Consider the following 57,671-nt stretch of genomic DNA (forward strand, 5'->3'; position numbering starts at 1 on the left):
AAATATTACGATTAACAACTGAATTTCAGATAGTTAAAAACCGAACTCAGGTTTTGAATAAAATACTTATAATCTGTGTTTATCATCAAGCAATTTTAAGAACCTATCAAAATCAGATTCGAATAATTTATCTTGCACTATTCTAAATTTCTCATATTCATTTTCAGCTTTTAGTTTTGCTTCTAACATCGATATCTTACCTGTATCTCTTAAGATTGGATAATCAGATAATTCAAGGAATTTCATCAAAAATAATTCCCAATCTTTCATATTCATCACTTGGCGATTTGTAGCTCTTGTTTCAGCTAAGTCAAGATAAGCACTGACGATACGTTCCAAAGATTTTATATGTTCCTTATTCAAATAGTTTTTGGCTATTGAAACATCATTTTTTAAAATTTTCCCTTCGGGGGCTTGTTTCCATGTTTTCAAACCCATGTGTATTTTCAGAGCGTCGGCTTGTGTGTAAATGATTTCAGCAGCGGTTTTTCCTGTTATGGCCCAATGCAATTTATTTTGAACCGACGCAAAAAAGTGTTTGGTAATTTCATCCTTAGAATCATAATCGGCAGATAGTGCAAATATGTCTGTTATTTTCTGGTATAAACGGCGTTCACTCAGTCGGATTTCACGAACACGTTCCAGCATTTCATCGAAATAGTCTTGACCAAAGTGTTTGATTTGCTTTAGGCGTTCATCATCCATTGCAAAGCCTTTGATGATATACTCATGCAAAATACCAGTTGCCCACTTTCGGAACTCAATAGCCCGATGTGAATTTACTCGATAACCTACTGAAACAATAGCTCTCAGATTATAATATTTTACTTCTTTTTTTTGTGTCTTACCTTCTATGGCACCATGTTGAGTGGTTAGTGCAAAATTTGCACATACCACTTTCTCATTCAATTCTCCAGATTCAAAAATATTTTTCAAATGCTTACTAACGACACTTCTGTCTTTTTCAAAAAGCACAGAAATTAGTTTTTGAGTAAGCCAGAGTGTTTCATCTTTAAAGTAAACATCAATGTTTACTTTCCCATCTGATGTCTGGAATATGACAAAATTAGGGAACTTTTGTAAATCATTAGTATGTTGTTTTCTATCATTCATTTTCTTTATTCCTAGTCCATTTGCCTATAAAACTTTTCTTCTATTTAAATGATACGAAGATAAGATTAAATATCTCTGTATTGAGGGGATTTTATGATGTAAATAATTTTTGAAATTATGAATTTAGATTTAATGTAATTCTTTAACTATATGAAAACAGACTCCATCTCCACTCATTTTACCATTCAACTCATCTAACAAAATTAAATTCCTTTTGTGAAGAACGAAACTATAAACCTAGACCAGATTTATAAGATGGCTTCCTCTAATTCTTATGCTATTGATTTGTCTAAGTAGTCTCTGCAAGAAAAATCCGATAACTGCCTTATGCTTTTACTGAAAATAGTTATTGACAAAAGTCAACTCCTATATTTTTACAAAATGCAAGCCCTGCCTAGCCATCAGGCAGGCTTGTTCTCGAAGCTTTCTTATGATTGACTCATGGATAATGTATAGTTTTCTTGCAAGCACTAAATAGAAGTACTGTATTAGGTCGGATTTTCAATCCGACACTGTGGGATTACAAATCCAAGCAAGGGGTTTTACTGTTTATTTAGATTTGAATTTTTTATAACAAGTTTTGTTCATGGAGAGATTCTTCAATATCCAGTTTAATTAGTTCCCAATATTTATTTTTTAAACAAATGGGATCTAGATCTATATCGACTTGGCTAAAATCTATAAGCTTTTTAATAATTTCCATTGGTGTATAACTATAGGGAGATCTTAATGTATAAAATCCAATCATGTCCTGCCAAGTAAAATGTTCCATCAATTCATGTAAATCCCAGAAATCTTTTTTACGACCACTATGACCAATAACCTCTAGCTTCATGGCGGCAACTTCTTGTAATTGAGCTATTCTAATCCTTTTAGATTTTAGCATAGGAAAAACAAAAGTATCAGTATGAAATAAGTCAATTTTAATAGTATTCTGTTCATTATCTCCTACGAAATAAGACTTTCCCATACTATTATTGACACCATATCCCATATCTACAAAGTTGAAATGATGGAGGAGGAGTTTGTCAGTGATTAGGGTCGACGACCCGTACTCCGTACCTCGAAAGAAAGCATATTTGGATTTCAATGGCTGTATAAATACAAATAATAATTGCTCATTTTTAGGAATTTGGTGCAGCGCATCAATCTATTTATAGAAAGTAATGACTGTGTTTTTTTAAGCTGCAGAGCAGCGTACTATAAATACAATTACGCATTGGATTCTAATTTTATTTGAATACTAAATCTGGTTATGCAGCTTTATCGGATTTAAGGTGCAAATTCGAGCTAGTGGGGTATTAAATTGTTTATTTAAAATTCTCAACAGAATCAAATGCGTGTTAGGGTGCTATATATCTTTTTTTATAGGCTTAATTCCATACTTATAAAGCTTTTCTCCATCATCAGTTAATTTAAAACCACTAAACCAATCTCCTGGTTCTGTTGCAAATCCTCCACTTATGATCAATGTTTCGTATTCAAAATTTCTTGGACCACAACTAGTATGATTATTAGAAGTAATTTCATGACCAAATCTTTCAAGATCTAAGAAACCTTCATAAGCCTTTGGGTTTAATCCATCTAATGTTGTTAGAATTTGGATAAACTGGCTGTAAGTTAGTTTCTCATTGACATAAGCTTTAAAAAGATTTGAAATTATAATTGTTTTCCCAATTTCAACATTTCTATCGATATATATCATCAGTTTCTCTGCAATTCTTTTTGTGAATTTTTCATCACTTTGTACTTTTGTTCTAAATCGTTCTAGTTTCTTCTGATTGATCGAACCATCGTTAAAGCTAGAAATAAATGTCAATAGCTTTTTTGCAAACCAAAACTGATTGATTGCTATCCCAGTTCTAACTATTCCAACAATTGATTTTATTATCGGAATTTCCTTTAAGGTTTCATTTTCTATTAAATCATCAATATAAATTTCAGAATAGTCTATTGACAAATCAAATGTTGGATTAAATAGTTCAGAAACTAATTCATTGCTAATTCCCTTTTGATCTATAGGTTTGATTTTTTCTTTTGGTGTAATTTCTTCCATTTTTACTAATGTTTTAAAAAAGGTAAAGATACAGCTATTCTACCTTAAAGGAATGTAAAACAGATATTATAAATTATCAAAATTTATTAAATATAGTATTAATGAGATTTTTATTTTTAGTACCAACCAAAAAAAAAGCCCACTCTTACGAGCAGGCTTTAATATCATAAAACAAAAATCAACTATTGTTCTTCGTCCAATAGGATTTTTAGCATTTGAATTCCACATTGTGAAATTACTGTTCCAGGGCCAAATACTGCGGCTGCACCTGCTTCGTAAAGGAAATCATAATCTTGGTGAGGGATTACTCCTCCAACAATTACCATAATGTCTTCAAGACCTAATGCTTATTCAGCATAAATACCAGTCGTGATCTGTGATCCTTTTTTGAATTCTAAGACTGGATGAGTAATGCTTTTAAAGATATAGTTATTACCATCTTTTATAAAAGCCTCAAAATATAAGGTCGTGGGATTTACAATATAATCATTCAGGTCAAATTTTGCAATTCCTTCGGAGTTACTAAGTACCTGCATTTCTATAGTTGGTAATACTTCATTTAGATCAACTTCTTCTGTAAACATCATGATAGTATAGCCCGATTTGAGATTACCTTCTAGGTCTTTTACTGTGAAAATTACTTGGGTATTGCTTATGGTTGTAGTCGTAGTTGTTGTAGCTGTATTGGAAGTTGAAGTAGAATCTTTGCTACAACTTGAAAGAAATGTTAACACTAAAAAGGTTAATAGGAGGAAGGATACGTTCTTTTTCATTTTTTTGATGATTTGAGATTAAAAATTAATAGTAATAGATTTGGTTTGTCCTTTCTCGATAGTAACTGCCGAACTGCCAAGAACAACGTCGTTAGTTCCGAATACACCAAAATAGAAGGTGGTTTGAGAATCGATAACATCTAAATCAAATGTATCTTCTAAATTGAATTTTGCTATGCCACTGGATTCTGTTATTACTTTTTTATCTGAAAAAAACGAGGTGAAAAATGTTGTACTAGGCCCTTTTTGGTCCGAAAACATACAAACTGTAACTCCAGCTTGAGGAATAGATGATTCTTTTACAGTTACATTGACAAAGGCATCAGCTTCATCCTTTTTACATCCGGTAAAGAAAAGAGATAATAATAGCGTTAAAAACAATAATTTTTTCATTTGATAGGTTATTTTATGTTTAATTTTAAATGATCTCAACTTTTATACGAACGCAAAAATAAGAAAAATGATTTAAATAGCTAAGTAAAACGTAATAATACTATTTGGTGTCAGAATCAGTTGGTTAAGCAAAAAAAAAGCCCACTCAAAATGAGCAGGCTTAAATATCATAAAAGAAAAATCAACTATTGTTCTTCGTCCAATAGGATTTTTAGCATCTGAATTCCACATTGTGAAATTACTGTTCCAGGGCCAAATACTGCGGCTGCACCTGCTTCGTAAAGGAAATCATAGTCTTGGTGAGGAATTACTCCACCCACAATAACCATAATGTCTTCGCGACCTAATGCTTTTAATTCTGCAATGACTTGTGGAACTAAAGTCTTATGTCCTGCTGCTAAACTTGATACACCTAATATATGTACATCGTTTTCAACGGCCTGACGAGCAGCTTCTGCTGGAGTTTGGAATAGTGGTCCAATGTCTACATCGAATCCGATATCGGCATATCCTGTAGCCACTACTTTGGCTCCTCTATCGTGTCCATCTTGTCCCATCTTCGCAATCATAATACGAGGACGACGACCTTCTTGCGTTGCAAATTTCTCTGCTAATCTTGTTGCTTCTTGGAACATCTTATCGTTTTTAGCTTCTGCTGAATAAACACCAGATATAGAACGAATAACGGCGCTATAACGGCCATATTTAGTTTCTAATGCATCAGAAATCTCACCTAAGCTGGCGCGTTTCTGAGCTGCATCTACTGCCAACTCTAATAGATTACCTTCACCAGTATTTGCTGATGTTACTAAGGCTTGAAGTGAAGCTTGGACTTCTTCTTCGTTTCTATTGTCTCTTAATTTCTTAAGACGAGCAATTTGAGCCTCTCTTACTGCAGAGTTGTCAATATCTAAGATATCTAATGGATCCTCTTTTTCTAAACGATATTTATTCACTCCAACAATAGTATCTTTATGTGAATCGATACGGGCTTGCTTACGTGCTGCAGCCTCCTCAATTCTCATTTTTGGTACACCAGTTTCAATAGCTTTAGCCATTCCGCCTAGCTCCTGAACTTCTTCGATTAAAGCCCAAGCTTTGTCGGCTATTTCCTTGGTCATCGATTCTACATAATAAGAACCAGCCCATGGGTCGAGAGAACGACAAATTTGAGTTTCTTCTTGCAAGTAAATCTGTGTATTACGAGCAATACGAGCAGAGAAGTCGGTAGGTAAAGCAATAGCTTCATCTAAAGCATTGGTATGTAGAGATTGAGTATGACCTAAAGCCGCACTTAAAGCCTCCACACAAGTTCTTCCCACGTTATTGAAAGGATCTTGTTCTGTTAAACTCCAACCAGAAGTTTGACTGTGAGTTCTTAAAGCCATTGACTTAGGATTCTTAGGATTGAATTGTTTTACAATCTTAGCCCAAAGCATTCTGGCTGCTCTCATCTTAGCAATTTCCATGAAGTGATTCATACCAACTGCCCAGAAGAAAGAAAGGCGAGGAGCGAAGGCATCAATATCCATACCTGCATTAATTCCTGCTTTCAAATATTCTAAACCATCGGCTAATGTATAAGCCAATTCGATATCTGCTGTGGCACCAGCTTCTTGCATGTGGTAACCAGAGATAGAGATAGAATTGAACTTAGGCATTTTCTTAGAAGTATATTCAAAGATATCTGCAATAATCTTCATTGAAGGTAGAGGAGGGTAGATATAAGTGTTTCTCACCATGAACTCCTTCAAAATGTCATTCTGAATAGTTCCACTGAGTTCTTCGAGTTTAACCCCTTGCTCCAATCCTGCAACTATATAAAAGGCCAATACTGGAAGTACCGCACCGTTCATAGTCATAGAAACAGACATTTTATCCAAAGGAATTTGGTCGAATAAAATCTCCATGTCTAAAATGCTATCTACAGCCACACCTGCTTTTCCCACATCACCAGTCACACGCTCGTGATCGGAGTCATAACCTCTGTGAGTAGCCAAGTCAAAGGCAATAGATAAACCTTTCTGACCAGCAGCTAAGTTTCTGCGGTAAAAAGCATTAGATTCTTCAGCAGTAGAGAATCCGGCATACTGACGAACAGTCCAAGGACGCATAGCATACATGCCTGAATAAGGACCTCTTAAAAACGGAGGAAGTCCGGCAGCATAATTTAAATGCTCCATGCCTTTTAAATCATCAGCAGAATAAACCGGTTTTACCGAAATTTTCTCTGGTGTATCCCAATAGTTTTCAATCTTATGCTGCTTTTCCCATTCCTCAGTAGTCTGAGTGGAAGCAGGATTTGATTTAATCTGTATATTCTTAAAATTTGGTTTCATCTTTCTTCTCCTTTGATTATTCAATAATTCCCAATTCTTTTTGATAAGCGGTAAGCTCCTCAAGAATATTGGATTTCACATGAATCAATTTGCTTAAACCATTAGCCTTAAATTCTTCGATTAGGTTTTTAGGATATCCAGCAATAACACCAATAGTTGTGTCTTTAGTTGCTTTGGCAAATTCCATACCTACTTCAGCATAATCGTCATCGGAGCTACAAAGAACCACGATTTCAGCATTGGCAGCTTTAGCCGCTTTTAATCCTTCTTCGATAGTAGCGAAACCATTATTGTCTTGAACCTCAAAACCAGCAACAGCAAAGAAATTACAAGCAAATTGTGCTCTGGCTTTTCTCATGTTTAGGTTTCCTGTAGTCAACATAAATGCCAAAGGACGCTTGTTTTCTTTTGAATACATATCAGTAGTGAAACGAAGCATTTCGAAGTCTTGAGTCACACGGAATTGTTTCAAAGTTTTAACAGTGGCATTTTTCGATGTTAAATCGAATGGCTTTAAGCTATCAGGATTTATCACATGGTCAAAATGCTCAGTGAAGTTAGGATACTGGTTGGTACCTAAATAAATCTCTTTACGCTTAGCAGCAAAGTCTTTTCTTTCTTCAGCAGATTTTTCAATGTCATCTTGAATAAAGCCTTGTTTGATGGCTTCAGTATATCCACCTAGTTCATCCACTTTAAGGAATAATTCCCAAGTTTTTTCTATCAATTCATTGGTTAATGACTCAATATAATAAGAACCGGCAGCTGGGTCAGCCACTTTGTCGATAAAGCTTTCTTCTTTCAATAATAATTGCTGATTACGAGCTATTCTTTCAGAGAATTCAGTTGGCCATTCGAAATTGGCATTATATGGAAGAACAGTGAAAGAATCAGTACCACCTAATAAAGCAGAAAAAGATTCTGTAGTTGTTCTTAGCATATTCACATGGGCATCATATACCGTTTTATTCAAACTGATATTAGAAGAGTGGATATGCATTTTAGTTTTCTCGGCATTCTCAGGACCATATGCATTCACAATATTAGCCCATAAAGCTCTTGCAGCTCTAAGTTTAGCTATTTCCATGAAATAATTAGAACCAACACCAAAATGGAATTTAATGCGAGGAGCAATATCATCAACAGATAGGCCTTCGTCAGTTAAGCGAGTGATGTATTCAGCGCCCATGCTTAAACTATAAGCTAATTCCTGAACCACATTAGCTCCAGCATTTCTCAAATTCAATCCATTTACACTTAGTGTTTTGAATTTAGGAAGGAATTCTGCTGCTTGAATGAGCTGAGCAGCATGTTTGAAAGCATATTCTTCTGATTGGCAGTAATGGCCTTTGAAAGTTAAGTTGAAGAAAGGATCGAAATCCACAGAACCTTCAATATCCTCAGGTGCTCTATTATATTTCTTCACTAACTCTTCGTAAACTGCAATTACTTTGTGAGCACCAGTTCCAATTTTGAAGTTAACTTCTACGCTATCGGCTTGGATGTTCTCCATTAGTTTCTCAATATCAGAAACCTTTGCAATATATTTGTCACTAAAGATAAAGCATAATGAATTAACTCCTTTCATTAAAATATCTAAAGCTTTTTTATTCGCTTTTTCAACGTCGTCAACAAAAATATCTTGTCTTACTAACCAATCGTTATTATGTTTTTTGGTTCCTCTAACATAAGGGAATTGGTCTGGCTTATTATCCAGATAAGTGATGTTTTCAAGATCTTCGCTGCGATAAAAAGGTTTAACCTGAATACCTTCGGGACTATTCCAAAATAATCTTCTAAGATAATCGGCACCTTTCAAATCTGTTTTGATTTTCTCTTCCCACTGTTCAGTCGAAACTGGGGCGAAATCCTCAAACAGGTTTTGATTTGTTTTATCCTGACTCATAATTTAATATTTAAAATTCAAATGGTATTTCTTGAATGTATTTTACTATATTTTTCAATATGCAAATTTAAAACTTTTATAGCGTCCAAATCAGGTTTTCGTTAAAAGGATAACAATATATAATGAGTCTAATTATTAGTTGGTTTTTAATAAATCCAATTTAATGTCTAAGTGGAGTGTAAAGCAATTCAAGTTTCATGTAATCAATGTATTTGAGGCTACACTCGAATTAGTATTTTTGTAAACTGAGCTTTTGATTTTTAGAAAATATTAGGCCTACATTCTAAATAAGGAAGGGGAGACTTTTGTTAATGGACTTATCCAAAAATTTTAGAAAGTTTTTTTGGCATAAAATTACTATTGTGTTTTTTGGGTAAGAATAGTATGTGCGGTATATATAATATGATGTTCGAATTATAGATTAATTATCAATAGCGTCCGAATAATTATTAAAGATTCCTCGCTACCCATCGTAATGAACGAGTGTTTAGGCAAAGAATAGGAAGAAGGGGTTTGCTTTTGGCATTGAAAAAAGCAAACCCTTTCTTCCTTCCTATCATATTCTAATACGCTGTCATTGGCAACGTAATGTGATGAAATGAAGAATCTTTTTCACTATAAAAACTTGTATTGGACAGTATTGATTATTTATTGTTTTTTTTTTGATATCATTTGTGAAATAACTCAATCCTTATGGAGTTCTTGTATTTCTATTCCTCCCAAAAATCAACTCTATATTATATTACATCAATCGCCATAAAATCCTATTTTTGCAGCATGAGTAAAAAGCAAGAGTTAAGCCCAGAGGAAATCGTAGAATTTGGATTACGTCATACCTATGGTAAATTGGTAAAAGAAGGTTTCGAAATATTATCTGTAATGCCTGAAGTCAATATGGATCCACAAATTCTAGCCATAAAAGAAGATCAACTTTATTTTATTGTCATTAGAACTGATGTGTACCCTAATGTAGGTGACCTGCCTTCCATTTCACGAATTTCTCAAGTTAACGAGCATGCCAAAAAACACAATGCTATCACTAAATTTGTGAGCTTAGGAATTCTTAATGCTAATGCAAAAACCGAAGAAGAAAAATCGAAGCTCTATAAAGGAGGAGAGTTTTATATTAACTATTCGGGTTTAAAAGAGTTGGTTCGGGTTGTTGGATAGTAGGCCCAAGTTGACAGAATCTGTTGAAAATTAAATTGGGCTATTCTAATTTCAATTATTGAGGTGTTTAGACAAGTACTTATCCAAAATTATAAAATAAATACCTAACATTATAATATTTAGTCTTTTTCATTTGCCAATTGCCGACGCTTCGGTTAATGACGATATTATCATTATCGCTACATTCATTATAGCTAACAGCATCGTCATATAATGGGAGCGAAAAAAGCATGCTCCAAAACAAATAGTTCTACAGTTTAGTAAATCACGCTTATAGCATGTTAAATTAGATAATGCTAAGCTAAGTAAGAAATTGAACACCTCAATTAAATTTTGTAAAATAAATAAGCTAATCTTGGGCTTTATTCAAAAGCATAGGTACAAAGCTAAATCTACCATGTTCACTTTTTTCAAACTCACTCTCTGAAACTCTTGTGATACTTGTCATTTCTTGAATACCCTCTTCAATATCTACAGGGATAACTAATTTACCACCAATTTTTAATTGTAATAAAAGGTCATTGGGAATAAAAGGGGCTCCCGCCGTTACAATCGCTTTATCAAAAGGGCCGAATGTGGGAAGTCCTTTATAACCATCCCCATAAAAAGTCTTAATATTTCTATACTTTAATAGAGCGAGGAATTTTTTTGTTTTCTCGTAAAGTTTTTTTTGGCGTTCTATGGTGAATACTTTAGCTCCCATTTCAGCCAAAACACAAGCTTGGTAGCCAGAGCCTGTTCCTACTTCTAGTACTTTGTCCCCTTTTTTAATCTCTAATAATTGTGATTGAAAAGCTACAGTATAGGGCTGAGATATAGTTTGCCCACTTCCAATAGGAAAGGCTTGATCCTGATATGCAAAATTTAAAAAGCTAGAATCCAAGAATTGATGGCGTGGAATATTATTGATGGCTTCTAATACTTCCTCATCATGAATTCCTTTATTTCGTACAATTCCGACTAGTTTTTTGCGTAATCCTTTATGTCTGTAGTTGTCCTCTAACATTTATTAAATTTTTTTGCGAAAATAAGGAATTACTAGTCCATAAAAAAAATTACTTTTGCAAAAAACAATAAACATGTCAAAACTAAATATTGGCCTTCTTGGAGCAGGGCATCTTGGTAAAATTCATTTGAAATGTATACGTCAAGTTGAGGATTTCAATCTCATTGGTTTTTTTGATCCAAATGAAGAGAATGGTAAGAAAGTGGAAGCAGAGCTGGAAGTGAAACGATTCTCAAGTATCAAAGAATTGATCAATGCTTCAGATGCTATTGATATCGTTACTCCGACTATGAATCATTTTGAATGTGCTGAAATGGCTTTGAAAGCTGGAAAACATGTGTTTATTGAAAAGCCAGTGGCCAGTTCTCCAGAGGAAGCAGAGAGATTATTGGAGTTAGAGAGAGAATTTGGAGTTAAGGTTCAGGTTGGTCATGTGGAGCGTTTCAATCCTGCTTTTGTTGCCGTTCAAAATAAATTTGATTCTCCAATGTTTATTGAAACTCACCGTTTGGCTCAATTTAATCCTCGTGGTACTGATGTGCCAGTGGTTTTAGACTTGATGATTCACGATTTGGATATTATTTTAAGTACGGTTAAGTCAAAGCTGGTTAATGTAAGTGCAAGTGGTGTAAATGTAGTTAGCGATACTCCAGATATTGCCAATGCTCGTTTAGAATTTGAAAACGGTTGTGTAGCCAATCTTACTGCCTCTCGTATCTCGATGAAGAACATGAGAAAGAGCAGATTCTTCCAAAAGAATGCATATATATCTGTGGATTTCTTGACAAAAGAATCTGAGATAGTTAGTATGTCGGATGTGGATGAGAATGATGTAGATCCTTTGGCTATGATTTTAGAACTTGGTGAAGGCAAAACAAGTAAAGAAATCCATTTTGAGAAGCCTGTTGTTGAGGAATCTAATGCTATTGTAGAGGAATTAACAAGCTTTGCTAAATCAATAATCAATGATATTCCAACAGCTGTTACTTTAAACGATGGATATCAGGCTTTATTGGTAGCTCATCAGATAGTGGAAAAAATTAAATCGTAATACTAAAATTCAATTCTAAACGTTAGCAAATTGAGTTCATTAAGTTTTAAAGCATTTTCATGATAAAAATATACCCTAAACTTTTGTTTCTGGTTTCTGTTCTCATTTTAGCCTCTTGTGTTAAAAAAATGGATGAAACTTACATTCCTTCCTATATTAATATTGATGAAATTAATGTCTTAACATCGAGTTCGCAAGGATCGTCCTCAAGTTATATTACCGATGCTTGGGTGTATCTAGATGGGGATGATAGAGGAGCCTATCCTTTACCATCTCGTATTCCATTATTGGCAGAAGGAGAGCATTTGGTGAAAATAGCACCTGGAATTAAATTAAATGGCGTAGTGGGAACTCGAGTTCCTTATCCTCTGATGGAGCCTGTAGAGGTAGATTTAAACTTGATAAAAGATAGTGTTAAAAACTTGAATATCGATGTTAGATATAGGAGCAATAGTAAGTTTGAGATGATTGAAGATTTTGAAAATTCAAATTTAAAATTTGAAACTACTACAAATAATAAGGCTACTTTTAGGACAACACATTCTTCCTCTGATCCTTTAGATTATGTTTTTGAAGGCGTGCATAGTGGAGGAGGCTTTTTAAATGCAGAAAATAGTTATTTTCAGATTATCACCAAGCAATTATTCGAAGAATTACCTAAACAAGGGGTTCCAGTTTTTATTGAACTCGATTTTAAATGTAATACAACCATTGTGCTTAGTGTGATGTCTTATAGAAATGGAATTGGTGAATCACAAGATTTGATTTATTTGAGTACAACCGATGAATGGAAGAAAATATATATTAATCTAACAAGCACTATTAGTTACGATACTGATGCTTTTCAATATAAATTTCTTTTAAGTGCCAATCATAATGCCAATCTTGAAGAATCAGTGGTTCTAATAGATAATTTTAAACTCATATATAGAGATATAGAAAACTAGCAGATGAATAAATCTTTACAAAAACTTAAGTATATTCTTTGGGATTTATTGGCTGCAAGTGTAGCTTGGAGTCTTTTTTTTATTTATCGTAAGCTACTCATAGAACCCAATATTTTTGAACATTTAAATTTCGTTTACGAAGATGTGAACTTTTGGGTGGGATTGATTATCATACCTATATTTTGGAATATCCTATATGTTTCAACTGGAACTTATAGAAAGGTCTACAGAAAGTCAAGATTAAAAGAACTCAGCCAAACGATAACATCCTCAATTATTGGTGTAGCGGTTATTTTCTTTACACTTATTCTTGATGATCAGATCATTTCTTATAAAAACTATTACGATCTCATTTTAGTACTTTTTCTAACTCATTTTATTATTACCTATACTGGTCGTTTATTAATCACATCCAGAACTATTCATCGTATTCATAAAGGAGCAATTGGTTTTAATACTTTAATAGTTGGTAGCAATGGAAATGCTGTAAAAGTTTATAATGATTTAATCAATCAAGAATATTCTTCTGGTAACTTCTTTATCGGCTTCGTGAATGCGAAAGAGTATAAGAAATTCAAAATGAGCTCTATACTTCCTCATTTAGGTACGGTACAAGATATTTCACAAATACTAACTGATTATCATGTTGAGGAGGTTATTATTGCTATTGAGCGTTCAGAAACGGATTTGATTACTTCTATCATTACTGAATTGGAAATGCACGATGTTGTGATTAAAATCATTCCACTATTTCAAGATTATATTTTCGGAAATATTAAAACAAGTGGGATTTTCCAGACTCCTTTGGTTGAGATATCTCCAGATTTAATGCCAGCTTGGCAAATTACATTGAAAAGAGTATTCGATATAGTAGTGAGCATCATTGCTATGATTCTTTTGATTCCTGCATATTTAGGAACAGCCATAGCAGTTAAATTAGGAAGTAAAGGGCCTATCATCTATTCTCAAGAAAGAGTTGGTTTGCATGGTGAGCCTTTCAAAATGCATAAATTCAGATCTATGTATAGCGATGCAGAGAAAAGAGGAACTCCTCAGCTTTCAAGTAAATCGGATCCTCGTATCACTCCTCAAGGACGTTTTATTCGTAAGGTTCGTTTAGATGAGATTCCTCAGTTCTTTTCTGTGATTAAAGGTGATATGTCCATTGTTGGCCCAAGACCTGAGCGACAGTTTTTTATCGATAAAATATCTGAAAGAGCTCCGCATTATAGACTTCTTCATAAAATTAAGCCTGGTATTACAAGCTGGGGACAAGTTAAATATGGTTATGCTGAAAATGTAGACGAGATGATTGAGCGCTTGAAGTATGACGTTCTATATCTGGAAAATATGAGTTTGGCCATGGATATGAAAATTCTTATTTGGACTGTATTAATTGTGGTTCAGGGTAGAGGCAAGTAGGATTTAAATATTGACCCTCCAAGACTCTTATTTTGAAAAACACACTTAATCAAGAAATACATACATGCATTATCCCTAGCATTAATGAAAAATGTGAGAGTTTTGGTAGACTTATTCATTAAGATATGATATATTAATTTCAGGAATCTCTCAGAAAACAGCCTACCTTCGTATCGGTTTATACCGTTTTTTGATTTCAATTAGTAGCTTCTTTATTTTGCTGTATAATAATGTATCCTACCACACCAGCAATTGAATTCTTATTGAGTTGCGGATATTTGGGCAGACCTTGTTTTGTTTAAAACAATAGTGAAAAGGGAGATTTTATAAAAGAACTCAACAACGAAAGTATATAGATTGGAAAAAATTCCCTGATGATAACCTTTATTATAAATTAAGCTGGACTATTTTGGGGCAAAATAATTGAAAGCGTAATAAAAATCGCTTACCAGTCGGATAATTAGGAGTTCCCTAGTGGTTCATATTATTTACTATATTTACCCTATCAAATCAATGTAAACAATGTATCCATTTATTTTTTAAAGCTATCATGGATGAAAATTAATCAAAAGATAATTCTTATTTCTTTTATTGGGGGTATTAGTGTTTTTTTGTTCTGGAAGACTTATAATATTACTTATCATCCTATAATTATTGATATTGAGTTCCAAGCTAATGCTTTAATTGATGATCATTTTCAATTGTTTTACTCAGAAGGCCGATATTTCGACGAAACTTTATCAGTTAAAGAAGCATATAGCCCAAATGGTGGTTTTGTTCACCTTACTACAATGCTTCCATCGGGCAATGTTACAAGGCTCAGGATAGACCCTGGCAATAAAATTGATACTATTCAGATACATGCCATTAATATTAAAAGTAATAATCAAATATTAAGTTTTAAAGGAACTCAAATATTGTCGCATTTTGATTTGATCAATTTACGCGTATTGAATTCTTCTGATTCATCTATTCAACTCGTTCAAAATCAATCACGAGATATTCAATTGATTTATAAACAAAAGTTGAATGAAAATTTCGATTTGTATGCTACGCAAAATACCAGTCACTTACAAGTATTTATCCTGTTTGTTACAGGTTTTCTATTCCTGATGATTATTTTATTTAGCAAGCAAATACTCGTTTTACTCACTAAACTAAGACAATGGTATCAAAATAAATATCATGGATTATTACATATCTGTCTCTCAAACTATAGTATTACCCTTCTCGCAATTTTAGGAATAAAATTAATTTTGGTTTCTGCACAACAGATGACATGCTATTCGGCTTTTGGTCATGATGATGGATTATTTGTCAAGCTGGCCTATTCACTTAGTGCCGGGAATTGGTTGGGTGCTTATAATAATCTGACTTTGGCAAAAGGAATGGTTTATCCAGCATTCATAGCGTTAAATAGTTTTTTTGGAATCTCCCTGTTTTTATCGCAACACTTATTATTTGGTTTGTCTTGCTATTTAATGCTTAGAGCATTTTATCCCATTATTAAGGGTAATTACTGGAGAATCCTATTTTTTAGTGTATTGTTGTTTAATCCTGTTTCTTCAGATTGGTTTACCACACGAGTTCTAAGAGATTACTTTTTTCTATCTATATCCATTATAGTTGTGGCATCTTTCATTGCTGTTTATTTAAGACGTCAACAAAACCCTAGGTCTTATTTAGGCTGGGTTTTAGTGGCTGGTATTTCATTGTTTTTGCAGCAAAACACCAGAGAAGAAGGATTTATGTTTTTACCCTTTTTAGCATGGATGAGTTTGTTGAGCCTTTTGGTGTTTTTGAAAAAGCAAAAGGTAGTCTATGGTTCAGAATATAAGACCAGTAAAAAGGTGTTTGTGAAAGGAGTATTTATCATCGTATTACCGTATTTAATTCTGATCGGCGGAAACCTGACTATAGCTACTATAAACTACTTCTCTTATGGTGCTTTTATTAGAAATGAAATAAAAACCGAGGCTTTTACCAAAGCATATGCAGCCCTAACTCAAGTTGAATCAGATAAATGGCTTATAGATGTCCCCTATACAACGGAATCACGAATGAAAGCATATCGTGTAAGTTCAGCTTTTGCTGAATTAGAACCCTTCATGGAAAGTGAGGAGAATGGCTTCTTAAAGGGGTATCCATCTGGTGGAAAAGAAATTGTTGGAGCTTTCTCCATATGGTCCATCAGATATGCAGCAGAAGAAGCAGGATACCATGACAATTTGCCTCAATCACAACAGTTTTATTATCGCATGGCGGGGGAATTAAACACCGCATTTGAGAATGGTGATCTTCAAAAAAACACGAATTTTTCTATGTTTAGTTTTACTTGGGATTCTCGTTATGCTCAACCTACAATGAACAAAATCATAGATATTATAAAACATATTGCGTTTTTTGAAAACTATCATCCCAAGCCACTTGCAAATTTTGGTAATTTAGAATCGATTTCTTTATTTCAAAACATGACGAATACTCCCGCTGCTCATTTAACTGGAAACATCAACAATTATACGCCCGCATCCATAGTTAAAATCTTTCTGTTAAAAGCAATTCAGTGGATTTATGCTGTCTTTCATCCGCTACTTTGGTTATTATCTATATTATCTTTTTTAGCCCTTAGTGTTAGAATTATAAAGAATGGTTTTAAAGATAAACTAGTAGGATTATGGTGGATTGGAAGCCTATTATTTGCTATTGCAGCAACAAGAGTATTCCTTATAGCTTTTATTTCTGTTTCACAATGGGATGCTGTAAATATGCAATATTTATCCATTTCGTATCCCTTCCTTTTGACTTTCGAAATTTTATATTTGTATACTTTAGTAAACATGCTTAAAGTTACCTCCATCCTAAGAACTAAAAAAAAAGACGATGATTAATGTTGTACGTAAAATGATTACCATCAATGGTTTTTGGTGGACAGCCCATGTGGTTCCCTATGTTTTATTACGCAAAATCAATAAAAACCTAAGAATAAAATATTTAGATAAAAGAATCAAAGGCATTGAAATTAAGAACCAACTCCCAGGGATGAATAGCAAAGAAATAAATTCAATTATTTGGGAAAATTGGAATTGGAAGAAATATCACGGGGAAGAATGGACCTATACAGTAAATTGGAAGAATTCTATTATCAAAGATATTATGCAAAAACATTTCGATGAAAATAAAACGATTTTAGAAATTGGCCCCGGAGGAGGTAAATGGACCGAATCCTTGATAAAAATATCTAGAATACTCCATTTAACAGATATATCCAATAGATGCTTAGAAGTCTGTCAGCAAAGATTCAAATCAAATAATCATATTAATTATCATTTAACAGATGGTTGTTCTTTGTCTTTTTTAAAAGAGGGTTCCATTGATTATATATGGTCTTTTGATGTGTTTGTACACATTGCACCAGATGATGTGAATAATTACATAGATGAATTTAAAAGAGTATTGAAGCCAGGTGGAAAGGCAATTATTCATCATGCTGGAAATGGCGGTATTAGCGGCGGTTGGAGGAGCAACTTGACTCAGGAATTGTTTAAAAGTATGGTGGCTCATCACCAATTAAAAATGATTAGTCAGTTCGATAGTTGGGGTGAGAATAATGAGTTTGATGTGAAACATTACCAGGATATCATAAGTATTTTTGAAAAAAAACAGTGATGATGCAAAATAAAGAAAATATTGAACTTAGTATTTTAATGCCATGTTTGAATGAAGCAGAAACATTGGCTATTTGTATCCGAAAAGCGATGGGTTTTCTTGCTAAGAATCGAATCGTAGGCGAAGTAGTTATAGCCGATAATGGTAGTACAGATCAGTCAGTCTCCATTGCCAAACAAGAAGGAGCAAGAGTGATTCATGTAAATCAAAAAGGATATGGAAATGCCCTCATTTCAGGCATACTTGATGCAAATGGGAAATATATCATTATGGGAGATGCAGATGACAGTTACGATTTTTCTTCTTTAGATGATTTTGTAAAATACTTACGAGAGGGTTATGATTTGGTGATGGGAAATAGGTTTAAGGGTGGGGTCAAAAAAGGAGCTATGCCTCCATTGCACAAATATTTAGGCAATCCTGTATTGAGTTTTGTTGGTCGATTGTTTTTCAGATCACCGATTAAGGATTTTCATTGTGGATTGAGAGGATTCAACAAGGAAAAGATTTTATCGCTTTCTTTAGTTTCTCAAGGCATGGAATTTGCTTCGGAAATGGTAGTAAAAGCCAGTATCATGAAGTTGAAAATTAAAGAAGTACCCATTATTCTTTATCCTGATGGAAGAACTAGGAAGCCACATCTTCGAACCTGGCGAGACGGTTGGCGTCATTTAGTATTTCTATTGATGTATAGCCCCAAGTGGCTGTTCTTCTTCCCATCCTTGATTTTATTTGGGTTGTCACTATCAGCCATATTTATTCTCCTCCCTGGGACTTTGTATTTAAAAGATTTAGGACTAGATATTCATACTTTAACTGTCGCCGGAACTAGCACTGTTCTTTCCTTTCAATTATTCCTCTTTGCCATATTTATAAGGGTTTTTTCCATAAATCAAGGTTTATATCCTGCAAAAAACAAGCACATCAGGTTTGCCAATTATTTTAGTCTGGAAAAGGGAATCATATTTGGTATTATCTTCTTTTTATTAGGATTAGGAATGTTGATGCATCTGTTTTATGGTTGGATGATGTCAGACTTTGGTCATATTACTGATGTGAGTAGTAGTTTCAGAATTCTTATTCCTTCTCTAACTTTTATTTCTTTAGGGATTCAAAGCATATTTGCAAGCTTTTTCTTGAGGATTCTGGATATTAAACCCATAGAGAAAGTATTTGTTGAATGAGTAACTATTGAAGGTATAATGCCAATTGATAGATATTTTTGAGAAGCAAAATTTACTCATATACAGGGTGTACTCTAATTACCTATGATTTATTCAGCTTTTAGAGAATGAGGCTTCAATTTGTTTTTGATGCTTTGAAGTTCTATATCCTTTATAATTTTCAAGACATCATGAAGTATATCAGTCCATTGGTTTCTATTGTCTATTATGATTCTACAAAGCTTAGGTTGGTATTATTAGAACATTCATTACTAAAAGGCATATAAATTCTCATTCTAAAGCAAGTTTTAAACAAACTTAAGCAATTCGTGATTTATCTAAAGTCTATCAAATTACATTCTAGTACTTACTCTGTTTTTTTATTTGTATTATAAATTTGAAACTTAAAATTAGGCAAATCTAATTGCATAAGTACAACATGTTTTTAATCAATCCCGTCCTAAATAAATTGTAAAAGAATTTTAGGGCTATATTCTGTCTATAAAACAGAGCTAAAAAGCTGATAAATTGAAAAGTACCCCCTGTACATTTTCATTTGGAGGTTTTTCTTTCTTTAAAAATGGTTTGTCAAGCCATTTCTGGAATTCTATTTTAGCAAAAAGATTGATTCTAAGGAAAGCTACTAAATTTGAAAGATACCAATTGTATTTAGCCATAGCTTTAAGGTATTTAAGGATTAGTATAGTAATCAAAGCGGTCCAGATTTGTATCATAACGGCATTTTGACTGGTACCTATAAATGATTTAACATGTAATAATTGTTTAATATCTCTAAAGAATATTTCTATATCCCAACGACTTTTATATAGTTCGCTTAATAGGAGGCTAAACCACAAGTCATGTTGTTTGTAATAAGCTCTATTACTTGTTGGTTTTTCTCATCCCAAATGGCTACTGTTCTTAATCTTTTTGGATATTTCTTATGGGATGCCTTTGTTGTTAGTACCATTATTTCATCCTTAAGTAAATGAGGATGTCTGTTTTCTGGTAATTCATTTTCTTTAATGCTCTTGTATTTAATATTGTGTTTGTGCCTTATTACGTAAAACACCCCTGTGCTGTCCCAAACATTCAAGAGCGAAAAGTCATTATAGAATCGATCTGCAACGATAACACTTCCCTTCACCAATGGAATATCGTAAGCTCCTTTATTATCGGCGGTTTTGCCATCTGTAATATTTACATAAGCTGGCAGGTTTCCATCAAAATCAAGTAGTGTGTGCATTTTGATAGCTCCTTTTTTTGCTTTGTATTTTGCCCAATCAAATAGCGATAAACATAAACTGATTGTGCTTGCATCCAAGAGGAATATTTTAGACTTTATTCTAAACTTTACTTGTTTAAATTTAGCCTGCTGTCCTAAATGTTTTGATAAAGCTTAGTAATAGTCTCTGAATAATTCCCAACTCCTATGTTTATTCTGATAAGCTAGATTTGATTTAGTTGGAGGGTGAACATTGCCTAGATGATTTAGATTGCCTGTTGCTGAGCGTAACCCATTACTAATATCTCTTAAAGATTGACTTTTGGCAAAATGACAGAAAAGCATGGACACAAAATGGGACCAACTGTTAAAGCCTTTTTGATGTTTGTCTGTTTCATGCTCTTTTACGAATTTATTGAAAATTGAACGTTCCAATTTTTGAATAATCTGCCCAAATAAAGTTATATTTGTCATGAGAGAATATGTTATTTGTTGTGCAACTCAAAGATAATCGAGATACTTATAACTTATTCTCTTTTTTTTATTCGTTTAGGACGGGATTGGTTTTGAATATGAAATTTCAGGTATAAAAAAAACCACTCTCAAAATTGAGAGTGGTTTTTCAAAATCATCTGAGAATTTTTATTTCACAAGATTCATAAAATCTTCGTTAGCGAAATACTTTATAAATTCTTTATCAGTAGCAGCTTTAGCTTTCAATTTAGGATTGATTTCAAAAGCTTTAGTTAAATGATTAATAACTAAGTCCGCTTTATCAGTTCTTGCACCAATAACAGCTTGTAAGTAATTAGTTTTGCAATTTTCATTAGCACAGCTTAAGTTGTTATTAGCTTCGTCATACTTTTCTAATAGCATTTGAGCAAGAGCAACATTAAAATCACATTTCTTATTTCCAAAAAGTTTTAATGCTTCAGCATATTCCCCATTTTGAATAGCAACAACTCCTAAGTTGTAATTTTCATTAGCTCCTAATTTTTTAGCGTTAGTGAAATACTCATTAGCTTTTTCCCAATTTCCTTGCTTAGCATAGACAACACCATAATTATTTAATACTGCACCATTATTTGGAGAAGCTGTATTAGCTTTGTCTAAGAAAGAAATAGCAGAACCAAAGTCTCTATTGGAGATAGCGATTACAGCAGCATTGTTTTGAGCAACCCAACTACCAGTATGCAATTCAGCAGCGGTATTATAAATAGCTTCTTTTGCTTTATCGTCTTCAGTTAATGTAGCAGCATATAATAATTCTTCAGCTGTTAACTCAGAAGGATTAGTAGTAGCCAATTGTGCAATTTCTTCTGCGCTTCTTTTTGGCTCAAAGCAATTAGCTGTAACTTCAGCTCTTCTTAAGGTAGAAAGGATATCAGATTCTAATTCAGGATAAATTAAAATCATATTTCTGATTTCTTCTTCTTTCTTTTCAGGAGCAGCACTTCTAATTACATTTAGCATAGTGTTTTTATCTTCTATGTTAGAAGCTTGAAGTTTAGCCATGAAACCATTCCAGTCAGGACCATTACCAACAGCGTTAAATTTAACGTCAGCACAATTTTCCATATTTAATTTAGAATCTTTAGCTTTAATCAGCTTCTTCATATCAGTATGCATGTACTTGTTCGCAGTTTCAGCTCTATTTTCAGAAAGGTTAGCATTGAATGTTTCTTCACCTTCAGGAGAAGCATAAGCGTTAATTGAGATGTCTTTGATATCCCAACCTTGTGCTAAGAAATCAACTACAGCTTGACGGCTTGCAGCAGAAGCTTCATCTTTATTAGCACCAAAATTTTTGCTGTAATTATATCTGTTTTGTGGGAAGTAAAGAACAGCAGCTTTGCTTACTACAGTTTCTAATTCATAACCATGCTCACCATAAACAGTTTCTTCGTTTCCACCTGCAAATGATTGAGAATTACGGATACCATCAGCTAATTTAGTCTCGCACATTTCAAGATTTGTATACGAAGTTTTAATGTCAATATCACTCATTTTAGCATCAACAGGAGCGCTTGGATCGAAACCTAAAGGAAGAACGAATAATTCAGAACTTGCCATTTCAGGAGTATAATCGAAACTACCTTTGTAAGTATAAGTTCCACCAGTAGCGAAAGGAACAACATCACCATCACCTTGAACTTTTTCGCCTTTAAAGAATTTAGGATCTAAAACTTTAGTTTCAGTACCATACTTCACATATGGAGCAAATTTAAGAGCAGATTTCTTAGCGAAATATTTCTCTGGGAAAGTAACTTTAACAGTGAATTCAACTTTGTCACCAACAACTTCTAAAACATCAGGAGTTACTTCATAAATAACTTCTTCACAATTTTTCTTCATACTCTTTAATCCAGAACTAGGCTTGAACTTATAAGTAACACCTAAAGAGGTGTATCCATAAAAGTCATTTTTAACCGCCATTGCTCCGCCTTCTCTCATGTCAATATCGTCTGTTGTAGTAAACCTCAAAGAACTTTCTAAGTTGATATCAACCTTAGGAGCAACTGAAAAATATAAACCAAGACCAGTAGGTATGGTAATACTTGTTTCAGCACCAGCTAAACCACTGCCTTGTTCATCACTATAGCTACCGCTTCTGTATTCAGTTCCATCATCTTTTAATGAAATCCCACCAGTATTGATATCAGATCTCATAGAAGAATAATTTAACCAACCAATACCAGCAAAACCATATACGCCGAATCCAGCTTCTTTATTTTTTCTGAAAATATTTGTGAAATCAACAGTTAACTGACCTGATATATCCCACATACTACTCTCAAATTTATCCATTAAGTCATAAGATGGTTTGTCTCTTGATGGATCACCAGTAGACTGATATTTACCATTTACGAAACTTGCTCTAGCTCCAAATACTGGTGAAAATTGGTATCCAATTTTTGCACCATAACCTAATTTCTCGTCGCCGTCAAGTGTCTGTTTCGGATGCATATCACCATAAAAGTTGGTGAATCCTACATTTCCATTAATGTACCAGTAATTATCGAAACTGGATTTTTGCTTTGTTTTTTCGCCGTCTTCTTGAGCGAAACTAGCCGATGAAGCTAGAAATAACACAACAAGTGGTAAAATCAATTTGTAAAATGTTCTCATAATTTTGAATTTTTATTGATATCTTTTGAATGCTAATTTATTGCAAAATTAAATCTTTTTGGAAATCTTCCAAAAGACTTATTAATACTAAAAAGTTAATATTTTGTTTTTATTAATTCACTAACTATCATGCGAATATAATGATATTTTTTACTCAATTCACAATATTTAGTTGCAAAATTTACGAAAAACCTATTGTCCTGAGTGAAAAAAATGTCAGATTTACCACTTCTGAAATATAAAGAACTCATTTTAAGTATTCATTGAGTTGAAAGCATGCCAAATAACTATACCTGCAGATATTGATATATTTAGACTATGTTTAGTTCCGTATTGGGGTATTTCTAGGCAAAAGTCTGATTTGTCAATCACTTCTTGGGCTACTCCTTTCACTTCGTTACCAAAAACAAATGCTATTTTTTGATTCTTATGAGCTGAATAATGGTCCAATTTGGTACTGTTTTTAGCTTGTTCCACAGATATTATTTGATATGATTCTTCTTTTAATGATTGAATAGATTCTAAAGTATCTTTAAAGTACTTCCATTTGACCGATTCGGTAGCTCCTAATGCCGTTTTATGAATTTCTTTATTAGGAGGGCAGGAGGTGATGCCACAAAGGTGAATTTCTTCAACTAAAAAGGCATCAGAAGTTCTAAAAACAGAACCAATATTACTCATGCTTCTAATATTATCTAAAACAATAACCATGGGTATTTTTTTCTTTTCGTGGTATTGATCTAAATCCAATCTGTTTAACTCTTTTAAACTTAGTTTTTTATATTTAGGACTCATGATTTGATATTAGGTTTTGTTTGTTTTTAAGCTGCTGCAAAATTAAACTTTTAAATATTTTTTATATTATTGTTTGTAAAAAATAAAAAATAGCTATCTTTGCACCCGCTTAACCGCAAGGATCAACATTGGACCTGTAGCATAATTGGATAGTGCACCTGACTACGGATCAGGAGGTTAGGGGTTCGAGTCCCTTCAGGTTCACCAATGTATTGAAAAGCCATCGTAATTTATACGATGGCTTTTTTTTTGTTTATTTAAATTGTCAGTATAATAAATGGACTCAATATTTTCGTAATTTTACAAGCTTTTTAAGAAAACACGGTTATTAGAACAACATCAATGGGTATCATTGCATTTCTTCAAGATAGAAAGATTCGAAATACGGATATAAAGAATCCTCGACGCAAGGTTTTTATGCCATTGTCAGATATTCATTCAATATTGGTTTTAGCTTCTTTGTCGAATATAGACGAAAGAGAAAAATGGAAAACTCATTTCAAAAACCTATCAAAAAACAAGGTGAATATTGATTTTTTATGTTTTGTAAATTCAAAATCAGAAGACAAAGAAAATAATGTAGATCTGGATCAAGTAATATTTCCTTCCCATTTATCGTTTCTTGGAAATATTAAAATGACAGAATCAGTATCGGCAATAATAGACAAAAAGTACGATTTGCTTATCGATTTAAATTTTGATGAGCTAAATATCTTAAATTATTTAATTGTAAAAGTTAATACCTCTCTTAGAGTTGGTGGTGATTTCAATAAAAAAATGGATTCTTATCTCGATTTAAAGATCAAAACTGATGAACCCCGATTAAAACCCAAATTATTTATAGATCAAGTATTTTACTATTTAGGAAAAATTAATATAAATGGAAACAAGTAAACTAAAAGGAACTGGAGTAGCACTAATCACGCCATTCCATAAATATGGCACCATTGATTTTACATCTTTAGGCGAGTTAGTCGAGCATGTTATAAATGGAGGAGTCAATTATTTGGTGGCTTTAGGCACTACTTCTGAAGCAGCCACTTTAACAGAAGATGAAAAAATAGCCGTTGTAGAGTTTATTGTAGATAAGGCAGAAGAACGAGTACCCGTTATTGTTGGAGTGGGAGGTAATAACACAATAGCTTTAGAATCCCTATTAAAGAAATTTCCTTATCAAAATGTTGATGGAATATTATCCGTAACACCTTATTATAATAAGCCAAACCAAAAAGGTTTGTATTATCATTTTAAAACTTTAGCAAGTGCAACTGATTTGCCAATCATTTTATATAATGTTCCTAGTAGAACAAGTGTAAATATGGAAGCGGAAACTACCTTAAAGCTTGCTGAAGAGTTCTCAAATATAGTAGCTATTAAGGAGGCTAGTGGAGATTTGTTTCAGATCACTAAAATTTTAAAAGATAAACCAAAAGATTTTTTAGTTATTTCCGGTGATGATGCCCTTACATATAATATGATTGGAGCAGGAGCAAGTGGTGTAATTTCTGTGACAGCAAATGCTTATCCTACTGAATACAGTCAGATGGTAAACTCAGCATTAAAAAACAATTGGAAAGCGGCTAAGGACTTCAATTTTTCTTTACTGGAATTTATGGAAGCTATTTTTGAGGATGGAAATCCAGCTGGAATAAAGTCAGCTTTAAATACTATGGGTATAATAAAGCATCATTTAAGGTTGCCTTTGGTGAAAGTAAATGTACAAACAGCCAATAGAATCAAGCAATTCGTTGATGACTATAAAAGTCCAGTGTCCTAAACAACCAATTTCAATTAAAACTGTCTAGGAAAACAAAAGACATTAATCGAAAATAAAATATGATGAAAAATTACTTGAGTATCCTTGCATTATTTTTATCGCTAACTGTGTTTGGCCAAAATGATGCATATTATTCCTTAGATAAATATCTCCAAGAAAAAGGAGAAGCATTTGTCAAAATTAACACCAATTCCTCTAAAGATATTATCAATTTGGCACCGCTAATGTCAATTGATGAAGTTGATGGAGATGCAGTTTATGCTTATATGTATGAAAAAGGCTTTGCTGGATTTCAGGAGCTGGGTTTAAGTTTTGAAATTTTACAAAAGCCTGGCGAATTATTTATTCCAAAAATGTATGACGGTATTAACAAAGAAGCTTACGAATGGGATGCTTATCCTACTTATGAGGCCTATGTTGAAATGATGTATGAGTTTGCTACAAACTATCCTGATATTTGTGAAGTATTTAGTATTGGAACTTCAGAGGAAGGTCGTGAAATTCTTTTTGCAAAGATTTCTGATAATGTTTCTACTAGTGAACCTGAAGGGCAATTCATGTATACAGGAACTATCCATGGTGATGAAACAGCAGGGTTTGTATTGTTTTTGAGGTTAATAGATTACTTGACTTCAAATTATGGAACTGATGCAGAAGTTACTGAATTAGTGAATAACTTGGAGATATGGGTTAATCCAGCAGCCAATCCAGATGGAACTTATTATGGCGGAAATAATAGTGTATTCGGTGCAAGAAGAGCCAATGCTAATAATGTAGACTTAAATAGAAATTATCATGATCCTAATCCTGCTTATGGTGAACATCCAGATGGTAATGAATATCAGGCAGAAACTGAGGCTTTTATGGCTTTAGCTGATGAGCAGAATTTTGTTATGGCTGCAACTACACATGGAGGTGCAGAAGTATTAAACTACCCATGGGATACTTGGAATTTACATACGGCAGATGATGCGTGGTGGGTTTTTGTATGTCGTGAATATGCTGATACTTGTCATGCTTTTGCTCCTTCTAACTATATGAATCAATTTGATAATGGTATTACTCATGGTTATTCATGGTATCCAACACATGGTTCTCGTCAAGATTATATGAACTATTTCCATCATTGTAGAGAGGTGACTCTAGAGATATCTGATACTAAATTGATTCCGGAAAGTCAATTAGAAAATCATTGGGTTTATAATAAAAGATCTATGATTAATTATATGAAGCAAATGTATTATGGTGTTCAAGGTATCATTACTGATAGTATCACCGAAGAACCTCTAGTAGCAAAAGTAGAAATCCTTGATCATGATGAGTTAAATTCATTCGTGTACTCTAGAGATGGATTAGGAAATTATCACCGTTTAGTAAAAGCCGGCACCTATGATTTCAAATTTTCTGCTGAAGGATATCTTCCTAAGACATTTATTGGTGTTGAAGCTGAAGACTATGAATCTACCATATTGAATGTTCAATTGGTAAGTGCGACTTTAACGGCTGATTTTTCTGCGGATCAAGTTCTAGTAGCAGCTGGTTCAACTGTTCAGTTTTCTGAAGATTGTTGGGGAGAGCCAGATACCTATTCTTGGACTTTTGAAGGAGGAACACCTGCTACATCCACAGAAGCAAATCCTCAAGTAATCTATAATGAAGTTGGAATATTTGATGTTTCTTTAGTGATAACTAAGGGTAGTGATATACAATCTATTTCTAAGGAAGAATATATTTCTGTTAACGAAGAATATATAATTGAAGATGGTGGTGTTACTACTTGTAGTGGTTTGTTTTTGGATAATGGTGGCTTAGACGCTAATTATAGTGCTAACCTAGATTATATCTACACTATTTATGGTTCAGAAGATGCTGAAACGGCTATCCTTTCTGTTGATTTTACCAGTTTTGCAGTGGAGTATCATGCCAGTTGTAACTATGATTACCTTGAGATTTATGACGGACCTAATACCACCTCTGAATTCATTGGTAAATATTGTGGAACTGATAATCCAGGGACAGTGATAAGTACTCATCCTGAAAATGCACTTACATTTGTTTTTCATTCTGATGGTTCTCAAGAGGATGCTGGATGGACTGCCGCCATTAGTTGCACTATTATTGACCAGATTAGTTTGGTTGATGCTCAGGATGCCTTAAAGATTTATCCAAACCCTGTTAATAATGGATGGTTACATATCGAACTAAACCAAGGTATTAATGAGATCAATATGTATAATTTAAGTGGTCAAGAAATAAAAACTTGGAATACTTCAGGAACGAAACAAAACATTAATATTTCAGCAATAGAAGCTGGAGTTTATTTATTAACTGTAAAATCTAATGATGCTGTTTATCATCAGAAGGTCAAGGTTCAATAATTAGCTTTAATATATTTTAAAAGGGGTTTTCTTATCGGAAAGCTCCTTTTTTTTGGTTCATGCTATTTCAGAAAAAAGCAGTTTGAATCAATATGCTTTATCTTATTTAACATAGAATCTATATTGCCATACATCCCAAAAGCCTCACTCACTAAAACTTTACTGTTTTTTTACTTTTTATTTCGATTCTCTTAGTATATCTTTGCTATTCTTAAAGAATCTAAATTAAAATAACAAATGGCACATTATCATAAGCTTGGGTCAATTCCAAAAAAGAGACATGTTACTTATTATAAAGATAACGGCGAACTATATGCTGAGCAGTTGATTTCAAGTGAGGGTTTTTCATCGGAATATACATTAACATATCATCATTATCCACCAACTCTTGTTACTGAAATAGAGGAGGCTGTTGATGTGAGTCCTGACTTTATGGAATTGGATTTAATGGTTAAAAGAAATTTTAGTGGCTTCGATGTGAAGCCCGGAGGAGATTTCTTAACTAGCAGACAAGTGGTTTTAGGTAATCAAGACCTTTATATTGCTTTGGCTGCTCCAAATATAAAGGCATCCGGTATTTTCTATAAAAACTCTCAAGCCCACGAAATGGTATTTATCCACAAGGGAAAAGGAGTGCTAAAAACTATGTTGGGTCATATTGATTTTGTTCCTGGCGATCATTTGATTATCCCTAAAGGAATTATATATCAAATGGAATTTGAAGGAGATGACAACCGCCTTTTTATTGTAGAATCTTTTAGCCCATTTCATTTTCCAAAGAGATATTTAAGTAATTCAGGACAATTATTGGAGAATGCACCCATTTATGAACGTGATATTCGCAGACCAGAGCGCTTAGAATCTATTGATGAATTAGGAGATTACAAAGTGTTGATAAAGAGAGATGATAAACTATATACCTATCACTATGAATCGCATCCCTTTGATGTGGTTGGCTGGGATGGATGTTACTATCCTTATGCTTTATCAATACACGAATTTGAGCCCATTACTGGGCGTATTCACCAACCTCCTCCGGTACATCAAACATGGGAAGCTCATAATTTTGTGACTTGTGCTTTTGTACCCCGCTTATTCGATTATCATCCTCAGGCGATTCCGGCTCCTTATAATCACGCCAATTTAGATTCCGATGAAGTACTTTATTATGTGGATGGCGATTTTATGAGTCGTAATAATATTGAAAAGGGGCAGATTACTTTGCATCCAATGGGAGTAGCTCATGGTCCTCATCCTGGAGCAGTGCAAAGGAGCATTGGTCAAAAAGAAACACAAGAGCTTGCAGTGATGGTCGATACTTTCAAACCTTTGAAAATCACTAAGCAGGCTTTAAATATTGAAGTTAAAGATTATTATAAAAGCTGGAAAAGCTAAGGGCAAAAGCAATAAGCTAAAAACTATTTAAACAAAAACTAAAATAATGGACAATACATGTATTCCTTTGAATGGAACTGATTATGTAGAATTTTATGTGGGTAATGCCAAACAAGCTGCTCATTTTTATCAAACGGCCTTTGGCTTTCAGCCAATTGCTTATGCTGGATTGGAAACTGGATTAACCGATCGCTCATCTTACGTTTTACGTCAAGGAAAATTAACTATTGTTTTAACTGCTTCACTAAAAAAAGATGGGGAAGTAGCTGAACATCATAAACTTCATGGCGATGGTGTAAAAGTAATTGCTTTAAATGTAGATAATGCTAGGGTGGCCTTTACCGAAACAATGTATAGGGGAGCTAAAGCACATTATGCACCAAAAGTAGAAAAAGATGAGGAGGGTGAAGTAGTACTTTCTGCCATCAAGACCTATGGTGAGACAGTGCATGTTTTTGTTGATCGGACTAAGTATTCTGGACCATTTCTACCTGGATATAAGAAATGGGAGCCCAAATATCAACCTAAGGATACAGGATTGCTATATGTAGATCATATTGTAGGTAATGTAAATTGGAATGAGATGGATAAAACAGCTCGTTATTATGAAGATATTTTTGGATTTACTCAGTTGATTTCTTTTGATGATAAAGACATTTCAACTGAATACACTGCCTTAAAATCTAAGGTGATGAGTAATGATAATTTCAAAGTGAAATTCCCAATTAATGAGCCAGCTATCGGCTTGAAAAAATCACAGATTGAAGAATTTCTTGATTTCTATTATGGGCCTGGTCCACAGCATGTCGCTATGGCAACTAATGATATTATTGCAACTATTGCTGATTTAAAAAGTAGAGGGGTGGAATTTCTTCAGGTACCTGATAGCTATTACGATACAGTAATGGACAGAGTTGGAGAGATTGAAGAAGATTTAGAAGAATTAAAGAAACTAAACATCCTCATCGACAGAGATGATGAAGGATATTTATTACAGTTATTCACCAAGCCAGTTCAAGATCGTCCAACTTTCTTCTTTGAGATTATTCAAAGAAAAGGAGCCAAATCTTTCGGAAAAGGAAACTTTAAAGCCCTTTTTGAATCGATTGAGCTAGAACAAGGAAATAGAGGAACTTTATAAACAATACTCTTTGGAATCTGTTGCCAAGAGAAACTAATGTTTCTAAACTATTTGGTACTACTGATTTCTGACTTCAAACTTGATTAAAACACAGAAAATAACAAATAATGGAAAATATATTTAATACAAAAGGATTAAGTTCATGGGTAGATATTCCCGATGATAGTGATTTCAGTATTCACAATATTCCTTTCGGAGTTTTTACTTATCAAGGAGAAACAAGATGTGGAAGTAGGTTAGGAGATTTTGTTCTAGATTTAGCACAATTGGGAGAGGATGGATGGTTCAACGATTTGCCACTTGGAAATGGGACAGTATTTCACAAAACTACTTTAAATCCATTTATGGAATTGGGTAATGAGAGTTGGACAAGTGTGAGAAATAGAGTTATCGAGCTTTTTCAATCGGCTAATACCGAAATAAGAGATGAAGAAGATATTCATGCAAAATATCTAATTCCAATTTCAGATGTTCAGATGGAGATGCCAGTTAAAGTTGGAGATTATACCGACTTTTATAGTAGTATTGAGCATGCCACTAATGTGGGCACTATGTTCCGCGATCCTGCTAATGCACTTTTCCCAAACTGGAAATATCTTCCAGTAGGTTATCATGGTAGAGCAAGTAGTATTGTGGTAAGTGGTACAGATATTCATCGCCCAAAAGGACAAACTCGATTAGATCCTGAACAACCACCAAAATTTGGTGCCAGTCAAAGAGTCGATTTCGAATTGGAAATGGCTTTTATCACTGGTCAAGGAAATAAATTGGGTGACCATATAACAACAGAAGATGCAGAGAAACACATCTTTGGCATGGTAATATTTAACGATTTATCGGCCAGAGATATTCAAACATGGGAATATGTTCCCTTAGGTCCCTTTCTTTCTAAAAACTTTGGGTCTGTAATTTCTCCATGGATAGTAACCCTTGATGCTTTGAAAGCTTATCGTGTAGCTGGTCCTGTGCAAAATCCAAAAGTGTTTCCCTATTTAGAATATGAAGGAGATAAGAATATTGATATTAATCTCCAAGTTGCTATTCAGCCAGAAAGTGCTGAGGAATCTGTGGTTTGCAATTCTAATTACAAGTATATGTATTGGAATATGAATCAGCAATTGGCTCATCAAACCATTAATGGTTGCAATGTAAAGCCAGGAGATATGTATGCTTCTGGTACCATAAGTGGGCCTACTGAAGATTCTTATGGCTCCATGTTAGAATTAGCATGGAAAGGAACTAAACCTTTGAAAATGAAAGATGGAACAGAACGAAAGTTTATCCACGATCAAGATACCATCATCATGAGAGCTTTCTGTGAAAAAGATGGACGACGAATTGGTTTCGGTGAAAGTGTATGTAAAATTTTACCAGCTAAATAATTTATTTAAAGACGAATTAGAATGATGACAATAAATCCAAAGGAGAGGAGTGTACAAGAGGTTCATCATGGACTTTTGGGTGGAATTGCACCTCGACCTATTGCCTTTGCAAGTACTATTGATAGAGATGGAAATCCAAATTTATCACCATTTAGCTTTTTTAATGCTTTTAGTGCTAATCCTCCTATTCTAATATTTTCACCAGCTAGAGGAGGGAAAGACAATAAAAACAAACATACTTTTTTCAATATTCAAGAAGTTCCTGAAGTGGTCATCAATATGGTGACTTTTGATATGGCTCAGCAGATGAGTTTAGCCAGTTCAAACTATCCCAAAGGGGTTAATGAGTTCGATAAAGCAGGGTTTACCATGCAGGAGTCAGAGACCATAAAACCATTCAGAGTGAAGGAGTCACCCATACAATATGAATGTAAGGTTCAACAAGTTATTGAGACAGGAACAGAAGGTGGAGCTGGTAATTTAGTAATTTGTGAAGTGACAAGAATCCATATTGATGAGAATATTCTAGATTATAATGGACATGTAGATCCCAACCTTGCAGATTTAGTAGGTAGAATGGGAGGGAACTATTATGTGAGAACCATTGGAGATGCTCTTTTTGAAATTCCAAAACCTTTAGCTCATATAGGAATAGGTTTTGATCTATTACCTAGTTTTATTCGTGATTCTAGAGACTGGAGCCAGCCTGAAAAAGCTCAATTAGCTGGTGTGGAACGATTACCCAATAAAGAAGATTTGAAAGACGAGAATCTTTCAGAATATGTGAATAATGGATTGACACAAAAAGGGTTGAATCCTATTTGTTATTCTAAAGATTTAATAGCCAATGGTAAGGTGTGGGATGCTTTAGTATTTTTGATGAAGCAAAGTCAATGATTGAAAAGTATAAAGTTCAATTTATTTTAAATTTTACTTAATATTTATAAAAGGAAAAAAAGCGACTGAAAGAGTCGCTTTTTTCATGTTCACCAATTAGTTGATAATAATTTTCCTATTGAGGAGCTCTTCATTTTGATGTAAGCGTATCATATAGATACCGGATTCTAGTTGACTTGTATTGAAAGTATTTTGATAGTCAGAAAGCTTTCTTTTCATGACTAACCTACCTTCCATATCATAAATCATGACTTCAGTATCTAATATTTCGTTCTGTGAAATGATAAAATAATCTTGAGCAGGATTAGGATATATATTGACTTCATAAGCTATTTGAGAAGCTTCAAACGACAATTCCTCATTACTGGTACTTACATTGATGGTATAATCCTCCACTTCACCATAGCTAAACGACTCACAATATGTAGGTATGGCATTCCATTTCATAGAGACGCGCATCCTGGTTTGGCCAGCAAATCCAGCTTTGCTATTGAAACTACCAGAAACCAAAGCACTTGTTAATGCAGAAGCAAATACTTCCTCATCAATATCTGCAAAGTCACCATCTCTATTCCAATCAATCCAAACTCTCCAAACCTCATTATAAACAGTACTTGAGAATGCTGGACTTAAACTTATGGTATTGCTTCCAGAGTTTAAATCAATAACATCAGCTGTATAATCAGAATAGCTGCTTCCGGAACTATTTTTTGTAAAAGAGTTAACTGTCACCTTGCTAATCCACTCATAACTGAAGTTATTACCTTGTGAGCTACAATAGTTAATTGGTGCAGCATTTACTGTGATATAATTTGTTTTAGTTTCGTTATCATTTCCTGTGGCATTTGTTGCTACTAAGCTTACAGTATAATTGCCAGGAGTATTATAAGTGATGCTAGGGTTTTGGGCTGTACTAATAGAAGGTGTGCCTCCAGTGAATGACCAGCTCCATGAGCTAGGATTATGGGTAGAAGCATCGGTAAATTGTATGCTTTCTCCAGCATTTATTACTGTTGTTGAAGCCGAAAAAGCAGCAATTGGAGCTAATGGAGCACTAAAAGTTACCGTATAATCTTCTACTTCACCATAGGAGAAGGTTTCACATGAACTTGGGTTGGCATTATACTTCATAGTAACTCTCATTCTCGTGCTTCCCGTTGCACCATTGTCCACTGTAAAACTCCCTGCAACAACAGCACTACCATTTCCACTGAAAACTTCCTCTCCAGCATCCTCAAAATCGCCATCCTTATTATAGTCAATCCAAATTTTCCAATATTCTGCATAAGTACTACTTTTGAAAGATGGAGTTAAAGTAACAGCTACATTTTCTCCTTGGTTCAGGGAAACAATATCACCTGTAAAATCAGAATATCCTGTAGCTCCAGAGCTTTTTGTAAAACTACCCATCACTACTTTTGAAATCCACTCATAGCTAAAATCATTTCCTTGGGAATTACAATAAGTAATGGGGGCTTGACTAACAGATATTAAATTGCTTTTAGTTTCAGTATCACTTCCACTAGCATTTGTGGCTGTTAAAGTAACAGAATATGTGCCAGAAGTTTGATAAGTAACGGTTGGATTTTGATCAGTTGAGCTTGAAGGTGTTCCACCAGGAAAACTCCAAGACCAAGCGCCTGGGCCATAGGTTGTTTGATCGGTGAAGCTAATGCTTTGACCAGTATTGATATTTGTTGCACTTTGGGTAAAGTTAGCCACCGGTGGCTGCGTAGATGCAGTTTTAATTCCGCTAATAATGATAGAGAAATCTTGATTTCCACCACTTATGGTTCCATCGTGATCTACAGTAATAGTATAAGAAGCATCAGCAGTAGGATTAGCAATGTATACAACTTCCACATTATCTCTATTGTTTTCTCCGTTATTGGTAGCGGAAGCAGAAGGAGAACTAGCTGTTAATGACCATGGATAATGAGTGGTTCCGCCATTACTTAACCTTAAATCTAAGTCATTTACTAGCATTGCAGTTGTTGGATCTAAAGAATTTGAAGTTGGCGTTCCTGCTACATCTGTCCAAACTATAGTCACCTTAATAGGTTCGTTTCCCTTGGCAATAACTGTTCTTTGGTAATTTGCACCGTTCGCCAGATTTAACTCGTCCAACACATTTAAACTTTGGTCTTCTGTAATGGTTTGAGCTGCTGTTAGTGTGTTCATTAATCCCCATCCAAATTGGTAGTCAGGTCCAATATTAGTACCAGCTTCATCGGCAGTATTAATGACAAGTGCTTTTAATGTAGCAGCTTTCATGAAATTGTTTCCTCCTTTTAAATTATTATAGTGCTCCTGTAATAAGAGGAGGGAACCTGTGGTGGATGGAGATGACATTGAAGTTCCACTTAGTGATTGGTAATCAGAGTCATTGTCATCATCTGCTGAATATAAACCAACCCCATTAGCTACGATATCAGGTTTAATTCTACTGTCATCGCAAGGTCCCCAAGAACTAAAGCTACTCATCACTACGTCAGATACTTGGCTATAGCCACTTGAAATATCTTCGACTGCACCAACTGTCAATATATTTTTAGAGACACTAGAGTGTGAAATACAATCGTAAGGCCCATCTTGAGGATAACTACCGTTTGTTGGTCCGTCACCGCGATCGTTACCAGCCGATTTTACAATTAAATAATTAGGAGCGTTGTGTGCGATAATATCCCAATCTCTCGCTTGTGTATCGTAGAACCCAAAGAGATAATCCTCTTGTGAACTGATACTCGTAGTTCCATACCAAACCCAGCTAGATCCATTCCAAGACCATCCTCGACCATATCCATAACTATGATTAGAAACCAGAGCTCCATTAGCTGCTTCTGTAGCCATTTCCGACTCATCACTATTCCAATCGAAAGCACGCAGTTGCGCTTGAGGGGCCATCCCTTTTGCACTAGAAACTACTCCAGAACCAATTAATGTTCCGGCCACGTGCTGTGCATGATAATGAGTGGTCGTTGCACCATCGACTTGGGTAACTCTTCCTGTCAATTCCTGATGAGAAGTGCGGATGGCTCCACCATCCCATTCATGGACAGTCATTCCAGAGCCATTAAGATTTAACCCGGAACCACCTCCAGTATGTACCTTATTTGTAGAGATGGTTTTAGCTGCCACTTCATTTTCAGTCCTATAATACTGAGGGTTTCCATAGAAATCGATAGACATTAATTCCATAAATACCTCATCATTTTCTATGAAAACTGGAATATCGTTTTTTTTTGCATACCTTAAAGCTTCTGCTTTTTTAACCGTGAATGACTGAGCCTTTTCGTTGGCAAAATTGAGGAGTGTTGATTTTTGAGTAACATTTTGCGCAAAGGAACCATTAGATAGAATTAAAACTCCTAATACTACCATAACATAGTAATTTAAAAACTTCATAATTGTGATTTTAATTAATAAATTGAGTGTTTTGATGTGTTATGGTCAAAGATGGTCGTGATTGGTAAAAGCAGCAAAAATTGATAATTGCTTGTGTGGGCAATGGCGAATTTTAATAGCGGCTTATCTATTAATACCAGAATTGTCAAAAGCGTACCCCTTTGGTATGAATTAGTTATTAACAATTGTTGAAATAATAAAATACTTAAACGTTATATATAAGCAAATGAATAATCTATGGATAAAGTATATATTAATAGCTTTACCTATAAGGTCATTAAATATTTAATAGGGATTGTATTTGAAAAAGCATGTCTGTTGACAATTGCAGTTATAGCTGCTCAAAATTATGTAAACAATATTTTTTGAAGAATCGAATTGTATAAATTCAAATGATTGATGTATAATAATTTAGAAAATACATTTCAGAAAAGGAATGGGGCTTTTTATAGAAAAAGTAATTCTTACTCCTGAAGAAACAATCGATACCCACTTCCATGGATATTGATAATCTGCAATCGACTATCAGCTTTTAGGAATTTACGAAGCTTTGTAATATATACATCCATGCTTCGAGTAGTAAAGTAATTATCATCTCCCCATATTTGCTTTAAGGCTTCTTCCCGTGGTAATACTTCACCCAAATTAAGTAATAATAACCTGAGTAGTTCAGCTTCCTTAGGACTTAATTTAATACTCTCTTCAGTGCTGGTATTGAGTAATTCTCTAATCATAGAACTAAAATGGAAGATTCCAATCTCAAATTCATGGCTGTCAGTGGGCTTTTTTAGAGTTTTTCTTCCTAATATCGCTTTGATTTTATAAATTAATACTTCAGAATCAAATGGCTTTTTGATATAATCGTCGGCACCAAGTTCATAGCCTTTTACTTCGTCTTCTTTTAAAGTTTTGGCTGTCAGGAAAATGAATGGAATTTCAGGGGCTTGGCTCCTGATACTTTGTGCTACTGAGAAGCCGTCAACATTAGGGAGCATCACATCGAGTATGCAGAAGTCAAATTTTGACTCGTCGAACTTATCTATAGCTTCTTGTCCGTCTTGGACCCAAAACACCTCAAACTTGTGAATCTCTAAATATGCTTTTAAAACTTCACCAAAACTTTTGTCATCCTCTAATAAAAATATTTTCATTTTTTTCCTTTCTCTTATTTCTTAATGGGTAGTCGAATTTCAAAACTACTACCTATGCCCAATTCACTTTTCACATGAATACTTCCACCATGTTTTTCTATTATAGCTTTTACATAGGTGAGTCCCAATCCATATCCTTTAATATTATGTACATTTCCCGCTTCAATTCTATAAAACCTATCGAAAATATACTGTAACTCTTTTTTATTCATCCCTTTACCCTTATCACTAATATTGATAGAAAGGTGATATTTTGTATTCGAAGTGGCTATTTTTATCTGAACAGGCTCTTCAGAATATTTGATGGCATTGTCCAATAAATTATAGAATACATTTATTAGGTGTACTTGGTCTGCTAATACTTCAAAGGTATTTGCTTGGAAATCAGAAGAAATATTCCCTTTGTCCTCAAGTTTTATTTGTGTGTTTTCCACTATATTCTGCAAAACTTCATGAACATCAATGGTTTGTTTTTCGAGTTTCAACTCTTTGCTTTCTAATCTAGCCATTTGTAATATCTTCTCCACCAGCCTATTCATCCTCCTGTTTTCTTTTTTTATCATGCCTGTGAAATAGCTGACTTTATCTTTGTTACCTAAAATAATAGGATTTAATATTGAATCAGAAGCCAATGAAATGGTAGCGATTGGTGTTTTAAATTCATGTGTCATATTATTAATGAAATCACTTTGAACTTCAGATATTTTCCGATGGTGAAGTAGATTTTTAATTATAAGTAATAAACCTATTGTCAGCATCAGTGTGAAAGCAATAGATAAAGTAATAGGAGTAGAGAGGTTTAAATACAGCTGTTTACGATTAACCTGTAATGCTAATAGTTGTTTTCTAGGAATCAGTTCATAAGGATATAAATTGGAAAAATAACTAAAGGAATTCTTGTCAAAATCATGGCTAGAATAAAGCACCGTCTCTTCACTTAGACTATCTAATATAGCAAAGTTAAATTGATTGGGGATATTATATTCTATTAAGCTTTTTTCAATCACTTCCTGTATTAATTTTTTTGGGATGCTATCCATAAAAGGCTTACTCCACTCATCCATCTCCCAAACCAATTGGTCTATAGTAGTTTCGATATTGTCTTTTTCATCTCTTAGGGCAATAGTTTTGTATTCTAGAACTTGTATCAGGCTATCAGCTTTAGCTTCAAAACTTTGGTAAATAGAGTCGTTTTTGAGTTTGATATGAATCTTAGTTTCTATGTTATTACCATTTCCATTTACAAATTCCCAATCCGCCTTTTCGTCATAAAACTCTAATTCCCTTTCTACATTAGCATTGACTATAATCATATTATTACTCATACTATCCAGCATTTGCGAAATCACTACTTCTTGAAAATGTTCAAATTCATTATCTGCAAAAATGATAGCATTCTCTTCAATTTCATGTTCAATACTAATTCGGTGAATGTTGCGTGTATTGAGATGACTTCTTTGAATATGATAGAGTTTTTCTTGTTGGTCAAGTGCATCTATTGCAAACTTTAATGCCCTATTTACATTCTGATCAAATAGTACTCTATTTTGTTCATAAAGCATATTAATCCAATAATATTGAATACCAATGGAACCCAATAAAGCAAAAATGCTAAAAATGATGACGATTTGTATTTTTCTTTTATTCATAGGAAAGCCAAAATTAGCCAATTAAATATAAGGTTGAGAGTACTTTAACCTAAGTTTAACCTTTGTTAATAGCAAAGATTAACATATTTTCAAATTTACAATAATTATAAATTACCTATAAAGTAGATTGAGTTTCAGAGCCTACGATTTACACCTAAAATTAAGATATCCCTCTTCAATCGTTTGCGGTTGAAAATACTTGATAAAAAATGAGTTGAAGATGCCAACTAAGTGATTCATGTATTTAAATATTATTACTTTTGCGCTACTATTTAACCGAAAATAGATTAATTAAACAAGATATCAGAGATGAAAAGAGTTTTAGTATTAACGGGAGGTGGAGATTGCCCCGGACTGAATGCAGTAATAAGAGCCATTGTTAAAAGAGCAGCACAAGAGAAAGATTGGGAAGTTGTTGGAAGTATTCAAGCTTTTAATGGTGTTTTATGGGAGCCTACACAAATTAAAGTGTTAGACCAAGCCGCTGTAAAAGGAATTCACTATCAAGGTGGAACCATCATTGAAACAACAAATAAAGGAGGACCATTTGCTTGGCCTATTAAAGATAAAAAAGGAAATTGGATTAGTGTAGATCGTTCAGAAGAAATGCTTCGTAAGCTACAGTTCATGGGTATTGATGCAGTTATCAATATTGGTGGAGATGGTAGTCAGGTTATTTCTCAGAAACTTTTCGAAATGGGGTTGAATGTTATTGGTGTTCCAAAAACTATTGATAATGACCTTTCTGCTACCGATTCTACTTTTGGTTATCAGACAGCTGTTCAAATTGCTACTGAAGCACTAGATAAATTAGTAACTACGGCTGCTTCACATAACCGTGTTTTCGGTATGGAGGTGATGGGACGTTATGCCGGTTGGATTGCATTAAATGCTGCAATTGCTGGTGGTGCCGATGTATGTTTGATTCCTGAAATTCCTTATGATATTAAATTAGTTAAGGAAAAATTAGAAAGCCGTTTCTATAAGGATAGAGGCTTCGGAATTATGGTGGTTTCTGAAGGAGCAAGACCTGCTGAAGGAACTATGCACTACGAAAGAAGCCAAGAAGTAGGATACGAAAACCTTAAATTAGGCGGTATTGTTCACCAGGTTCTTAGAGAATTAAAAGATGCTGGAATGAAAGCTGATATGAGAGATGTCATGCTAGGACACTTACAAAGAGGTGGTGTACCTGTAGCTTACGATAGAGTTTTAGCAGCCCAGTTTGGTGTTAAAGCATTCGAGATGGTCTTAGAAGAAGAATTTGGAAAAATGGTTTCTTACCAGCATCCAGACATTGTTTCAGTTCCATTGAAAGATGCTATAGACAAACCTAACTTTGTTACTCTTGACAATAGAATTATCCAAACTGTTAAAGGATTAGATATATGCTTAGGAGCTGAAGTTTAAAATAATAAATTTACAATCATACCATATTTATATCCTGTATCACTAGTGATGCAGGATTTTTTTTGCCTTGTATTTGTAAATGTTGGTGTAAATTTTTTAAAACAATAGAGTTTTACTTAATTTTAGAATAACTAGATATGAAAATCATTTTTTTTGTAAATTTGCAATTCTTCAAAACAGAAAATGACAAAACTATTTTTGAAATACTTAATTCTAAATCGCTTTTTAAATATTAAGAATCGCGATAACTTTCATTACTCTTTTTAAAACCATAGTAAAATGGTTTTACTTATAGTATTTTGATGATTCAAATGCTATTTTTTCTAAATAACATCTTTTAGATACTTATCGGTATCACATTAGATGACCAATTATTTCTCATTATTATTTTATTTCATTAAAAAAAGAATTTTGTTATGCAATTACCTTACGCAGAACCATTTAAAATTAAAATGGTTGAAACTATAAAAAGAAGTACACGCGAAGAACGTGAAAAGTGGATCAAAGACGCAAAATATAATTTATTCAATCTTAAAAGTGAACAGGTTTTTATTGACCTTTTAACTGATAGTGGTACTGGAGCTATGAGTGATAAACAGTGGTCAGAAATGATGATTGGTGATGAGAGTTATGCTGGTGCTAGCTCTTTCTATAAAATGAAAGCTGCCATCAAAAATATTTTAGGCTTCGATTATTTCTTACCAACACACCAAGGAAGAGCAGCTGAGAATGTATTATTTTCTGTTTTGGTAAAAGAAGGAAACATTATTCCTGGCAACAGCCATTTTGATACTACAAAAGGTCATATCGAATTTAGAAAGGCAAAGGCAGTAGATTGTACTATTGATGAAGCTTTTGATACTACTGTACAACACGATTTTAAAGGAAATATAGACTTAGCCAAGTTGGAAAAAACTTTCAATGATTATCCTATGGCTCAGATTCCTATGGTTATTATTACAGTAACATGTAATTCATCTGGAGGACAGCCTGTAAGCATGCAAAATATTAAAGATGTTCACGCCCTTTGTAAGAAATATGGAACACTAGTGATGTTTGATTCTGCTCGTTTTGCTGAAAATGCATATTTCATCAAAACAAGAGAACCTGGTTATGCTGACAAAACTATCAAAGAGATTGTGAAGGAAATGTATACCTACGCTGATGCCATGACCATGAGTTCTAAAAAAGATGCCATTGTAAATATGGGAGGATTCATAGGATTTAAAGATGAAGATTTATATAAGCAAGCTAGTGTTTTTGGAATCATTTTTGAAGGCTATATTACATACGGAGGAATGTCGGGAAGAGATATGAATGCTTTAGCTCAAGGATTAGATGAAGGTACTGAGTTTCCGTTCTTAGAATCTAGAGTTGGACAAGTAGCCTATTTAGGTAGCAAGTTAAAAGAATATGGTATTCCTATTCAAGAACCATTTGGAGGGCATGCTATTTTTGTGGATGCCAAAAGATTCCTTCCTGAATTGCCCAAAGAAGATTTCGTTGCTCAAACACTTGCAGTGGAATTGTATATAGAAGGTGGAGTAAGAGGAGTAGAGATCGGAGCGATTTTAGCTGATAGAGATCCTATTACAAGAGAAAATAGATATCCTGAATTAGAGTTATTAAGATTAGCTATTCCTAGAAGAACTTATACCAATAACCATATGGAATATATCGCAGCCGCTCTGAAGAATGTTTTCGATCGCCGCGAAGAAATCACTTCTGGCGTGAAAATCACTAAAGAAGCTCCAATCATGCGCCACTTTACTGTGGAATTGGAAAGACTCTAGTTCTAACCTCTAGATGAAATCAAAAGAGATGTTGTTGCCCTGGCAGTAACATCTCTTTTTTTGTTTTCGGGATTGAAGAAAGAAACACGAAGTTAAAGCTTGTCCATATTTGGAAAATCTATTCAATCTCATATATCTTCCAACTACTAAATGTTGCCATCCAGCATCCAGCATCCGTCTTCTACATCAAATCACGCTCCACATCTTTATCTCCACGACCCGAAAGATTGATCACACTCACCTGACCAGTTTTTCCTTTGAGTAGTTTAGCTGCAAGAGCAATAGCATGAGAGGATTCAATGGCAGGAATTATACCTTCTAATTTACTTAATAGTTTAAATCCTTCAATGGCTTCATCGTCGGTAACAATATGATAATGAGCACGACCAGTATCTTTGAGTAAAGCATGTTGTGGGCTCACCCCGGGATAATCTAATCCTGCAGCAATGCTATGCGATGGGTATATCTCATCATTCTCATCAGTTAATGCATAGCTAAATGTTCCTTGAAATACGCCTGGTTTTCCGAGGCTAAGTGTAGCAGCCGTATCCCCTAATACTCCATTTCCTCCACCTTCTGCAGCATGAATGGCAACTTCACGGTCTTTTAAGAAATCACCGAAGAGTCCTATTGCGTTTGAGCCTCCTCCAATGCATGCAAATAGATTATCTGGCAATCTTCCTTCTTTCTCAATAAACTGCTTTTTGGTTTCCTTACCAATCACCGATTGAAAAAAACCAACCATAGTAGGATAGGGATGGGGTCCAACCTGCGACCCTAATAAATAAAATACATGTGGATTCTCAATATAATAACCTAAGGCTGCGTCAACTGCATCTTTCAATGTAGCTGTTCCTGATTCAGTTAATACCATTTCAGCACCTAGAAGCTTTATTCTACTCACATTCATCTTTTGGCGCTCGGCATCTTTGGCACCCATAAATACCTTGCATTTCATACCGAATAATGCAGCTGCAGTCGCGGTGGCTACACCATGTTGACCTGCACCTGTTTCCGCAACTATTTCAGTTGCCCCCATTCTTTTGGCTAGTAAAATCTGCCCAATTGTATTATTGATTTTATGCGAACCAGTATGATTTAAATCTTCTCTTTTTAAATATACCTTAGAACCAATATGTTGGCTCAAGCGATGGGCATAATATAGGGGAGAAGGTCTTCCCACAAAATTCTTCAAGTAATAGATATATTCTTGTTCGAAACTACTGTCTTTACTGTATTTCTCGAATTGCTCAGCCAACTCTAATAATTTCCCCTCTAAAACAGGTGGTACAAACATTCCCCCATAATCTCCAAATTTACCATTAACTGATGCGAAATCTTGTTCTGTTTGTTTTGTTGTAATATTTTCCATTTTAAGCTATATTTTTTGAATTAATCATTATTTTTTTTCGATAATTGGTTGTCTATTTAATGATAAACGGATGCCATCGAAATATGATTTTTTCTATCCAAAAGGAGAATTTAGTTTTCATTTATTATAATTTAAAAATTAATGCACAAAAAAAGCCGAAGGTTTTCACCTTCGGCTGTATATTTTAAATATAGATATACTGGGTTACTTTCCTATTTCGAATTGAAATGAAAGCCACCACCAAAATCTATTATTCATCGCTATAATCATGTTACAAAACTAGTATTTATTTTTATTTGGCAAATACTTTTTTTGATATTTATTCAAGTAAATTTATTATTTCTGAGCAATGTTATTGATAAACAATGCGTTGTGATTTTAAATTTTTTACTATAAAGATGAATAAGGAAGCCATTACTTTATGATATAATTTATACATTTGAGAAAAATATGACTCTAAGAATAAAACATCCTTATCATGAAAAAATGCATTTTTCTAATCTTGACAGTAATTGTTTTCCTTCCTCAGGTTTTTGCCCAGTATGATGTTCAGACAAGGAATAATATATCTTGGAATTTAATAGATATGGGGTTACAGCGTTTTACCATAGATTATGAACGAATGACTAAAAATGGAAATATGTCTGTAATTATTCCATTATCTTATCGTTTTGGTGAGATTCATCGTTCTGCGGATGATTATAGTTATAACTATTCTCCAATTGGAGATTTAGATGATTTTAAAGATGAATCAGATTGGTATGTAGGATTTGGATTTATGTTTCACCCCATTGCTAAACCCACTAAAGTTAAATTCTTTTTCGGTCCTGAAATCAGGTTTGGTGGTGCTACCCATAGAAATGATTATTATTACTATGAGGAGTATGACTATATTTCATCAGATTTTTCTCCAAGTGAGGAAGTTCAAGAAATCAAATACGCCTATGCAGCTTTTTTAGTGGATGTAGGAATTAAATATTATCCCATCAAGCAATTGTTTATGGGTGTTAAGATAGGAGTTGGAGCCTATGGCAATCATGAGAATAGTATAAATGCAATTGTTTCTCCAGCGTTTAAAATGGGTTATAGCTTCTAAATTGAAATTATTACAAAGTCTTTAATAAATTTCTGATATTTGCTCAATCAAGCAACTCCAATATTTGATATTGGTCTATGTATTTATAAGAAACAAAAAAATAAACAATATGAAAAAGTATTCTCTATTATTAATGATGGTTTTTTCAGTATTGAGCATTCATGCTCAGAAACACGATTCTGATAAAGAGCAGGATGAAGCTGCTTTTGGAAGAAATAATATCTCTATTATGTTATCAGATGTGGTATTAAAACGAGTAAGTTTCGAATATGAGCATATATTTGGAGATGAAGGAAATATGTCGATCAATATTCCATTTTCAATTGCTATTGGTGAAGCCGATGATGTTTATGGAGACCAAGTGAATTGGTGGGGTGGTTTAGGTATGAAATTATATCCTACAGGTCAAGGTAAAATTAGATATTTCGTGGGACCAGAAGTAAGAGTGATTTCAGCTCACTATGAAGGCATTGATTATTCTTATTATGACGGCTATACTGAAGAAAAAGATGTGAAAGAGGAATACATTCACACAGCTTTTTTACTGAATAATGGATTTATCTATGAGCCCACTAAAAACTTTATCTTTTCTGTGAATTTAGGAGTGGGTTTCATGTCGCGAGATCAAAAAACTGGTGATGGAGTGCAACCTATGGCCACACCAAGTGTTCGTATGGGTTTCCGATTCTAAATAATTTCTATGAAAAAATATTATTTCGTAATTTCCTTACTTAGTTTTGGATTACTATTTGGTTGCCAAGAAAAACCGTTAAAAAAGGTGCATTTTACTGGTACAGCTCAAGGAACTTATTATGCCATTAACTATTACGAGACTGATTCTCGCGATTTCCAAAATGAGGTGGATAGCCTATTAAATGCTTTTGATCAATCTGTTTCTGTTTATCAGCCCAATAGTATTGTAAGTAAAATAAACAGGAACGAAGAGGTGGAATTAGACGATTGGTTCATTGAGAACTTTAACCTTTCTCAAAAAATATCAGGAGAAACAGAAGGCAGCTTTGATATGACTATTGCTCCTTTGGCCAACGTTTGGGGGTTTGGAACCTTTGAGAAGCCCGATTCTGTAAATCATGCGCTAATTGATAGTCTAAAACAATATGTGGACTATCATCAAATCTCTATTATAAATGGAAAGCTGATTAAGCAGAATCCACATATTCAACTTAACTTTAATGCCATTGCACAAGGGTATGCAGTTGATGTTTTAGCTAAATATTTCAAATCTAATGGGATTAATGATTTCCTGATCGACCTTGGAGGTGAAATTTATGCAAGTGGACAAAAGCCCAATGGTGATCATTGGAAAATTGGCATAGAGATTCCTGAAGATGGTGCTGAGGAGCGCTTTTATAATAGAATCATTAGCCTAAAAGATGCAGCTGTAGCCACATCAGGAAATTATAGAAAGTTTTATGAGCTAGACGGGAAAAAATATGCACATAGCTTGGATCCAAAAACAGGATTCCCTGTTACACATAGTCTTTTAAGTACAACCGTCATTGCTCCCTCAGCTGGAGAAGCCGATGCCTACGCTACTGCTTTTATGGTGTTAGGAGTGGAAAAAACCTTAAAATATGCAGAAATTCATCCTCATATCAAGGTATACTTAATGTATGATGAAGATGGGGAACTAAAAACAGCTATGAGTAAAAGTTTTGAGGAATATATTTCGGTTGGCAGTGAGTAAACTAGAAAAACAAATAATAAAAAATCCCCTTTTCAAGCGAACAGGGGATTTTTTGCATTTTATAGAAAAGAATTATTATTTCTTTTTCTTAGTAATCTTAATCACAATCTTTTCCAGCTTTTTACTGTAGTCGATTGCAATAGTATCGCCTTCTTCCAATTTAGTTTTGATAATCTCTTCTGCCAACTCATCTTCAATATATTTTTGAATAGCACGCTTTAAGGGTCTTGCACCAAAATGAGGATCCCAGCCTTTTTCAGCTAAGAAATCTTTAGCCTTCTCAGTCACTCTAATCTTATATCCTAAATCGTGGATACGCTGATAAAGTCCCTTGAGCTCAATGTCGATAATCTTATGAATATCATCTCTTTCTAAATTATTGAACACAATGACATCATCAATTCTGTTTAAGAATTCAGGTGCAAAAGCTTTCTTCAAAGCATTTTCTATAACACCTTGTGTATGTGCCGACTTATTGCCTTGACGAGCTTGGGTATTAAATCCAACACCAGTACCGAAGTCTTTCAACTGACGACTACCAATATTAGAAGTCATAATGATAATGGTATTTTTAAAATCTACCTTTCTTCCAAAACTATCAGTGAGTTGCCCATCATCCAATACTTGTAGCATCATGTGGAAAACATCGGGATGTGCTTTCTCAATTTCATCAAGTAAGATGATAGAGTAGGGTTTGCGGCGAACTTTCTCGGTTAACTGGCCTCCTTCTTCGTAGCCCACATAGCCAGGAGGAGCGCCCACCAATCTACTTACTGCAAATTTCTCCATATACTCACTCATATCGATACGGATTAAGGTGTCGGCGGAGTCGAACATATATTCTGCGAGTATTTTTGCTAGATAAGTTTTACCCACACCAGTAGGGCCTAAAAATATAAAAGTTCCAATGGGTTTGCTAGGGTCTTTTAATCCTGCACGATTCCTTCTAATAGCCTTTGTAACTTTCTGTATAGCATCGAATTGACCAATAACTGATTCGGCCAAGTCATCTTCCATTTTCTGCAGTTTATCACCTTCTTTTTGGGCAATTCTTTGTACAGGAACACCGGTCATCATAGCAACCACTTCAGCCACATCTTGCTCAGTAACTTCCTCTCTATTTATCTGAGTTTCTTGTTCCCATTTGCGTTTGGCTAAGTCTAATTCTTCTTGTAATTCTCGTTCATTATCCCTTAACTGAGCAGCTTGTTCAAATTGTTGCTTTTTAATAGCATTTTTCTTTCTCTGAATAGCCTCCTCAATTTTTCCTTCTATTTTAATGATACCATCAGGCACATTCATATGAGTGATATGAACACGAGCTCCAGCTTCATCTAAAGCATCAATAGCTTTGTCTGGTAAGAATCGATCACTCATATATCTGTTGGTTAACTGAACGCATGCTTTTAAAGCTTCGTCAGAATAACGCACTAAGTGATGATCTTCATATCGTTCTTTAATATTAGATAGAATGGTTTCTGTTTCTTCAGGAGAGGTGGCATCCACAATGATTTTCTGGAATCTTCTTTCTAAAGCACCGTCTTTTTCAATGGTTTGGCGATATTCATCTAAAGTGGTTGCACCAATACATTGGAGTTCTCCACGAGCCAAGGCTGGTTTAAACATATTTGAGGCATCTAAAGAACCTGAAGCATTACCTGCACCAACGATAGTATGAATTTCATCTATAAATAATATGATATTGGGATTTTTCTCCAATTCATTTAAAATAGCTTTCATTCTTTCCTCAAATTGACCTCTATATTTCGTTCCTGCGACAATAGATGCTAAGTCTAGGGTAAATATTCTTTTATTAAATAAAGCTCGGCTTACCTGACGACTCACAATTCTAATGGCCAAACCTTCGGCTATAGCAGACTTGCCAACACCTGGTTCCCCAATTAAAATTGGATTGTTTTTTTTACGACGGCTTAGAATTTGAGCAATACGTTCCAACTCACTTTCTCTTCCAACAATGGGGTCTAATCTATTCTCCTCGGCTAATCGGGTTAAATCACGACCGAAATTATCTAAAACTGGAGTTGAAGATTTAGGATCCCCATCTTTTTTGCTAGGCTTATTGGTTTTTTGGGATTTCCCACTACCTTCATCTGGCTCTGGAGGAAATCCTCCAGGATATTGGTCTTCTATAGGATCTATTTTATCTTGTGTCTCTTCTTCTTTTCCACTACTATATTCTTGCACAAGAGTAGTAATTTTAGAATAATCAATCTGGTTCTTATCCAACATCTGAGTAACAATATTATCTGGGTCTTTTAAAATAGCCAATAATAAATGTTCAGTACCCACTTGTTGAGACTGAAAACGGCGAGCTTCCAAATATGTGAGTTTAATTATTCTTTCGGCTTGACGGACAAAAGGAATATTTTGTGATGAAGAATAAGTTTCGCTTTCTGAAGCAATTGTTTTTTCTATTTTTAATCTTAGTGTATCAATGGGTAATCCCAAGTCGGATAACATCTTATAGGCCATCCCATTTCCTTCTTTTATGATACCAAGAAAGAGATGCTCAACACCTATATAGTTGTTTTTGAGGCGAATAGCCTCTTGCCGACTGAGTGATAGTACTTCCCTAACTCGGGCGGAGAATTTTGCTTCCATAAAGCTCTTTTTAGAATAATATTAAGTCAATCAAAACTATTGACAAAAATAGAGGTAATTTGATTGTGATGTTCTATTTTTTCAACAAGAACTTGTTAAAATTGTTCATTCTTTACTTCATCATTTCAAAGGTATTTTGAAAGAATTTAACTATCTTCGCGTCCTTATATAAGATATGAAATCTTATGTTTAAATACTACTCAAATTACAATTTAATTCTATGCACGAAGGAGAAAGAATAATTAAGGTAGGGATATCTGATCAAATGAAAGCTGCATACATAGATTACTCTATGTCTGTTATTGTTTCCAGAGCTCTACCTGATGTTCGTGATGGTTTAAAACCAGTTCACAGACGAGTATTGTATGGTATGCTTGATTTGGGCGTTTTATCTAATAGACCGTATAAAAAATCAGCGAGAATCGTGGGAGAGGTGCTTGGTAAGTATCACCCACATGGTGATTCTTCAGTATATGATGCAATGGTAAGAATGGCTCAGGAATGGTCTTTAAGATACCCTGTAGTTGATGGCCAAGGTAACTTTGGTTCTATTGATGGTGATAGCCCTGCTGCTATGCGTTATACAGAAGCTCGATTAAGAAAGATATCAGAAGATATGCTTATCGATATCGATAAAGAAACTGTTGATTTTCAATTAAACTTTGATGATTCATTAAAGGAACCTACGGTTTTACCTACACGTATACCCAATTTGCTTGTTAATGGTACTAGCGGTATTGCTGTTGGTATGGCCACAAATATGCCCCCTCATAATTTAACAGAAGTGGTAAATGGTACCTTAGCTTATATTGATAATAATGATATCGATATTAAAGGGTTAATGGAATACATTAAAGCTCCTGATTTCCCAACCGGTGGTATCATCTATGGATACGATGGCGTAATTAATGCCTTTGAAACTGGTAAGGGTAGAATAGTCATGAGAGGCGAAACCACCATAGAAGAAACCAAGTCTGGAAAAGAAATGATTATAGCTCACAGTATTCCTTATCAAGTGAATAAAGCAGATATGATCAAAAAAACTGCTGATTTGGTTAACGATAAAAAAATTGAAGGCATTAGTGATATTAGAGACGAATCCGATAGAGATGGTATTCGTGTAGTATATGAATTGAAGAGAGACGCCAATACTAACGTAGTTCTCAATAAATTATACCAATATACAGCCCTACAATCCTCATTTTCTGTAAACAATATTGCTTTAGTTCATGGGCGACCTGAGGTACTGAACCTTAAAGACCAAATATATCATTTTGTTGAACATAGGCATGATGTGGTTGTCAAAAGGACTCAATATGAATTAAAACAAGCAGAGAAAAGAGCTCATATCTTAGAAGGTTTGATTATTGCTTCTGATAATATTGATGAGGTAATTAAAATTATTCGTGGCTCAAAAAGTCCAGAAGAAGCTAGAGAAGCTTTAATTGTTCGTTTTGAATTAAGCGATATACAATCTCGTGCTATTGTTGAAATGAGATTACGTCAACTGACCGGTCTTGAACAAGATAAGTTAAGAGCAGAATATGAAGCTATAATGAAAACCATAGAATACTTGAAAGCCATCTTGGAAAGCAAGGAGATGAGAATGGATATCATTAAAGAAGAGCTTAATGAGATTAGAGATAAATATGGTGATGAGCGCATGAGTAGAATCGAATACAGCGCTGCGGATTTCCGTATTGAAGATACTATTCCTGATGACGACGTAGTAATTACTATTTCACATGCTGGATATATTAAAAGGACAAATTTAACAGAATACCGTCGCCAAAATAGAGGTGGAAGAGGATCAAAGGGAAGTAGCACCAGAAATGAAGATTTCTTAGAGCACCTTTTTGTTGCGAGTATGCACGATTATATGTTATTCTTCACCGAGAAAGGAAAAGTATTCTGGTTGAGGGTATTTGAAATTCCTGAAGGAACTAGAACAACCAAGGGTAGAGCCATTCAAAATATAATCAATATTCCTCCCGATGATAAAGTGAGAGCTTATATCAATACTAAGGATTTAAAGAATGAAGATTATATAAAGAATAACTTCATCATTCTAGCAACAAAAAAAGGTGTAATCAAGAAAACTTCTCTTGAGTTATATAGTCGTCCAAGAGCCAATGGTATCAATGCCATTACTGTTCGAGATGGTGATACCTTATTAGAAGCCAGATTAACCAATGGCGAAAACGAAGTTATTTTAGCTGTGAAGAGCGGTAGAGCTATTCGTTTTAATGAGCGCCATGTTCGTCCGATGGGAAGAAATGCATCTGGAGTAAGAGGTATTAAACTCGATAATGATAAGGATGAAGTTATAGGTATGATTTGCCTAGAAACTCATGACTATGATATCTTAGTTGTTTCTGAAAAAGGTTATGGTAAACGTTCTAAATTAGAGGATTATAGAGAGACCAATAGAGGTGGTAAAGGAGTTCGTACTCTTAATATCACCGATAAAACTGGTAAATTAATCTCAATTAAGAATGTAACCGACGATAATGATTTAATGATCATCAATAAAAGTGGTATTCTCATTAGAATTCCTGTAGGAGGAGAGTCTAATCCACTAAGAGTGATGGGAAGAAATACTCAAGGTGTTCGATTAATCAAAATCCAGGAAGGTGATAGTATCGCCTCTGTAGCTAAAGTTGATGTGGAAGAAGAGGAGGAAGAATTGGTGGTTATAGAGGATGGCACAGTTCTTGATGTTGAAACTTTAGAAGAAGCTTCGGAAGATGAAGCCACAGAAAACGAAACAACTGCAGATGAAGCTGATGAGAATGTAACTGAAGAATAATTTAGTATATATTCAAATAAGCATCTAAAAAAAAAAAAAGACTGCAAATATGATTTCTAATAAGCATATTTGCAGTTCTAATATAAAGAGAAATTTATAAAATCAATAAAGATGAAGAAGATAACATTTTTAGCGCTATTATTTCTATCAGTAACTATGATGGCCAGCGCACAAAAGAGCACAAGAACCACTGCTTATAATTATCTAAGAAAAGGTAAGTTAGACTTAGCCAAAGAAAATATAGATAAGGCAGTAGGTCATGAAAAAACAATGAACGATCCTAAAACTTGGTTTTACTATGGTAATACCTATATTCAATTGGCTACTACACCATTAGATGCATTTAAAGCTTTAGATCCTGATGCTTTACAAAAAGCTTATGATGGATATATGAAATGTATAGAGTTAGATGAAAAAGGAACTTATACTGAACAAGTAGAGGCCGATTTAAAAATTATTGCCAATAATTATTATGCTAGAGGTTTAGAGCATTATAATGCTAATGATTATCCAGCAGCATATAAAGAATTTAAAGAAGCGATTTCTGTTAATAATTCTATCAATAGTGTGGATTCATTAGCTGTTTATGCTTCCGCAATGTCTGCTTTTTCTGGTGAAATGTACCCAGAAGCTATAGAAGGATATGAGAGTTTAATTGCTATGGAGTATAACAATTCTGGTATTTATGGAGATTTAGCTAATATCTACAAGACTACAGAAAACATAGACAGAGCTAAAGAAGTTTTGGAAATGGGAATTACAAAATATCCAAACGATGCTAATATTGTATTTGCTAAAATCAATATTCTTTTAACTGAAGAGAAATATGAAGAAGTAGTTAATTATTTAGAATCTGCTATACAATTAGCTCCAGAAAATTATACATTATATTTTGTTCAAGGACAGTCTTACGAGCAAATGGGAGATCTTGAAAATGCTAAATTAGGCTACGAAAAAGCTTTGGAAGTAAATCCAGAGTATTCAGATGCACTTTATAATATGGGTGCTTTATATTATAATAAAGGTGTTGAGATTTCTGTGAAAGCTAATGATTTACCTTATGATGCTGAAGAGGAATTCAATAGGTTAAAAGAAGAAGCCAGCAAAGAATTTTTACTTGCTCAGCCATATTTTGAGAAAGCATTAGAAATTATGCCAGACGACCAGGGATTAGTTAAATCCTTAATGCAGATTTACAATTCAACAAATCAGTCGGATAAAGTTGCTGAATTAAAAAATAGATAATTTTTCTTTAGATAGTTGATTAAAAAGCAATTCTCGTTTGAGAATTGCTTTTTTTATGTCTATACCATACATATATAATTCCACTAAATATGCTGCATAGGGTAGTTTATTTGTTTTATATTTAACATAATATTAATTATGTGCCTTTTTATGATCTTAATAAACAAAACCATTCTAGAGATCCCATTAAAATTTGTAATTATATTTTATAATGACAACAAAAATGTAAAATAATTAAGAGCGTTTTAAATGGAACTTGGCAAGATTTAATATTCTTTGACAAGAGTCTAAATACAAGCTAAGGAAGAAATATAGAGAAATGGCGAGCTGATTGGTTTACAAATAAAATCAAGAAACTTCAGGGCACAAAAAAAGCCAATCAAAATGACCAGCTAATTCTTTTTATTAAAAGAAGACTACTACAGAATAGATACATTTACTGCATTTAAACCTTTTTTACCTTCTTCTACTTCGTAGCTGACTTTGTCACCTTCATTAATTTCGTCGATTAAACCATTTGCATGTACAAAAACATCTTTGCCACCTTCGTCAGGTGTAATGAATCCATATCCTTTAGAATCGTTGAAAAACTTAACTGTTCCGTTACTCATAATACTTATATTTAAAAATTTGATGCAAAGATAATATAATGCAGCTTACAAGAACAATTTATTTTCATTTATTTTATTATTTCTTGTGTTTTTTAATACTTCTTTCAATAATCACATTTTCAATAAACTAAGTTAATACTTATTCGTCTAATTTGTCTCAATTAATTTTTTATTAAAGAAATTTCAATTTCTTTTTCACAAATTTCATCTTTTTTAGCCTCTATCCTCTTGACATTTAAAAAATTTTCATTTTGTAAAAAGTAGGTTATTGACTGGCTTTTTTTATGAGTATTTCTTCTAAAACCTTAAGTGAGTTTTAGGTATTCAACAAAAAAAATGCCATCGGACTAAAAGCTAAATGGCATCCTATTAGAACATGTATGAATTTGAAATCCTCTATATTATTCTTCTTTATTATCGACTGCTTTTTTTACGGTTTTTTTAGACGTAGTGGGCTTCATTTCAACAACTGCCTTCTTCTCTGTTATGACTTTTTTTACAGCTTCTTTTTTTTCTACTGCTTTTTTAGGGGGGGCTTTCTTTGGTTTATCAACTATCACTTCTTCTTCCACCACTTTTTTAATAGGCTTTTTAGGAGCAATAATTTTATTTTTGACTTTTTTAAGTCTTTTTTTTCCGTAAGAGTTTTTATTGATCTTACCACGTTTGGTCTTTTTATCTCCTTTACCCATAGTTTTTATAGTTTAATTTAATTTACTGATGGGTAAAATTAACAAAAATGCTCAATAAATCAAAGTGTTAAGAAAAAATACATTGAGGTACCAATGAACAATTAAATGATAAACCTATTTCTGAAATGCAGCCAAATGAGTATAAGATTGAGAAAACGATGAATATTTTTCTGCTTATATGTAAAAGAATGAATTAATACTCGAAAATTTAGAATTTAAACAAATAAGAATTAATATCTGCCCCATGTTGCGGAGCTTCTTCTGCCGCCAAAACCACCACTGAAAGAATAACTAAACCCAATACTCATAAATATGTAGGAGTCGTTGGCAGCGCCAATTACTTTAGCATCAATTTCATCACTATTTAAAACGTGATAGTCAACACCAATATGTAAACTGGCTTCTTCTGTCATGTAATATTGAATTCCGAGCCCCATATTCATACTTGTGGCTTTGCCAATAGCAGCGTACCCGACATTATTAATTAAGTTATCTTCTGTTATATCGGTTAAGTATGCACTAAAACGCATCATTCCTAAGCCAGCTTGAGTATAAAAATGCCATTTATCAACACGGTACCTTTTTCCAAGAAGGATTTGATTCATATTCAACCTCAATTTTCCAGCATATTCATAAAAATTGTTTCTGAACATTTGGTCTTTTGTGTAATCACGACTCTGAAGCCTTCCTAGGTTCATCTGTAATACAAAAGTAATTGGACCAAAGCCTTTTGAAAACCATCCTGTTCCCGCAAAACTAAGCGATTGAGGAATAACAAGGAATCTATTATCGTTATGTTCATTTAAATCTCCAATATAAGAAGTGGGCCCCAAGCCTACTCCAATTCCCCATGGACCACTCCAATCGGTACCACGCTGGGCTTCCACAAATTTGGAAGGTGCGAATAGAATAAGTATGCCTACAATATAGAATAATAATTTTTTCACAATTAGGGTGTGGTTATTTATAAGTCATTAATTAAACGCTGTTTGATAAAAATTGTTTCAAAAAAGAGAATTATTTCCTTTTTTTTACACTTTTCAAAACCATAAGATTCATAGAATTCGGTTTAAATCCATGTATATCAGAGCTTATGAATCTTATTACTTCATCATAAAACAGTGGAATGACTGATGCGTTTGCCATTATAATACTATCTAATACTCTGTAGGAATTGAATTTCTCATCAATATTTTGGTCAAAATTAAGCATTTTTAGCTTACGATCGTAGTCACCTAGATGAAAATGAGTATAGTTAGGTCCTTTGGGTGAGAATAATTGGCTATTGAATAATAAAAGATAATTTTCAGCATCTGGGTAATCAGCAATCCAAGAAGCTCTGAAAAGGTTGGTTTTAGAGTTGGCCACCATCTCTCTTAAGGCTGCCCATTGATTGAGCTCAATATGTGTTTCGATTCCATATTGAGACCATTCATGCTGCAAATATTTACAAATATCAACCGATTTACTGGTGGCAGAAATACCAATTGCTGGAAATACTGAAATCCCTAAATCATTTTTGGCTTGCTCAAATAATTCTCGAGCTTTTTGGGGTTGATAATCATAACCCTTGGCCCTAGGGTATTGGTTGGGCCATAATCCAGTTGGGATAAATCCATATTCAGCAGCCTCCCCTATGTTCTTCTGAATGTACTTGAGCATTTTCTTTCTATCGATAGCATAGTTAAGCGCTTTTCTGAAAGCTAAACTTCTGAGAGGAGAGTTTTGCGTAATGGCTAAAGAAGTATCCATAAGAATGCCAATATACTCTGTATTAAGGTAGGGCGTTTTAAGCATTTGAAATTTCCCATGGTATTTGGGATTCAAATCTCCTGTACTTGTTATTAGTTCTTCACTTAATGCAGGAGATATTCCACTAATATAATCTATTTTACCTTGTAGAAAGAATAAAAATTCAGATTGCTTGTCCACCAAGAAGCTCACATTTACTGCATCAAGAATGGGCAGTCCTTCCTCAAAATAATTTTCATTCTTGATCAATACCAATTTCAAGCCCTCCTCCCAATATTTAAACTGGAAGGGACCAGTTCCCACTGGATGGTTCCTAAATTCATCTTGATAATAATCAATAGCTTCAATGGGGATAACACTACAATACTTGGTAGTCAACAGGGAAAGAAATGGTGAATAGGGTTCTTTCAATTTGATTTGTAAAGTAGAATCATTCAGTGCATGGAACCCATTTGAATTCCAAGTTTGGTCTACCTTATCAAAAATCCAGAGCCCTGGTGATGCAACCTTGGGATCCAAGACTCTTGAAAGAGAATATACAAAATCTTCCGCTAACACTCTCCTTCCTTCTATTTGCTCAAAGCATTCATTATCATGAAAATAGACTTCAGTATTCAAATAAAAGGTATAAAGTAAGAAGTCAGAGGAAATATTCCAGCTTTTGGCAATAGAAGGAATGGTCAACAAGTTGGAGTCAAGCTGAACAAGTCCATTATAGATTTGCTCGCAAACATTGATACAGGCTAAGTCTTTTGAGAAAACCGGATCTAAACTTGCAAGCCCATTGGATTCATTATACTTAAATATACTTTTGTTCTCTTCAAGAGGATCTAGTCCGCATGAGACAAAAAAAATCAGGCCTAAAACATATAGGCCTGATTTTAGTTTAAACTTAAGATTTCTAATCCTCATCATCCTCAAGTACAACATGCGCCCAGTTTTGACCTTTGCGAATTCTGTTTAATTGAGTATGAGTAATTCCGAATTCCTTAGCCAATTGATAAAGTCTTACTTTACCACGCTTGATTTTCTTCTTTAAACGTAAAACATCAGCTTCCGTTAATTTAGAATTATTGATTCTACCTTTACGTGCAGCATGAGCAGCCATAACTCTAGGATTAGTCTGGTTATGTTCTGTCATTTGCATTCTGGTTACCCATTTCAGGTTTTTATAATAATTATTCCCTTTTTCGTGATCCAAGTGGATAACAAAATCATAGTCTTCATCAACT

At 34.0% G+C, this 57,671-nt stretch carries 43 protein-coding genes, 1 tRNA gene and 1 pseudogene (1 of these 45 running past the window's edge); 23 read left to right on the forward strand and 22 right to left on the reverse strand.

What is annotated here, in order from left to right; genetic code table 11:
- Window positions 1-66: 66 nt before the first annotated feature.
- The 8 genes from HNS38_RS03150 to HNS38_RS03185 form a co-directional block, all read right to left on the reverse strand.
- Window positions 67-1,113, reverse strand: coding sequence for a virulence RhuM family protein (locus HNS38_RS03150; RefSeq protein ID WP_172282939.1), 1,047 nt, complete (start codon window positions 1,111-1,113; stop codon window positions 67-69).
- A 568-nt stretch (window positions 1,114-1,681) separates the two neighbouring features.
- Window positions 1,682-2,203, reverse strand: a complete 522-nt coding sequence (locus tag HNS38_RS03155; protein ID WP_172282942.1) for a nucleotidyl transferase AbiEii/AbiGii toxin family protein — start codon at window positions 2,201-2,203, stop codon at window positions 1,682-1,684.
- Window positions 2,204-2,464: 261 nt separating this feature from the next.
- Window positions 2,465-3,169 carry a hypothetical protein gene (locus HNS38_RS03160; protein ID WP_172345966.1) on the reverse strand — a complete coding sequence of 235 codons (705 nt, stop codon included), beginning with the start codon at window positions 3,167-3,169 and terminating at the stop codon, window positions 2,465-2,467.
- Between the two features lie 182 nt (window positions 3,170-3,351).
- Window positions 3,352-3,495 (reverse strand): hypothetical protein, encoded by a 144-nt coding sequence (locus HNS38_RS03165; protein ID WP_172282948.1) that lies wholly within the window; start codon window positions 3,493-3,495, stop codon window positions 3,352-3,354.
- 21 nt (window positions 3,496-3,516) lie between these two features.
- A complete protein-coding gene (locus tag HNS38_RS03170) occupies window positions 3,517-3,942 on the reverse strand; it encodes a hypothetical protein (RefSeq protein ID WP_172282950.1) in 426 nt (141 codons plus the stop codon).
- An 18-nt stretch (window positions 3,943-3,960) separates the two neighbouring features.
- Window positions 3,961-4,335, reverse strand: a complete 375-nt coding sequence (locus HNS38_RS03175) for a hypothetical protein (RefSeq protein ID WP_172282952.1) — start codon at window positions 4,333-4,335, stop codon at window positions 3,961-3,963.
- Between the two features lie 185 nt (window positions 4,336-4,520).
- Window positions 4,521-6,674, reverse strand: coding sequence for a methylmalonyl-CoA mutase (gene scpA, locus HNS38_RS03180; protein WP_172282955.1), 2,154 nt, complete (start codon window positions 6,672-6,674; stop codon window positions 4,521-4,523).
- Window positions 6,675-6,690: 16 nt separating this feature from the next.
- Complete coding sequence (locus HNS38_RS03185; protein WP_172282957.1) at window positions 6,691-8,580, reverse strand: methylmalonyl-CoA mutase family protein; 1,890 nt, start codon at window positions 8,578-8,580, stop codon at window positions 6,691-6,693.
- 777 nt (window positions 8,581-9,357) lie between these two features.
- Here HNS38_RS03185 and HNS38_RS03190 point away from each other — a divergent pair.
- The gene (locus HNS38_RS03190; protein WP_172282959.1) at window positions 9,358-9,750 is read left to right on the forward strand and encodes a hypothetical protein; all 393 of its coding nucleotides are present in this window, start codon (window positions 9,358-9,360) and stop codon (window positions 9,748-9,750) included.
- A 349-nt stretch (window positions 9,751-10,099) separates the two neighbouring features.
- Here HNS38_RS03190 and HNS38_RS03195 read toward each other — a convergent pair whose 3' ends face one another.
- Window positions 10,100-10,756: a protein-L-isoaspartate(D-aspartate) O-methyltransferase gene (locus tag HNS38_RS03195; RefSeq protein WP_172282961.1), complete on the reverse strand. Its 657-nt coding sequence runs from the start codon at window positions 10,754-10,756 to the stop codon at window positions 10,100-10,102.
- 73 nt (window positions 10,757-10,829) lie between these two features.
- Between HNS38_RS03195 and HNS38_RS03200 the strand changes: the two genes are divergently transcribed.
- The 7 genes from HNS38_RS03200 (at window position 10,830) to HNS38_RS03230 (ending at window position 19,292) form a co-directional block, all read left to right on the forward strand.
- Window positions 10,830-11,807, forward strand: coding sequence for a Gfo/Idh/MocA family protein (locus tag HNS38_RS03200; protein WP_172345967.1), 978 nt, complete (start codon window positions 10,830-10,832; stop codon window positions 11,805-11,807).
- A 59-nt stretch (window positions 11,808-11,866) separates the two neighbouring features.
- Window positions 11,867-12,754 (forward strand): hypothetical protein, encoded by an 888-nt coding sequence (locus HNS38_RS03205; protein ID WP_172345968.1) that lies wholly within the window; start codon window positions 11,867-11,869, stop codon window positions 12,752-12,754.
- A 3-nt stretch (window positions 12,755-12,757) separates the two neighbouring features.
- A complete protein-coding gene (locus HNS38_RS03210; protein ID WP_172282967.1) occupies window positions 12,758-14,176 on the forward strand; it encodes a sugar transferase in 1,419 nt (472 codons plus the stop codon).
- Between the two features lie 554 nt (window positions 14,177-14,730).
- On the forward strand, window positions 14,731-17,064 hold the full coding sequence (locus tag HNS38_RS03215) for a hypothetical protein (RefSeq protein ID WP_172345969.1): 2,334 nt from the start codon (window positions 14,731-14,733) through the stop codon (window positions 17,062-17,064).
- Window positions 17,057-17,842: a class I SAM-dependent methyltransferase gene (locus HNS38_RS03220; protein WP_172345970.1), complete on the forward strand. Its 786-nt coding sequence runs from the start codon at window positions 17,057-17,059 to the stop codon at window positions 17,840-17,842. The genes HNS38_RS03215 and HNS38_RS03220 overlap by 8 nt, the downstream gene beginning before the upstream one ends.
- Window positions 17,842-19,026: a glycosyltransferase family 2 protein gene (locus HNS38_RS03225; protein ID WP_172282974.1), complete on the forward strand. Its 1,185-nt coding sequence runs from the start codon at window positions 17,842-17,844 to the stop codon at window positions 19,024-19,026. Before HNS38_RS03220 ends, HNS38_RS03225 begins: the two co-directional genes overlap by 1 nt.
- A gap of 107 nt (window positions 19,027-19,133) precedes the next feature.
- Window positions 19,134-19,292 (forward strand): hypothetical protein, encoded by a 159-nt coding sequence (locus tag HNS38_RS03230; RefSeq protein WP_172282976.1) that lies wholly within the window; start codon window positions 19,134-19,136, stop codon window positions 19,290-19,292.
- A 225-nt stretch (window positions 19,293-19,517) separates the two neighbouring features.
- Here the strand turns inward: HNS38_RS03230 and HNS38_RS03235 are convergent.
- The 3 genes and pseudogenes from HNS38_RS03235 to HNS38_RS03245 form a co-directional block, all read right to left on the reverse strand.
- Window positions 19,518-20,704 (reverse strand): annotated as a pseudogene (locus HNS38_RS03235) (IS4 family transposase).
- 168 nt (window positions 20,705-20,872) lie between these two features.
- On the reverse strand, window positions 20,873-23,359 hold the full coding sequence (locus HNS38_RS03240) for an outer membrane beta-barrel protein (protein WP_172345971.1): 2,487 nt from the start codon (window positions 23,357-23,359) through the stop codon (window positions 20,873-20,875).
- Window positions 23,360-23,611: 252 nt separating this feature from the next.
- A complete protein-coding gene (locus HNS38_RS03245; protein ID WP_172282981.1) occupies window positions 23,612-24,154 on the reverse strand; it encodes an RNA methyltransferase in 543 nt (180 codons plus the stop codon).
- Window positions 24,155-24,284: 130 nt separating this feature from the next.
- On the opposite strand from HNS38_RS03245, the gene HNS38_RS03250 reads away from it, so the two are divergent.
- From HNS38_RS03250 to HNS38_RS03285, 8 genes are all read left to right on the forward strand, one after another.
- A tRNA-Arg gene (locus tag HNS38_RS03250) sits at window positions 24,285-24,361 on the forward strand.
- Between the two features lie 135 nt (window positions 24,362-24,496).
- Window positions 24,497-25,048 carry a hypothetical protein gene (locus HNS38_RS03255; RefSeq protein ID WP_172282730.1) on the forward strand — a complete coding sequence of 184 codons (552 nt, stop codon included), beginning with the start codon at window positions 24,497-24,499 and terminating at the stop codon, window positions 25,046-25,048.
- Window positions 25,035-25,931, forward strand: coding sequence for a 4-hydroxy-tetrahydrodipicolinate synthase (dapA, locus tag HNS38_RS03260; RefSeq protein ID WP_172282733.1), 897 nt, complete (start codon window positions 25,035-25,037; stop codon window positions 25,929-25,931). The genes HNS38_RS03255 and dapA overlap by 14 nt, the downstream gene beginning before the upstream one ends.
- A gap of 59 nt (window positions 25,932-25,990) precedes the next feature.
- Window positions 25,991-28,309, forward strand: a complete 2,319-nt coding sequence (locus HNS38_RS03265) for a M14 family zinc carboxypeptidase (RefSeq protein ID WP_172345972.1) — start codon at window positions 25,991-25,993, stop codon at window positions 28,307-28,309.
- Between the two features lie 237 nt (window positions 28,310-28,546).
- Window positions 28,547-29,704, forward strand: coding sequence for a homogentisate 1,2-dioxygenase (locus tag HNS38_RS03270; protein ID WP_172345973.1), 1,158 nt, complete (start codon window positions 28,547-28,549; stop codon window positions 29,702-29,704).
- 46 nt (window positions 29,705-29,750) lie between these two features.
- Window positions 29,751-30,845 carry a 4-hydroxyphenylpyruvate dioxygenase gene (hppD, locus tag HNS38_RS03275; RefSeq protein WP_172282740.1) on the forward strand — a complete coding sequence of 365 codons (1,095 nt, stop codon included), beginning with the start codon at window positions 29,751-29,753 and terminating at the stop codon, window positions 30,843-30,845.
- A 107-nt stretch (window positions 30,846-30,952) separates the two neighbouring features.
- Window positions 30,953-32,227: a fumarylacetoacetase gene (fahA, locus tag HNS38_RS03280; protein WP_172282742.1), complete on the forward strand. Its 1,275-nt coding sequence runs from the start codon at window positions 30,953-30,955 to the stop codon at window positions 32,225-32,227.
- 21 nt (window positions 32,228-32,248) lie between these two features.
- Complete coding sequence (locus HNS38_RS03285; protein WP_172282744.1) at window positions 32,249-33,124, forward strand: flavin reductase family protein; 876 nt, start codon at window positions 32,249-32,251, stop codon at window positions 33,122-33,124.
- A 96-nt stretch (window positions 33,125-33,220) separates the two neighbouring features.
- On the opposite strand, the gene HNS38_RS03290 is transcribed toward HNS38_RS03285, so the two are convergent.
- The 3 genes from HNS38_RS03290 to HNS38_RS03300 all read right to left on the reverse strand — a co-directional run bounded on the left by HNS38_RS03290 (window position 33,221) and on the right by HNS38_RS03300 (window position 39,329).
- Window positions 33,221-36,529, reverse strand: a complete 3,309-nt coding sequence (locus HNS38_RS03290) for a GEVED domain-containing protein (RefSeq protein ID WP_172345974.1) — start codon at window positions 36,527-36,529, stop codon at window positions 33,221-33,223.
- A gap of 464 nt (window positions 36,530-36,993) precedes the next feature.
- Window positions 36,994-37,680: a response regulator transcription factor gene (locus tag HNS38_RS03295; protein ID WP_172282749.1), complete on the reverse strand. Its 687-nt coding sequence runs from the start codon at window positions 37,678-37,680 to the stop codon at window positions 36,994-36,996.
- Between the two features lie 14 nt (window positions 37,681-37,694).
- Window positions 37,695-39,329: a HAMP domain-containing sensor histidine kinase gene (locus tag HNS38_RS03300; RefSeq protein ID WP_172282751.1), complete on the reverse strand. Its 1,635-nt coding sequence runs from the start codon at window positions 39,327-39,329 to the stop codon at window positions 37,695-37,697.
- Window positions 39,330-39,638: 309 nt separating this feature from the next.
- On the opposite strand from HNS38_RS03300, the gene HNS38_RS03305 reads away from it, so the two are divergent.
- Window positions 39,639-40,739: a 6-phosphofructokinase gene (locus HNS38_RS03305; RefSeq protein ID WP_172282753.1), complete on the forward strand. Its 1,101-nt coding sequence runs from the start codon at window positions 39,639-39,641 to the stop codon at window positions 40,737-40,739.
- Between the two features lie 416 nt (window positions 40,740-41,155).
- Window positions 41,156-42,532, forward strand: coding sequence for a tryptophanase (locus tag HNS38_RS03310; RefSeq protein WP_172282756.1), 1,377 nt, complete (start codon window positions 41,156-41,158; stop codon window positions 42,530-42,532).
- Window positions 42,533-42,713: 181 nt separating this feature from the next.
- Here the strand turns inward: HNS38_RS03310 and trpB are convergent, their stop codons facing one another.
- On the reverse strand, window positions 42,714-43,904 hold the full coding sequence (trpB, locus tag HNS38_RS03315) for a tryptophan synthase subunit beta (protein WP_172282758.1): 1,191 nt from the start codon (window positions 43,902-43,904) through the stop codon (window positions 42,714-42,716).
- Window positions 43,905-44,382: 478 nt separating this feature from the next.
- On the opposite strand from trpB, the gene HNS38_RS03320 reads away from it, so the two are divergent.
- The 3 genes from HNS38_RS03320 (at window position 44,383) to HNS38_RS03330 (ending at window position 46,708) form a co-directional block, all read left to right on the forward strand.
- A complete protein-coding gene (locus HNS38_RS03320) occupies window positions 44,383-45,000 on the forward strand; it encodes a hypothetical protein (protein ID WP_172282760.1) in 618 nt (205 codons plus the stop codon).
- A gap of 109 nt (window positions 45,001-45,109) precedes the next feature.
- Window positions 45,110-45,691 (forward strand): hypothetical protein, encoded by a 582-nt coding sequence (locus HNS38_RS03325; RefSeq protein ID WP_172282762.1) that lies wholly within the window; start codon window positions 45,110-45,112, stop codon window positions 45,689-45,691.
- A gap of 9 nt (window positions 45,692-45,700) precedes the next feature.
- Window positions 45,701-46,708, forward strand: a complete 1,008-nt coding sequence (locus HNS38_RS03330) for an FAD:protein FMN transferase (protein WP_172282764.1) — start codon at window positions 45,701-45,703, stop codon at window positions 46,706-46,708.
- 75 nt (window positions 46,709-46,783) lie between these two features.
- Here the strand turns inward: HNS38_RS03330 and HNS38_RS03335 are convergent, their stop codons facing one another.
- On the reverse strand, window positions 46,784-49,330 hold the full coding sequence (locus HNS38_RS03335) for an ATP-dependent Clp protease ATP-binding subunit (protein WP_172345975.1): 2,547 nt from the start codon (window positions 49,328-49,330) through the stop codon (window positions 46,784-46,786).
- Window positions 49,331-49,550: 220 nt separating this feature from the next.
- Between HNS38_RS03335 and gyrA the strand changes: the two genes are divergently transcribed.
- Complete coding sequence (gyrA, locus tag HNS38_RS03340) at window positions 49,551-52,139, forward strand: DNA gyrase subunit A (RefSeq protein ID WP_172282769.1); 2,589 nt, start codon at window positions 49,551-49,553, stop codon at window positions 52,137-52,139.
- Window positions 52,140-52,250: 111 nt separating this feature from the next.
- Window positions 52,251-53,384 (forward strand): lipopolysaccharide assembly protein LapB, encoded by a 1,134-nt coding sequence (locus HNS38_RS03345; RefSeq protein WP_172345976.1) that lies wholly within the window; start codon window positions 52,251-52,253, stop codon window positions 53,382-53,384.
- 419 nt (window positions 53,385-53,803) lie between these two features.
- Here the strand turns inward: HNS38_RS03345 and HNS38_RS03350 are convergent, their stop codons facing one another.
- The 5 genes from HNS38_RS03350 to HNS38_RS03370 form a co-directional block, all read right to left on the reverse strand.
- The gene (locus HNS38_RS03350; protein WP_172279300.1) at window positions 53,804-53,995 is read right to left on the reverse strand and encodes a cold-shock protein; all 192 of its coding nucleotides are present in this window, start codon (window positions 53,993-53,995) and stop codon (window positions 53,804-53,806) included.
- Between the two features lie 401 nt (window positions 53,996-54,396).
- Window positions 54,397-54,687, reverse strand: a complete 291-nt coding sequence (locus HNS38_RS03355; RefSeq protein ID WP_172279302.1) for a 30S ribosomal protein THX — start codon at window positions 54,685-54,687, stop codon at window positions 54,397-54,399.
- A gap of 230 nt (window positions 54,688-54,917) precedes the next feature.
- Window positions 54,918-55,634 carry an outer membrane beta-barrel protein gene (locus tag HNS38_RS03360; protein WP_172279304.1) on the reverse strand — a complete coding sequence of 239 codons (717 nt, stop codon included), beginning with the start codon at window positions 55,632-55,634 and terminating at the stop codon, window positions 54,918-54,920.
- A 70-nt stretch (window positions 55,635-55,704) separates the two neighbouring features.
- Window positions 55,705-57,369: an ABC transporter substrate-binding protein gene (locus HNS38_RS03365; protein ID WP_172279306.1), complete on the reverse strand. Its 1,665-nt coding sequence runs from the start codon at window positions 57,367-57,369 to the stop codon at window positions 55,705-55,707.
- A protein-coding gene (locus tag HNS38_RS03370) for a hypothetical protein (protein ID WP_172279308.1) crosses the window boundary here: on the reverse strand, window positions 57,341-57,671 show its 3' portion. 260 nt of this gene lie beyond the right edge of the window; the window shows 331 of its 591 coding nt (coding positions 261-591); its start codon lies off the right edge, out of view; the stop codon is at window positions 57,341-57,343. Before HNS38_RS03370 ends, HNS38_RS03365 begins: the two co-directional genes overlap by 29 nt.

Origin of the sequence: Lentimicrobium sp. L6 (genome assembly GCF_013166655.1) — a bacterium.
Lineage (GTDB): Bacteria > Bacteroidota > Bacteroidia > Bacteroidales > UBA12170 > UBA12170.

Excerpts from the sequence above, each read along its gene's own strand:
- HNS38_RS03330 (WP_172282764.1), top strand. The coding sequence starts at position 45,701 with ATGAAAAAATATTATTTCGTAATTTCCTTACTTAGTTTTGGATTACTA.
- HNS38_RS03220 (WP_172345970.1), top strand. The coding sequence starts at position 17,057 with ATGATTAATGTTGTACGTAAAATGATTACCATCAATGGTTTTTGGTGG.
- HNS38_RS03230 (WP_172282976.1), top strand. The coding sequence starts at position 19,134 with ATGAGGCTTCAATTTGTTTTTGATGCTTTGAAGTTCTATATCCTTTAT.
- HNS38_RS03150 (WP_172282939.1), bottom strand. The coding sequence starts at position 1,113 with ATGAATGATAGAAAACAACATACTAATGATTTACAAAAGTTCCCTAAT.
- scpA (WP_172282955.1), bottom strand. The coding sequence starts at position 6,674 with ATGAAACCAAATTTTAAGAATATACAGATTAAATCAAATCCTGCTTCC.
- HNS38_RS03290 (WP_172345974.1), bottom strand. The coding sequence starts at position 36,529 with ATGAAGTTTTTAAATTACTATGTTATGGTAGTATTAGGAGTTTTAATT.
- HNS38_RS03295 (WP_172282749.1), bottom strand. The coding sequence starts at position 37,680 with ATGAAAATATTTTTATTAGAGGATGACAAAAGTTTTGGTGAAGTTTTA.
- HNS38_RS03350 (WP_172279300.1), bottom strand. The coding sequence starts at position 53,995 with ATGAGTAACGGAACAGTTAAGTTTTTCAACGATTCTAAAGGATATGGA.
- HNS38_RS03240 (WP_172345971.1), bottom strand. The coding sequence starts at position 23,359 with ATGAGAACATTTTACAAATTGATTTTACCACTTGTTGTGTTATTTCTA.
- HNS38_RS03195 (WP_172282961.1), bottom strand. The coding sequence starts at position 10,756 with ATGTTAGAGGACAACTACAGACATAAAGGATTACGCAAAAAACTAGTC.
- gyrA (WP_172282769.1), top strand. The coding sequence starts at position 49,551 with ATGCACGAAGGAGAAAGAATAATTAAGGTAGGGATATCTGATCAAATG.
- HNS38_RS03210 (WP_172282967.1), top strand. The coding sequence starts at position 12,758 with ATGAATAAATCTTTACAAAAACTTAAGTATATTCTTTGGGATTTATTG.
- HNS38_RS03205 (WP_172345968.1), top strand. The coding sequence starts at position 11,867 with ATGATAAAAATATACCCTAAACTTTTGTTTCTGGTTTCTGTTCTCATT.
- HNS38_RS03175 (WP_172282952.1), bottom strand. The coding sequence starts at position 4,335 with ATGAAAAAATTATTGTTTTTAACGCTATTATTATCTCTTTTCTTTACC.
- fahA (WP_172282742.1), top strand. The coding sequence starts at position 30,953 with ATGGAAAATATATTTAATACAAAAGGATTAAGTTCATGGGTAGATATT.
- trpB (WP_172282758.1), bottom strand. The coding sequence starts at position 43,904 with ATGGAAAATATTACAACAAAACAAACAGAACAAGATTTCGCATCAGTT.
- HNS38_RS03170 (WP_172282950.1), bottom strand. The coding sequence starts at position 3,942 with ATGAAAAAGAACGTATCCTTCCTCCTATTAACCTTTTTAGTGTTAACA.
- HNS38_RS03255 (WP_172282730.1), top strand. The coding sequence starts at position 24,497 with ATGGGTATCATTGCATTTCTTCAAGATAGAAAGATTCGAAATACGGAT.
- HNS38_RS03200 (WP_172345967.1), top strand. The coding sequence starts at position 10,830 with ATGTCAAAACTAAATATTGGCCTTCTTGGAGCAGGGCATCTTGGTAAA.
- HNS38_RS03285 (WP_172282744.1), top strand. The coding sequence starts at position 32,249 with ATGATGACAATAAATCCAAAGGAGAGGAGTGTACAAGAGGTTCATCAT.
- HNS38_RS03305 (WP_172282753.1), top strand. The coding sequence starts at position 39,639 with ATGAAAAGAGTTTTAGTATTAACGGGAGGTGGAGATTGCCCCGGACTG.
- HNS38_RS03185 (WP_172282957.1), bottom strand. The coding sequence starts at position 8,580 with ATGAGTCAGGATAAAACAAATCAAAACCTGTTTGAGGATTTCGCCCCA.
- HNS38_RS03160 (WP_172345966.1), bottom strand. The coding sequence starts at position 3,169 with ATGGAAGAAATTACACCAAAAGAAAAAATCAAACCTATAGATCAAAAG.
- hppD (WP_172282740.1), top strand. The coding sequence starts at position 29,751 with ATGGACAATACATGTATTCCTTTGAATGGAACTGATTATGTAGAATTT.
- HNS38_RS03335 (WP_172345975.1), bottom strand. The coding sequence starts at position 49,330 with ATGGAAGCAAAATTCTCCGCCCGAGTTAGGGAAGTACTATCACTCAGT.
- HNS38_RS03190 (WP_172282959.1), top strand. The coding sequence starts at position 9,358 with ATGAGTAAAAAGCAAGAGTTAAGCCCAGAGGAAATCGTAGAATTTGGA.
- HNS38_RS03270 (WP_172345973.1), top strand. The coding sequence starts at position 28,547 with ATGGCACATTATCATAAGCTTGGGTCAATTCCAAAAAAGAGACATGTT.
- HNS38_RS03225 (WP_172282974.1), top strand. The coding sequence starts at position 17,842 with ATGATGCAAAATAAAGAAAATATTGAACTTAGTATTTTAATGCCATGT.
- HNS38_RS03265 (WP_172345972.1), top strand. The coding sequence starts at position 25,991 with ATGATGAAAAATTACTTGAGTATCCTTGCATTATTTTTATCGCTAACT.
- HNS38_RS03245 (WP_172282981.1), bottom strand. The coding sequence starts at position 24,154 with ATGAGTCCTAAATATAAAAAACTAAGTTTAAAAGAGTTAAACAGATTG.
- HNS38_RS03345 (WP_172345976.1), top strand. The coding sequence starts at position 52,251 with ATGAAGAAGATAACATTTTTAGCGCTATTATTTCTATCAGTAACTATG.
- HNS38_RS03300 (WP_172282751.1), bottom strand. The coding sequence starts at position 39,329 with ATGAATAAAAGAAAAATACAAATCGTCATCATTTTTAGCATTTTTGCT.
- HNS38_RS03320 (WP_172282760.1), top strand. The coding sequence starts at position 44,383 with ATGAAAAAATGCATTTTTCTAATCTTGACAGTAATTGTTTTCCTTCCT.
- HNS38_RS03365 (WP_172279306.1), bottom strand. The coding sequence starts at position 57,369 with ATGTTGTACTTGAGGATGATGAGGATTAGAAATCTTAAGTTTAAACTA.
- HNS38_RS03215 (WP_172345969.1), top strand. The coding sequence starts at position 14,731 with ATGAAAATTAATCAAAAGATAATTCTTATTTCTTTTATTGGGGGTATT.
- dapA (WP_172282733.1), top strand. The coding sequence starts at position 25,035 with ATGGAAACAAGTAAACTAAAAGGAACTGGAGTAGCACTAATCACGCCA.
- HNS38_RS03165 (WP_172282948.1), bottom strand. The coding sequence starts at position 3,495 with ATGGTAATTGTTGGAGGAGTAATCCCTCACCAAGATTATGATTTCCTT.
- HNS38_RS03325 (WP_172282762.1), top strand. The coding sequence starts at position 45,110 with ATGAAAAAGTATTCTCTATTATTAATGATGGTTTTTTCAGTATTGAGC.
- HNS38_RS03355 (WP_172279302.1), bottom strand. The coding sequence starts at position 54,687 with ATGGGTAAAGGAGATAAAAAGACCAAACGTGGTAAGATCAATAAAAAC.
- HNS38_RS03310 (WP_172282756.1), top strand. The coding sequence starts at position 41,156 with ATGCAATTACCTTACGCAGAACCATTTAAAATTAAAATGGTTGAAACT.